This is a genomic window from Shewanella sp. KCT (assembly GCF_007636505.1).
GTDB classification, from domain to species: Bacteria; Pseudomonadota; Gammaproteobacteria; order Enterobacterales; family Shewanellaceae; genus Shewanella; species Shewanella halotolerans.
The window spans coordinates 99,005-156,675 of sequence record NZ_LVDJ01000010.1 but is presented as its reverse complement, the minus strand read 5'-3'; the positions used below and the strand labels follow the sequence as shown (position 1 = coordinate 156,675).

Below are 57,671 nucleotides of genomic sequence, written 5' to 3'. Positions count from 1 at the left end.
ATGTACTTAGTCACATTGCGCTCAAAGCGCTCTGGAATACGGGCACAGTCGGTGAAAAAACGGGTGCTGTTTTTTAGTGCCACTACATGGCCGCGCTCGCGATCTTCTGGGTCCTTGAACTCGCAATCATCTATGGTGAGCACCACCGCAGTATCCACATAGATGTTTTTTAAATCTCTATTTGCGCGATTTTGCTTACAAATGAGACCCGATAACGACTTCGCATTGCCGCGTAATTTCGGTAATGGCGAGCGATAGCTGTTGTGGGCGGTGTGCCACATGGTGCCGTCCACCTCTACTTTTCCGTGGATGCCCTTGGCATCCACTAAGTAAATAGCATGAGGCGCGACAACACAGATATCCACTTCAAACAGCTGGTTATACTGTTCAACTTCAAAGCTATGAATAATAAAGTAATCGTCTGGTAACTTTTCTTTTAACCAGGCGATGGCTTTACGCTCTTCATCGTTAACCACATCACCAATTGCAAATACCTGTGCCATAACCTCTCCTTAATGCTTTGGTGCTACAGCTTCTATCGCTTTTTCTAACAGGTTTACAGCATCTTTTTCTAATTCAATAGCATTATCTTGAAGCTTCCAAGCTTCTGTAACTGGTTTTGCTATCGCCTCCCTGATATTTTCAGATGGCCATGGGATAAAGATATCGCTTATATGAGATGGAGATAATTGTGGAATAGATGTACCAAAGGCATTTCGTACTATGGCCTTGTAGCCAATCGTTGATGTAAGTAGTGAATACAAATAGGCACTATCAATTTGATTTTTAGGTGCTATCCGCATTAGATGATTTGATACAACACTTCCATCCACCTTGTCACCAACCCTCACAACTTTACCGATAAGACCACCTAACTGCCCAGCATCTTGAACTAATAACCAGTCTTTTTTCACTATATAGTTTTCTATCTTGGGTGCTGATTTACTTAGAAACCCTCTTGGATTAGGCGTATTTAAAAACAGCTCACTACCCGAAAAGTATGGGTAACCATAAGCAGGGTCTTTTACATAGGGCCGCTTGAATATTCCTGGAGTGAATACATCAGCTATCTGTCCAATTTCCTTACTACCTCCAAAACCAGTCTTCAAATCATAAATTGCTTGGGTTGCCACAGGTGCATAATGAGTAGCATCAAGCCTTCTTAGAACTGAAGATTTAACTACAGTGGTTGAGAAATTTGTTACATCTGCATTATATTTCGAAAACTGAATACCAAGTAAACTAGCTAAAATCTTATGTGAGCTAGAAATCAAGTCAGTAGATTTCGCTCTTGCTTCAGAAGCAGCCACAACTTTCTCATGGATGGCAATTTCGATTGATGACTCTAATTTAGGTACTGGCAAACTGCTTAAATGATGAGGTTCAATTGATTGAATAATTGAACCATATGTATTAGATACAACTAATGGAATTCCAAACTTACTATTCAAGTATGCAAATAAATATCCTGATTTTATTTTCATCTCATCAGGGATAACACGCATGACATGTTCTGAGCAAGCCATACCATCCATATCAGGTCTTGCGTAAGCCATCCTTCCAATTGTTCCAGATCTCGTAATTAGTGTCCAACCACTCTTAATAATAAAAGCAGGTGTTTTAATCACTTGTTCTCTTGAAATCAAGGGTAAATCTGAAATGTCTGATTTTAATATATCTGTACTACTAAGAAACGAAACACCAAATTCTTTTGAGTCAACCCAACGTCGTCCTTCTCGTCCAGCATGATATATCCCGGAATCCCCCCCAAGAGTACATTCATTAAGAGGGCGCATTTTACAAGTTAAACTCTCAAGAATGAGTTTCGCTTCAATAGCTCCTGACATGTAGGGCTTACAGTCTAGTCGATGGCCCTGCTCTCTAAACCATTTATTAGTAGCTTTTGTAATTCTCATACCCACTCCTGAGGATACCAAGCTTGAATCTGATGCAATAAGCCATTAAACGACTCATCAGCACAACCACGGAAAGACACCTCTCTGGCAATGCGCTTAAACAGCTGAGAGTGGGTCTTTTTCCGCCCCCAGTTTTGGCCTCTTACCGCATCAATCGCTGCTTTGGGATCGGCAGGTTTGAGCGCATCCGCACCCCAAAGGTTTTTAGCTTGCAGCCAAGCTCTTAAGGTGCCTGCGCCTCTATCTCTTGGGTAATCAAAAATATGTTCGATGCGGCTGGTATCCGCTTGCCACATTAATACTTCCAGCTCTGGGTTAATTGCCATGACAAAAAAGCGATCATCTGGCCAACCTGCGGAACGCATATTGGCTCTAATAGTTTCACAAAACTGCTGGTAATCCATTGTTTGTAAGTTGTCATTAAAAGCAAAGTCGACCATAACAACCGCGTAGTTATGGGTATCAACATAGCTTTTTAGCAGGTTGTGGCCATCTTGATAAACACCCGGATCTTTTCTTGGGTGTTTGATTAAATCTTGCTTGGTATCAAATTCAAATCTGGCGCATTGCAGTCGTGTATCAAACGCCGGGTTTTCGAAAAAGCCTTCTACGGTGGCTTGCATTTCACCGTCGGCTACTAAAAAAACAATATCTCTCATGATTATTCCAACACTCCGGCCGCAAATAGGGTTCCTAAATCTACTTCGCCCTTCCATGATTTTAGGCGGGGGTGTTCATGGCCTTTTAATACTTCTGTTGCGCCATCTTGGTTAAAGCGCATGGTGATGATTTGCTCTACTTCGGTATTGGCGAGCACCACAGGTGAGTGCGTTGATAGCCACAGTTGAGTATCAGAGGTGAGCTTTAACGCTTCTAACACCGCATCGATTGCCTTAGGGTGAATACCGTTTTCAGGCTCTTCCAAGGTGATGATCTTAGGTGCATTTTGCAAATACGGAATAATGGTCAACGCTAAGATATGCAGAGTGCCGTGCGACAAGCCGCTGGAAGGCACTACCATATCGTTGCTATAGGTTACTTCTAAGTAACAAAAGCTATCATCAATACGCTGCTTGGCTTCAATTTTGGCAATAGAGGGCAATGCCATTTGCACCAACTCTAGCCATTCGCTTAAGCCTTCGGGATCGCTCTGCTGCAAGGCATGTACCTGCCACGACAGACTGCTACCATCGGCTTTAAAGGCGTGCTTATCTCTTGGCGAAGCGGCCAATCGCATGGCTGGCCACTGTGGTTCGTAACAATGCGAGCCCTGGATAAGAAACTCTTGAAGCCATAGCGCTGCGGGGTATAAATCATGGTCAGCAGGTAGCGCGGCTAGGGCTAATTGGCTATCTCGTAGGCCAAATTCAAGGATGGATGATTTTCCAGCTTGATACTCTGCCTGGTATTTAACCTTGGTACCTAAGCTGCGCGATAACACCTTAAACCAAGGCGCACTGCGCCTAAAATCATCTACGCCAATAAGACCCATGCCATGTTCTGGGCGCAACTCATTATTTGGAAAAAGCGTTAAGTGCTCTTCTGTAACTTGAAATTTATCCTGGTTTATTCTGAACGATATTTCGTATCGCGCAGTATCAGGTCTTGATTCAATCTTCTGGAATTTTTTCAGCCAAGCATCGCTAGCGCCCCTTAACAACTCTTCAATAATTGAAGGAGGCAAGCGCACTTCCAGTGCCAAAATAAAGTACTCGCCTCGAAGCTGATGAACAACTTCTTTGGCTGCGTCTGCGCGAGCACGTTCTCTGCCATTGGTGGGTTTAAAGAACGCATCGTTTATATCCGACACATTCAGTAAATCACCAAACAAAGCTGGGATATCAAGTAACGTTGTTTTACCTGAACCATTAGAGCCTGCAAATACATGCTGCTGCTCTAAGGCGAGGTCCAGCGTATTAAAGCAGCGGTATTTGTAGGCCTCTATTCTTGAGATCATACCGATGGCTCCGGATTGTTAGCGCGAAACTCTTTCCAGGCTTTAGCAATTTTTGGCAGGTCGTCATCTAAAATTTTGCTACGACGCTTCAGCTTACGCACCACGTTCTGGCCGTTGATGCGAATACGCTCTTCAACTTCTTCTTCGATAACTTTCTCTTCGCCGTCTGGGTGTCGCTCATACAGCGTATTACCACGACGATCAAAACCTACCTTTTCTGCAACAGCCATAAATACCGGATATTCGGGCTCTCCACCGATGGCAATAGCATCTTTTTCAGTATCAGTTTTCTTTTTCAAGAACAGCAGGCTAGTTAAGATGTTTACGTTAGCTTCAACGATAAATGACTCAACCGGTAAGTCGACGCAACCAAGCACCCAGCACTCTTGCATTAACCACCAGCGAATATACTCGTCACCTGGGTTACCTAGAATGCCGTCGGGTAACACGATACCCATACGTCCGCCTTGCTTAAGCCATTGCACGCAACGCTCAATAAACAAAATTTCGGGCGAAACTGCATCTTTACGGCGCTCTGTTTTTCTAAAGCCGCCGTTTTCAGTGCGCTCCCACACATAGGCAAGGTCGTATTGCTCTAGAATCTGCTTGTCGGTAACTGGGATATCGGAACCAAACGGTGGGTTAGTTAAGATCACATCAACACTGCCGTCTTTACCGCTGGAATCGCCAACAGGAATCGTTTTCTTGGCGGGGTCTACGCCCTTTAAATGTCCGTGTGGGTATTCCAATGAGTTCATGTGGTAGATGTTAGCCATGGCATTACTTGCCATCACCACGTTCATTTGCGATGCACGGCACAGGAAGGGGTCAAAGTCACAACCAAACAGATTGTTTTCGGCAAACTCTTTAATTTGTTGCTGAATAGAAATGAATTCTTCGGTGGTTTCAGCTGCCAGGCTAATAGCTTCTTTTTCTCTTAGCTGCTTGTTGATGAAGCTCAGGGTCTGCTCTAGGAAACCACCTGTACCGCATGATGGGTCCAGCACTTTTTCATGTGGTTGCGGTGCCATCATTTCGACAATAAGCTTGATTGCACCGCGAGGTGTAAAGTACTGACCACGGTCACCACGTAGGTTATCACCCACCACTTCTTGATAGGCTGCACCTTTGGCGTCCATTTCAGTACGGGTAAAGTCGTACTTAGCAAGTTCAGAAACCATGAATGCCAAAGCCCGATCTGACAAAGTGATATCTTCGTTGCCAGCAAAAATTTCTGGATAGGCTTTTTTTACCTTTTCAAATAGGGGGTTAATGCGTGCTCTGATTCTCTTACGACCTTCGTCGTCAAACTGCTCAGTTGGTGATGCCCAAAACTCACGGTCTCGATTGCCGATGCGCTCATCATACATTTTAGAGAATATAAGGTATAAGAACTGCCAGAATGCCGCATCTTTAGGCATACCTTCGTTACCGTGAATAAAATTATGACAACGACGGAATGCAGTAAGTAGCATCTCACGGTCAGCGGTTCTTAGCTGTGCGTTTGATGCAACGTCTCGACTCCCCAAAGTCTCATCTGCTAATGGCCAATCGCCAACTGCGTTGAACTTGGTATCGAATCGCGACTCTTCTTTTTCAACAAAGAAAAATTCGATGCCGTTGGTCCATAAACCCCACTGGCACTTTTCTAGCAGGTACTTATCACCAACCTGTTCACGCATCATATCCTCCATCAAGTGAAGGTCTTTATGCGCTTGATCGTGATCACGCATTTTTACTGCGGATTTTTTGCCTTTTTTCGGCTCTTTATCACAGATAACAATGCGGCGGATATTTTCAGGAATATGCTCAGAACCATGCTCGAAAATGGCGATATCAATTTTCTTCTGCTTACCATCAATCTTAACTTTTACATCAAGCTCCATATCTTCAGCGCTGATGCCGTATTCATGGAACAAGGCGCGTAAGGTTTTTTGACGAACCAATTCTTTAGGTGTTTCTTTGATAGGATTATTCGTTAGGTAATCCAGCATCATGCCATCTTCGATGGCGAGTACTTCTTGTCCACTTGTATCGTTGGTCGTTGTCATTATCTTCTCGGTATCTGTGCTTATAAACCAGCTTCTAACGCTAGCTCATCTAAGTCTTCAATGGTCAAACTTTGCTGCGCGTTTCTGTCTTGCTCACGCAGTATTAAGCGGTCTTTAATCTCTAACGCCAGCTTCTCACAACGCTTATCTATAAAGGTTGAGTAGTCATTCTCCCATATCCCCCAACCATCAAGCTCTATCAGATGAGTCTGCATATGCTTTTCAATATCTTCATTCTGATTTGAGAATCTAGACATATAGTCAGAGGGTGCCTTAGCTCCTATCTCTCTCTTGTTTAGGAAGTCATCCACAATGGTGATGTTGGCGATATGGTTACTGTAACTGTCATCAAGCCCCTGCTTCCTAAGAAACGCCCTAGGGAAGTAGTGGTGGTAATTTCGGCTGTTTGCTCGCTTTAGCCAATCATTACTGATGTGAACGATAGAGCCATCAATGAAGGAAACAGGCCTTTGGTAAGCCATTATACACAACAAGGCCTTTATGTAGCTGCGGCCCGCGTTGAACCAACCATTTTCACGAATAAATTTGGCTGTAGTATCTATAGCCCAATCATAGTTTGGCTGTTCTTCAATCAATATCTGATCAACTCGCTTTACATCTTGCGCCAGCTTACTTTCAACTGAACTTGAGTATCTTCCACTCAAGCTAACTCTCCAGAAAAAGTCTTCCAGCAATTTTTGCTTGTGTTGGAGAGGTTTATCTCTATGGTGATAAAAGAAATATGCAAAAGGAGCCAACAAGGAGTTGTAGGGAAGCAACCTAGACACAGGGATCCGATAGTACCCTCGGAAATAGTCAACCGCCGCTTCAATCGCTTCAACAGCTTTTGGCCACTCTTCGATGAAACGTTCTTTTTCTAGCCTGAGAATGTTTTGGCGCTTGCATTCTTTACTGATGATTAGGGAGATAGTCTGTAAGACGGTGGCGTCTGAAACAGTGTCATACCCTACGTCTCGCAACCTTTCTAAAAGGGACTCAAAGCGCTCTGAAAGATCAAACTTTGTTTTTGCATCAAATGTCTTCGCCACCATAATCTCGAAGAGTGTAAGCGGCTTCCCACCAACATTGATTCGCGTAAAGATCTCTGTCGCGACATCAAGAGGAGCTTCTTTGACTTCAATCAGAGAAAAATTATAGCTTTGAATGGTTTGCTTATACTCTTCAAGCTTTTGGTGATATGAAGGGTCATATTGAGCTAGCACCGTAAAACCTGCATTAATCAGGTCTGTGAGACTGATAAACTCTCCTTCAGCTAGCTCTGAAGTATCCGTTACGACAATCTGATCATGTTCATCTGCATTCAGGTCGACGTATATTTTGCTGAAATCATCATGCTTGTTACCGCGCTCGATCGTCACTCCCTTCAATGCACAAAAGAGACTTGTCATTCGTTGCTGGCCATCAAGAACGTACTCAGCAAAATCTCCCTTCGGCACAGGAGGCAATTCAACACCGCCTAAGTCCTTCACCACTCTGAGCTGCTCTTTCGTTTTCCAGGTAATGAAAGTTCCGATCGGGTAACCCTTGAGAATGCTATCAATGAGCCCTGCGGCACGTTCCTTTGACCATACGTAATCACGTTGGAACTGTGGGATTTTTATCAGGCCTTTTTCTATGTCAGCTAAAAGCGCTTTGTAAGGAATGTTCTTCGGTTCTGGTAAATGCATCATCCTTCCTTCTGCTCTTTAATCCACTTTTCAAGATCTTCACTCTTAAATCGCCACGAACCGCCAACTTTAAAGCCTGGTAGCTTGCCTTCGCTAGCCAATCTGTACGCGGTTTTCTCTGCCAGTTTTAAGTAAGCGGCAACTTCTTTAATGGTTAGGATTTGATCAGTCATTTCAATCTAAATGCTCGGCATATTCCTTTTATCATTAAATGAGAGAATACGGGAAAATTGAGGAGCCATCAATGACTCAATACAAAGTATATTTTTTACAAGTCAACAACTTAAATATACATATACAAGCAAAGGGAACTTAACTAAAAACTTTATAAATCATAACAGCAGTCGCCACCATTCAAGCACCAATATAGAGAAGCTAAACCATCCTCATATCCGTTATGCAGCTTCTTTATCCCAAATCTCGCTCTTCTATCCTTTCTAAAATCCAATCTTGCACTTCGCTTTCAACCCAAGCAACAGCCCTTGCACCAAGGCTTACTGGTTTTGGAAAGGTCTCATCTGCGATGTAGTTATAAATAGTTGAACGCCCTAAGCCTGTAGATGCCATAACGTCTTTTAGTTTGATGAGCTTCATGATGAGTTCCTTTGTAATTGTCTCATCAGATAAGCGGTGACAGTAATTTTTAACTGTCTGCAGCCTAAGTCCGTTCACTCCTTTACTTCCACCAATCCCCCGCCTTTCGAAAAATTTTCAGATATATATCACCCCAGTGCATATACCGATTTAGCAACCTTAGGAGGCACTATGCACAGAGTGATCACCCTACCCAGCAACAGCTGGTCACAAACTTCATCGCAAATCCTCGAGACTGCAGCAGGCATAGTGGCTGAGCGTTTCGTTCGTGGCGACGCCTTTTGTAATCCCGATGCTACCCGCGACTTTCTTCGCTTCAAGCTCCACCAGCACCAACGTGAAGTATTTGGCGTGATGATGCTGGACAGCCAGCACCGCCTAATTGAATTCAATGAAATGTTTTTCGGCACAATTGATGCCACCAGCGTCTATCCAAGAGAGGTCGTTAAGGCGGCACTACTATGTAATGCCGCGGCGGTGATCTTGGCCCATAACCATCCTTCAGGCTGTGCCGAGCCATCAGCGGCTGACAGGCGAATCACAGAGCGATTAGTTGCCGCGCTTAACACCATTGATGTCCGCGTGCTGGACCACATTGTCGTCGGCGATCAGTGTGTGTCATTCGCGGAGCGCGGTTGGCTCTAATGTTTTCCTTCGAACAAAACTCATCACGGCATAAAAGGCTGCTCTCCTAGCAGCCAGTTTATTTTGGAGAACTTCATGATTGAATTTACTGACAGCTTTTCTCAGGCCTCGGTCGCAGAGGCCTGCACAGCGTTTCCCGAACTACTCAAACGCCTTAGCCTGGAATTAACCCTGCCCACTTTCGAGCGACCTTTAGATGATAATGGTCACGTCATAGGCCCGGCAGCTATCGAGCCACCTAAAGCACTACGCAAAACGGTACTCTATGTGTGTCAGCGCGATATGCTCGGCCACCTTCCTAAGGAGATCGGTTTTTGCCGCTACCAAAGACAATGCGATAAATACGGTGTTCCAGAAGGAGACTGGCAAAAAATCTTAAATGGCAGCTACTACAACCATGGTGACAATGACCGGCCACAATGGCTAAGTCACACCTAAGCCCCCTATTCTTTCGCAAAAACCATCCCCCAACGCATATACCTATCCACGCTCGCAACGGCCACCGTTCGCGAGCTATTACTTTTGGAGTCACTATGAATATCCAACGCGAATCCACTATCCAACTGCCAGAGCCCTTCTATGAGTTATTGGAGAAGCAACTGGCAGCCATCAACATCCCAGAATTTAATATCGTCACCTTTAACTATCGCGATCCCAACTACAGTGCTGATACCGGCGGTTACCATCCGGTGGAGATCAACCTCTATCGTAGCGGTGAGCACTGGCACCTCAACTACTTCACCGACTTTGCCTATTGCGGTGGTCCCTTCCCTGAACTTGAGAAAGAGATGGATATACAGTTTCGGCAGAAGGAGGTTTACAACAGCTTATTTGGACGCTGTTACCTGGAACACGCCGATAATCCAGTGCGGCTAGTACTGAATAACTTCTGCAGTTACGTCCAGATGGGGATTTACAAGGTAGAGATCAGTGTTGACTGAACTGGTTCTCAAAAAGGTATTGTGGGAACTAGCAAACCCAGGCCCGATAGGGGTTGGCAAGAGGCTGGTTCCCATATTCATCAAATAGCCAATTGAGGGAACTTCACCATGAAAGAAGTCGAGGCGGTGAAAAGCCGCGATACCATAAAGCTTATCAGTTATCTGCTTGAGCGTCACTTTGGTCAGCAGATGGCCGATGTCTGGAATATCGGCCTTAACCTGGCGCTAAGGATCTCCGATCTACTGGCGATTAAGTTTAGCGATATCCAAGGTGACCGCTTAACCATCATCGAGCAGAAAACCGGTAAAACAGCCTGTATCAAACTTAACGACAAGACCAAGGCGTTAATTGACGCAATTCAAGCGCGTCACCCCAACCACATCTATCTGTTTCAGTCTTACCGCAGTCAACAGATGCAGCATGCAGCTCCTAGGCCGCTCAGTCGCCGCGCGGTGACTAAAGCCTTTGCCTTCGTCGGTGAAGACATCAAGGTCGCGTTAGGGACCCACTCGATGCGTAAGACCCGTGGTTATCACCTGTATCAGTCCTGTAAGGATATTGGCCGGGTGATGCGCATGCTTAGACACGGGTCTGAGGCCGTCACCCTGCGCTACATCGGTATTACACAGCAGCAAATCGATAATGACTTTGTTGAGCTAGAAATCTAACCCTGCCACTAATTCCTCACTTGAGAGCAGTTGCCTTATTGGGCACAGCTCTCTTTTTAATTGGAGTTCACTATGAAGAAATTTATAGCCGGAGATCATCTGGTCACCAATATCGATCCGTTAGGTCTTACACAGCATCACGGACTTTGTGTCGGCCATAATCAGGTTATCCATCAGCGTAAAGACGGCGTGGTTGAACTGGTTACCTTGGCTGAGTTTGCTGAAGGCGCCAAGATCAGACGCAGAGCGATTGCATATGATAAAGATGGTGCTGTTGAGCGAGCAAGAAGCTTACTCGGTTATCAGCCCTATCACCTACTCAACAGCAACTGTGAGCATTTTGTTAATTGGTGTATTGATGAAAATTACCGTTCAGACCAAATCAGCGACAGTACGCAACTGACGATGCAGGTATTCGCTAGGACTGGATTACTTGGACTCAGTGCTAAACGAATCGCGCAAGGCAGCACCGCAAACATCGTCCTCGCCTCTACCGCTGCCAAAATGATCGGTGAACGTATTGGTCTACCACATTCAGTAAATACCGTTTTGGGGACTCCTGGTAATATGGTCACAAAGCCCATCGAGACCTTGATTCATGGGACCAGTGATACTCTATCGATGTCCGCCGCACATATTCGAGATGGGAAATACGGTAAAGCAGCAGGCTCGCTGGTAACCGGGGCTGCAGTAACCGCAGTTGAAACGACCGTGGTCACGCCGATTAAGGTGGTAGGTGATGGAATTGTTGCTGTGGCCGATATTGGCAAAGACCTTTGGCTGTGGTTTAAATACTAGCGATAAAGAAGTCGAGATATAGGGCATACTGGGTCCCATCCCCAGTATGCATCGCTAAACTCATTTCGATTTGCCAATGCAATCAGGCAGGTTTTGGTGGAATTCGGCTACAGCCATAATGACGAACTCTGGAGCCATAATACTTCGTGTCGACTTTAGCGAAATAGCTTAAGCGATATAGTAACTTCTCAAATTGCTGCTCTGCCCCCTCTTCATTGCGATTTAGTCGATAACGCCCATTAAGCGGGAAATGTATAGTTCCATGAACATCATCTACATCAAGACTTTCCTGCCAATAACACAGCTTTTGCAGCGCACTCGCCCATGCTTTATGAATGCGGTTATACAGGTTGTTACGTCCCAATTCAAAGCTACCTAATGAACTGTAGGCATTACCATTTAAAAAGAGGCAGACATGAAAGTGAACCTTACCATCTTGCCCCTGTTCACGAACCCAAATATAAAATACATCACTTTTATGAACAACGCTTTGAGCCTCCTTTCTTTTCGATAAATAGTCGGCTTCAATTTGAGCCTTTAATGATTCGATAAACCGAGTCATCACCGAATTATCAGACACCGATATTCCATCAAACAATCTTAAATCAACTCTAACAGCAAACACTTTTGGATATAGACTACTAACATGATCGACCAGATCAAAGTTGCTTTGCAGATAACTCTGGTAGGACCCATTTATGAACCGCATTATATTTACACCGTTAAACAAGTCAGAATAAACAACAGACAAACCATTGGAACTAAACGCACTCATAGACATCCCCTTCCCCCTTGATACAACCTTGACCACATAACGAATAAAGTTAAACACCAAACACAAAACATAGCCAAGCGTTAATTACAAAATCAAGAACAATAAGACCAACAAGACCAACAAGACCAACAAGACCAATAATGCCAGCCAACCAATTAACTTGATTAACAATATTAACTTGATTAACACCAATACTAATAATACTAATAATATTAATACTAACAATACTAATAATATTACTAACCTAAACCCAAATATTAACTCACACTCCAAAAAACCAAAGCAAAACCAAGAAATCAATAATTAAACCACAAAAAAATAACTCTTAAGTTAACTCACACTATAAAGTTAAAACCTCCATCAACTTCAAACTTCAAACTTCAAACTTCAAACTTCAAACTTCAAACTTCAAACTTCAAACTTCAAACTTCAAACTCCAGCCTAAAGCAATCGTATGGAAACTGAGGCAGTAAATCTATCACCTTAGCATTCTTAAATGGAAACTCAACCATGCCAAAAGAAGACAACAGAATAAGAAAAGCTCGTTCAAATTTATCCTTTTTCCTAATACAGTTAGGGCCATATTGTAAAATATAATTTCTCTTTATATATCGACGCCCTGAATTAATGTAGTTTTGCAACCATATTCTAAGCTGTTCAGCATTTAGCTCGTCTTCTGATGGTCCACAAAAAAGATGCATAAAATGCCAGGAGAAATAACTCACTAGCTCAGCAGCGAGGCAAAGCGAGTCCTTTGAGATTTCAGAATCTAATGGATGCTCAAAAAAGTGGGTGAGCGCTGCGAGCCTAGCGACGTTCTCAGGTATCTTTGATGCATGATCGCGAGCCATCTCATAAATGCCGCCACAAGCCATTTTTCGCTCTACGTCATTGCAGATACCAATCCAGCACTCCTTCGCTTCCGCAGAAAAGCGTACAGTAGTTCTAGCTTGCAGATCTGACATCTCACTCACGTTAGTTAACAGTGAGGCAATCTTCTGATTAAATTCCTTAATTGAATTTCTTTGATGAACGACACCACAGATTTCACGGCTGCCACAGGTCGAAAAAGGCGCGCAAACGAAAAACCTTGCTAAAAAGCCAGTCCCACGCGGATCATCCCTCGAACCTTTAAGGAAGCGCTGAACAACACATAGCTGTGACATAATGTGAACAGATAAACGCACGTTCCTGAGCGTAAAGGAATCTGAAGACTTACGATCGATGCTTATATCATCACCGCTCCACAATGAATTAATATATGAAGTGTTGGCCATCGCACGACTATTCAGCACCACGGCGCCCTCACTAGTCGTTAAATACGCGTTTGCAGAACTGCGACTCAGCCCATCCAAGAGCGCCTCAATAGTACAATCCTCATAGGTAAACTTTGGTGATACGGGTTTCGTTGGTTTGCATAACTCACACTCGGCTAGGGCCTGCATGAATTCAGGCAGCTTTTCTTCGCTCAATTTCTTTGCGCCTTTTTTTATGTTCCTTTTACGCTCCTTATAAGCTTCAAGTTCAACTTCATACTTTATCAACGCTTGCTGAAACTGTTGTTCTCTGTTTTTTTGATGCTCCTTCATACCCTCCGTAAATAAATTTTGTACAGTCGATTTACGTTCACCAGATTCGGCTATCGTCAACGCCATCAAAGATACTGGACAATTTTGTCCAACAGGCGTTTCAACATCAATTAGCCCCTGTAGCGCAGTGGCAATAGCACTAAGCGCTGTAAGTAAAATCATACCATCTGGGGCTTTGGTGATCTGCCTAGACTCATCAATGGCCCTAGCGAGTAAAGAGCTACTTGGAAGATTAGGAAGTCTACCATCCGACATTGGAAATTGACTCCGTAGTGCTGTCGGAATCGGTATTGTGCTTGTATATCGTTTAAACATAGTTTCATTTCCCAGGTTAAAGTCATTGATTAGTTGGGGTTGATGCTGTCACTGCTCGAATTGATTTCAACCAGGACTCGACCTCCCCTTGGTACCAACCAACAGCCCTAGCCCCAAGGGGAACCTTTTGGGGAAATGACGGATCGAACCTAGGTGAATCAGGATTTAGTTTTTCGTAAATACTGGAACGCGACAGACCGGTTAACTCAATTAGAGTCTTAAGCCTGATGATGGAAAAGTTGGTGTTAATGCTGGTCATAAATCGCCTCTCTTAGCTGAGTTGTTGAAGGCGAAGTTACGGGATATCTAGGCAGAGGACCAGGGAGCAAAATGTCCATATTTGCTCCAGATGATGAGAGAAAATTGATTAAAACATATATTTTTCAGCAGGTTGATTGCTCCGGATGATTTCTTTATTTTTCTTTTATGAACATCAAAGCATGGTCAAGTTTTTCAAATGAAAACCCTGCACCACAAAGAAAATCTCTGCCAGACAGCTTCTTTCTTTTCTCACATTTAGTAGATGCATGATCAATCCTCAATGCTTCCACTAAATATGGAAATTGGCAATCAGGAGCTAAATCATTTGGTATCTCGCTATATTTGTATTGTTCGCAAGATTCACTCTTACCTTTCATAGCGTTATGATGTGGCTTAGATACTAAAAAAAATGCAGCTGACTCAGCTTTGGAATTACTAAATCCGAGTTCTTTTTCTATGATTCCTTTCAACTCTTTAGTTTTAATACATTTTGTAAAATTATCACCAAATATTCGATTACCTATTAGCGCTAAATTGTCAACATCAGTAAGTCCTCTTAACTCTGGAGGAATAAAGTAAGGGCTTTCGAAAGGGATTTTGTCAAGTTCTTCTACAATCAAGCTTTTAACATCCTCGAAATAAACAAAAACCGAATCACGACCAACTTCTATACTTGACAAAAAATCTAGCACTGATGTGTCATTCAGAATAACACCCGCTGATTTTTCCACTAAAAAAAATTCACAGACAGACATAAAGAACAAAATAGAAATATGAACAGCCTTATTCTCCTCATAGAGCCCACACTTCCTCTTATCACGATCAATACTACCCTCAAATAACGACCTTGCTTTAGCACTACTCAATTTAAAAAGGGAACCACCGTCATCAGACATTATTATCGACTCAAAATCCTTAACAATAAAAACATCATCTATGATAAGATTGTCGACCACAACATTACTTTTAATCTCAATATAAAAAACATGTTCTAACTTAAGAGTTTTAAAAACACTAAGAGACTTATCAACTTCAGGATCTCTAATTCCTTCTGCGAAAAATCTACATCTTCCATATCCTCGTTCAATTAACTTATTAGGTGCTTTCAGAGCACACCAAACCTGTCGATTTGGTGGGACTTTTACTAGAATTGATTTATCTCCACGATGTAGATAATGAAGAACTTCCTCTTGTGAGCATTTGAATTGTAAATCTGATAGTTTTTGAATTTTTCGCATATGAGAAACCCTTTTAATGTCGATTTATTAGCTATTCCTGCTACAAGTAGCAGGAATAGCAATGCTCACACATTCATTTTTCTAACGCACTAACCAGAACCTCATCAGGAAAGCCTAATATACTAATACTGGCATCATCTCCAATTATTAATTCCACTTGATTGACCATTTTCTGAGGTTCAAACTCTCGGGAGCCCTTGGGATATATAATTTTCTGATTGTCTGATCCTATCCACTGTTGCAGAGTATTTCGCCGTTGCACTTCGTAACGTCCTACAGCAAGCATATCGCACAATTCAAAGAGTCTGTCGACATACTGTAAGTCTTCTAATTCATTCTCTTCGAAGCCAGTAAAAACAAAAGTTGTAAGGTCGCTAGTCGCTCGAATTTTACTAAGTAGCCAAAGCAGGTTGTCTGCTTGCTCTAAAGGCTCTCCCCCTAAAAATGAAACACCGCTAATTTCAGGTTCAGCTAATATCAGTTCAAGCAATTCTTCACGATGTATTAGCGTATGTCGCTTAACTGACCACATCTGTTTATTCCAACACCCTTTACAAGCAAGTGAACAACCTTGGAACCAAATTACAAACCTTGTCCCTGGACCATAAATTTTACTTCCAGATTCTATATGGGCGATGTTGAAATATTCACCGTGCTCTAGAGCCATATCAAACCATCCGGGTGAGTACCAATTGGATCTGGCCTTTACTATTAAGCCCCTCTTTTACGGCATACCCCTGAGCTCGAGCTTTGGCAATAGCCTGCTGACGAATACTTTCTACTCTTTGTTTTCGCTCTTCTTCCAAACGAATACGCTTTTCCTCAGCTTGAGCGTCAAGATATTGTTGATAAGCAATATTGTACTCGTTGCCCACATTAGCAAGAAAACGAGCAACCGCAGTATAACGTCGGTCGCCAAATCGACTGCCAGAATTGACAATATACTCATCTGAATCATGCATCAGAATCCATCGGTTCTGTTCAAAACGAAATAATTGGCGGCCATTATAGTCTCGGCGATTCGTCAGAATATCTCCAATCTGAAGTTGGTTGCGCTGGCGCCCCCCCATCAGCTCTGAAGTTACTAATTCGGGTTCAGCGCCTACTTTTGTAAGCGCAGTAACAAGCACATCCTCCAAGACAAACGGTGTGGTCGTTTTCATAACTACACTCATCAGGAACGTCCTTTTAAAGATTGAATCTGAGATGTTTTACCGACGAGTTGCTGGTTGTATTCATCTGTTTTTTTAACGCTGCACACTAGGCCTTCTAAGTCCATTAGCTTATCTAACGCTTCCAAACAACTCTCGCCTTTAAAGCCACTTGTTTTCGCTGTGATAGCACTGTCTTCATCTATCGTTAACACAATTTTCTGTTCAGGCATGTACAATCCTTCTATCGCAAACGAGTTGAGCATTTAGTCGCTCAGCATCAATTAGAGCTTGCTGTAAGTGATCGGTGTCAAACAGCACTAAAAAGCGATTCTCCCCATCCCAACGTAATTCAGTCATATCCGCAGGCAACTCTTCATCTGGCCAGCTAAATTCATTTTTAATGATCCTACGATTACATGTTATTCCTAACTGCTTCGCGAACGCATCCTCTGCTTTTATTGGTTGAAACTTAAATGAAGCTCCATGTTCATCAATAGCGCTTTGTACCTGTTGATACTCCCTTTGACTTCGCTCAACGGCATCTTTTACATCCTGAATGTCACGCTCTAATTTTTTCAATCCTTCATGGTAGTCCGCTAACACTCGATCAAAATCACGGTAATGTTTCTTCCAGATTTTCTCTTTAAATGAGGCCTTCCATTTGGATGCATCTTCAGAACTCATTGCTTCTATGGCTTGCTTTTTAGCCTGGTAAAACTGTTGAGCTGCTAATTGCTCTATTGACTGACGTTCATCTATATCTTCCGGCATCGATGACGGCATAAAGTCAGTTAGAGCAATTTTTTCCAACTCGATGGATTCGAGCTGTTGGTGATTTAGTTGTTGAGCGATTTGGGACCACGCGATTTGGAAACCATTGCGGATGTTTAAAGCAGACTCTGCTTTATTTAACTCTAGGTCTGAAAGCGTAGTTTTCCTCTGTTTAACTGCTTTTAACTTGTCATCCAAGCTCATTTTCAATTCAGCCGATTTTTGCTCCCAAGCTTGATTTTGATTTGCTTCATCAATCTTTTGTTGAGTATCTTCACCACGCTGAATAATACGATTTTGAAGCTCGATCAAATGATCGCGATGTAACTCCCTTTCGGCTGGACTTGCTTTGATCACAGACCAATTTTTCAACGCTGATATTTCCTGATTCAAAGATTTCATCGACTGACCTTGACCTAGGAGAAAACCTTTAATGAAACCTCGCAACGTATCGGCAATACCAGCTTGTTTCTGATCAATTTTCTGCTGTAAGGATACCAATGTATCCAACTGTACTAGCCATTCACTTTCAGACTCATCCCACTTTGTGTAGAGCTCATCACGTAGCGCATCATCGGGACAAAATGGAGGAAAGATGTTTACGCTGTAATCAATATACTGAGCCAATAACTCCCGCTGCAACTGCGTCAATGATGACGCCAATTTCTCAGCATCATCCTTTAGAAAGCTTTCTATGCTCTGAGCATGAATATCAGGAAGTGAAATGTTACGAACTTGTTCGACGGTACAAATAAGTTCTACCTGATCAGCAAATTTTAGTCGTTGTTGAGCAGGTAACTTTTGCATTTCAATTGCCGGAAGAAATTGCCAGGCCGCCAATTTAACAGCACGATTATATGCTTCTATTAATCTTAAACTTTGTGAGTAAGACAACTTCAAGCACCAGTTAACACTGGCTAAATCGGTAGTATCAGGTAATAACCAGCAATGCTCGTTAGAAAAGAGTAGCGAGGGAATATAGCGGTCGCTTAACGTAACTCCTTCTCTAGCCTTATCTCTAATCAAGTTAGAGTTTGAATTTAACAGTATTCGAGACTCTACAGCTTGAACCACGAAGTCATTGTTACTTATAGCGCTAATCGTCGGCAGTGTATCACTCAGCCCATCGAGTAATTTGCCATGAAGCTGATACGAATGATTGGTGATTATGCTTCCATCGGGGTTCGCTACACTGCTCTGGCGATTGTTCTGCTTTAAATATTCCGCACTTGTCTCTTCCCAAAACAACTTACAGAAACTACGGAAGCTATCATCAATTTGCTGAGATTCTAAACCAATTGCCCATCCCTCATTCTGAGAGCTTAAAACCGGCGCAATTGAGGTTAACAATAAACCGTGAGCCTTTGTTGTAGCATGATCTCGGATCAACAATACACCCTGTTGAGCAACTCCGCATCTAATTAGGCAACGACCAGACAGCGCCTCAATGGTTAATTGATTTTTTTGCTCATTTCCTAACAACAAATAAATACGCAGCCCTTTATCAGCTTGCTTCCTTAGTGCATCAATTACCTTTGAATCTTTTAGTTGGTCGCATGCAAGAAGCAATGTCTGACGAGCATCGTCGACAATCTGAGCCAGTTGTTGCGAATCAACTAGTGACAATGCATCACTAAAGTCAGCATCGGAGTCTTGTTGAAAAAACACATCAGCCAAGCATTCTTGTTGATAGCTAATTCGAAATTCTTCTTGGCGGGGAACAATCCTTGTCATTAACATTCCTCCATCGAGCAAAGAGCGTTCACTCTATCTCGTAAATATTTTGGCAGTTCTTGGCTCTCTTTAGGGATAAAGGTTGGAGAACCATCGATGACATATCCGCCTTCAGATTCACGAATACAATCCAGTCCTGATGTACATTCCCAGCACCAGACGCGCCCCATATTTATCAAAACCAAATAACGACCATGATTATCGCTATTCTTTTCAAAAAATTCACGTGCCCAATTTTCCGGTAACCGACTAATTTTTCCTTCTTTAGGGGAAAGCGTAAGTAGAAGTCCATCGGTGTCAGGTAAGCAATCAGCGATTGCTGACAAATTCCGATAATGCCGTGATGTATGAACGTAGCGATCAGAATAAATGGCATGATCAATTTCAGCATTACCAACCAATTGTCTAATTAACCCTTTCAATTCCAAAGGTTCGCCATTCATAAAACTGATAGGCATGCGAAGTTTTGTACTTTTACTCGGTGTCAAATCAGCCATCGCTGAAATATGCCAGTACGCTTCAGGAGTTGCTTCTTTAGATAGCGAATTCAGCAAATCACGTTGTTCTTTAAGTGGTAGTTCGAATTCATTCAATGCGGGGTGATCCAACCACGCAGATTGGCGCTTTCGAGCCTCAGTCGATGAACAATAAGACTTTCCATAGTAATCTTGAACCCAGAACTGATGCCAATCATTAGCATCAGTTTGAGTTAGAGGCTGAATAGGAATCCGCACTGCTTGTAACGACTGAAATGTACCACATTCAGCTTCAAGTGAAGCTTGGCTATAACTGCCAATTTGAAAATTTTGTACCGCTGAGGGGTAGCGTTCAACCATTGCCAACGGGACGGCTAAACGACCATCATTTTCTTGCCAATGGCCATTAAATTTTTGGGCGATGCTATTCATTATTACGCTTAATTTGCTGCCATAACCGTCAATCGACAAGCGTATCTCTTCAGGACGAGAATAAGGATTGTTATGATTTCCGGGTTTGTTGTTAAACGAAAGCACATCTAATGAACCAGCCAGTTTAAGAACTGACTGTGAGAAACCAAGCTTCCACTCCAACTCAAGCTGTGAAGTTTTTTGAGCTACACCAATCACCTCGGGGTTTAAAGACACTAATGGCAACGTTTTGTTTTCAAGCTTAGATCTCCTGCTATCCGTTAATTGCTCTTCAAGCACCGCGAGATTAACAGACTCACTCACCGCGAATTCGGAATCGGAGGCATCTCTTCCTTTTTTCAAAATGTTAAAATTGGGTTCAGAGAAAGCAGTATCTCTCTGCATTAATACCGGTCGAGAGCCTAGAAGTGAATCATGGTCGGTGTACCAAACATGGTAAAGGCATCTCTCTTCAGATTCATACAGTCCTGAATCAAGTACAGCCTTCCCTTTCTTGGTAAGTCCCGAATCCCAAAGCTGCTCTTTCTTTAAATATGAACTTAAACGAGGGGAGATTGATACTGTTCCATCTTTTACGGTCGTTAGCAGCGAAACAAGGTCTGGACGCTCACGTAGAAAACATACTTTGGCAATGATTGGATAGCGTTTTAACTTTATAGAACGGCGTAGCGTTAGGAAGAACTGGCTACGTTGAGCTACATTTTCTGGTTTTATGTTTCCACCTTTGGGTGACTTTTCACCTTTTAGCGCAGAGATATTATTAGTCATTTTTTGAATTCCGTTTCTGCTCACCTTTCGATGATCGACTCCCTCGGTTTGAGTGAATCACCTGACAAGATGTTGCCAAATTTTTTAATTCATCAGTACGAGTTTTGGAACTGAAATATTCATAGTGGCCAACGATTACAAGTTGGTACCGAGCTCGAGTGATGGAAACATTAAGCCTGTTAGGTGAATCCATGAAGCCGTCGCGATTCGTATTAACCATCGACAACATCACCACATCTGCTTCCTGCCCCTGAAAGTAATCAACGGTAGCAAGTTTTATAGAGATACCCTTGTACTGAAATCTGGCATACCGGTCTTTGTTATCTGGTAGTTTTTTTAGCGCCTCTCTTAGGGCTTTTTCCTGCCCTTTATAAAAAGTCAGGATCGCAATATCAAAAGGTTCTCCTTTTCTATTTTTAGATTTACCACTGGCCCAATCACAAAAGGCCTTCAACTCCGTAATTAGGACCTGCACCTCTTCTTTTCTGCTATTACCTTGAGGAGCTTGGCCGGGTACATCTATCCACATATTCCGCGAAGAATATCGAGAGAAGTCCCACATTCGATCAGCTGTTGTCTTGCTTCCATCGGCTAAAACACCTTTCGGATAAAACTGCTGTCGAGGAAATTTGGATATATCCGGATGCATGCGATGTTGGTACGTTAACGTCGTATGGCGCCCCGCTTTTTCAATCGCTCCAAACCCTTGATTCAATGTAGTTGGCTCATCATTCTTGCGCTTAACTAACCCATCTCCAGACAAAGCCTCAAGAATCGAAGGGAAAGCAATATTCTTCAAAACATGGATACGACCATCAGCGTTTACACTCTTGGGAAAGAGCCTATTTAAAGTTTTTATATACCGATTGCGTAACCTGTCATTCGAGGAAAGTCGCAGCCAGTATTCTCGCTCTAATCGCCAACACACCTCTTCTGACCATTTAGTACTATCTAACCGATCCAGTAATTCCCTGTTTATATGCGCGGTTTCTTTGTATTCGTTGTTTTTTATCTTAAACGGTCGAGCATTAGTACCACTCACTCTATGAGCGGCGGCATGAGACGTACGCATCCAAGCAGGATGAAGGAGTACAGCATCTGCTGGTAGAAGATACTGAATCTCATTCACCACAACTTCATCCACAAAGCAAAGACCGCATGAATACATATGCCAAGGTGCCTGCTTCAGTGATTCAACATTAACCAGTTGTCTGTCATTTTGTTTTAGACGATCAGAAATTAACAAGATATTTTCTAATCCTTGAGCGTATTGCTTACTGACTCTGCGAGAATTAATTTCAGCTAACAATGCAGCTAACACGACATGCGATACTGGCAATAACATCGGTTGGGCATAAGTAGTATCATTGTGAATACCGCCTCGCAGTTCATCCAACAGCCAACAGGCTTGTTGCACAGCTCCAGATAAATATGTGCCATCGAAATTTTTTCGCGGAGGCTCAAGCATCAGATTATCGAGATTAGCTACGATTTGTTCCCTATCAGTAAATGGTGATAATTGGCGAATGTCGCCAACCAAAACCCATCTTTTAGCAAACCTAGCTGGTACCAAAAACTCTTGAAACGTCGTTTTACTACACTCATCAATGATCATCACATCAAACGGCGGATCACCGCGGTCTAACATGACATCTCGATCGTTAAATAAACTCAAAATTCCGATTGTTGTTCCACAAACGAGATTCGAGGAATCAACCATCAACTGTTTGCTTAATCTTTCACATCCACTTTGCCCTTGAAGTTCCTTAAGCAACTCATCAAACTGAAACTCCTCGACTCCGGTGGCTTTACCCTTATCTCCAATACGCAATGGAAAAATATGTTCTGAAAGAGTCGCATTTTCTTTTACACGCTCTAACACATTGTTAATTGCCGCATGCGTAGATGCAGATAACAACACGCGTTTACCTTGAATAACAAGTTGAATGATGAGTTCTAAAATGGTGGTCGTTTTTCCCGTCCCCGGAGGGCCATCTAAAATAGTGAAGTCTTTATTAGCCAATGCCTTAGCGACAAACTCCCGTTGGCGATCACAACCATCAAATTTAGGGTCAGTAAGCACCTTCCAACTGATTGTTGACTCTTGAACTGGGGGAACATCTGCCCAATTAGCCTTTGCGCGATCTTGTAGTAAATGAATTAATGGCCAGTGACCGCTTGCAGGACGCCTCATCAAACTGTTAATTGCATCTTTCTGACGCTTTAGCTGCGAAGTATCAACACTAACTCTGATCTCGCGTAGTTTTCCTTTCTCGGAAGGGTAAACGCTTTTAAAGCTTTTTTTACCGCGAGTATTAACAGCAAGTAACAACTGGCGCTCTTCAGTTCTGGCACTTATAACCCTATAGCCATCGTCGTTTTTTCGTTGCGTTGGATCAAGAATTTTGACGTTTTGAGTATCATCAAAGAAATAGTCCAGATCAGATTTGCCGCTATCATCAGATCCCTCCTTTTCATAGAGTTGGATCCATTTCTCTTCAACTTTGGAAGACTCTAAAGACCAAGCAAGCTCTGGAAATGAAGGGCAAGTTAATTTATCAACTTGATTTAATTCACTTGTTCCGATGCTTTCAAGTATTAGCTGCTGAGAGTCCGCCCGCATGGACCATTGTTCTAACGCCAACCCAACATTCTGATATTCAAAGTGTGCACAACTTAATTTCGATAGTTGCTGGGCCGTAACGTCCTTAAGTTCATGCTTCTGGATATCTGGACGTTTCGTAGAAAATAACAACCAATCCGAACCATTACGCCTAGCGTGCCACTTTGACAGCATTGAATCGTTAAGAGATTCAATTACAATAAAAGCTGTGTTTTTCCCATCAATAGAGAGATTGCTATTAGGTGTTACATGCCCTTCAACGGAAAGTTGATTTTCGCGCTGCAGCCTAACTTTGAATTCGAAGCCATCGACATGAACAGTACGGATATCATGCATTTGAATGGCTAATGGACGGAGCTCAAGTTGATATCCGCACCATGAAATTTGGTCATCGTTAATTTGTAAATTCGGCAGGTAGAGTTGGAAGTCGGGCGTCGGACGATAACCGTTTTCTGGCACCGTCAGCTCTATGCGTCCCTTTCCTTTTCCTTGATAGATAGGAGCAGCTTCATCAGGGTTGAAATCACCATTAGGTCGCTCTCCGTCAACATACAAAACTTCATACCAACCAACTTGCCCAACATCAATTTCTATCTTACTAACGGGCAATAGCTGCCAAATCCGCTTGTCTGGTGTTAACTTATAACGAGTGTTAGCAATGGGTCTCCACTCACAACTAACCTCTTTGTTCTCTAATGCCTTAATGCTGTTATCGAGATAATGCTTGAAAGGCGTTAACACTTTGCTGGTTTGTTCAGCCAACTCTAAATCTTCGAATGCTAAATTCTGTTCAAGTGCAGTAAAAAACGGATTTACCATAACATCTGGGGATCCTTCCCAAGTTAAAACAACTTACTTAAATAAATGGATTTTCGCCTTCCTGTCTCAGTCGAGGCTTTTTTAATCTTGGCTTTTCTAGAAGTTCCGGTTCTGCTGAGCTGGCCCTTACAGCACGCCCTTTAGCCCATTCTCGGGTATTCTCAATCATTTCGTCCATGGTGAGAGATAAAGGAGATGTAGAGCGAATTGCAGTCATAATGTCGGATTTACTCAGCTGGTGGCCCTCATCAAAAGCAAGGAACATTGCCTCTTTAACAGCCTCCTCCAATTCCGCCCCCGTGAAGCCCTTGCACGCAAAAGCGATTTCTTCCAACTCAATATCAGAAAAATCATCAAGTCGGTTTCGACGTTTAAGATGAATAGATATAATTTCTTTTCGTTCTACTTGTACAGGCAGGTCAACAAAAAAGATTTCATCGACTCGGCCCTTACGAAGTAACTCGGGTGGAAGCTGAGCTATGTGATTTGCGGTAGCTACGACAAAAACGGACTTTTTCTTTTCCTGCATCCACGTTAAAAAAGTCCCCAAAACTCTGGAGGTCGTCCCACCATCAGTGGCCCCCGAACTCTGCATTCCGGATAACCCTTTTTCTATCTCATCCACCCAAAGAATACTCGGAGCCAACGCTTCTGCAGTTTGCAATGCCGATCGGATATTAGCTTCCGATTGTCCGACTATCCCACCGTAAATTTTACCCATATCGAGTCTGAGTAAAGGCAGTTGCCAGGCATTAGCGACGGCCTTAGCCGCAAGACTTTTGCCTGTACCAGGCAGGCCAAGTAACAACACTCCCCTCGGCGCTTCTAATCCAAACTCACAGGCATCTTTGCTAAAAGACTGGCGACGACGATTCAACCAAGATTTAAGATTATCTAGACCACCGATATCATCTAAGGTCGAGACTGGATGGAAATACTCAAGATGACCGCTTTTACGAATCACTTGTTCCTTCTCTTTCACAATGAAAGGGATTTCCGCTTCGGTGAGACGTTTGTAATTACACGCGGCTTTTGCAAATGCCAGTTGAGCTTCACTGGTTGAGAGACCCAATGCAGCTTCAATAAGGGATGAACTTTCCTGATAATCCCGCTCATGGATATGATATCGATCACGGGCCTGCTGCATCAGTTTATTCAAGTTATTCACATCCGGCAGAGGCATGTCCATCACTTGAACTTCTTTCTCTAACTCGGGAGGCAATAAGGGAATAGGCTGCGACAATACCGCGGTTACACCGTTGACCTCTCGTCCAGCAACGGCAATCGCAAAGGCTCGTAGTCGGCTAACGATTGAATATTCATTGAGAAAGTGATGAAAATCCTCTAACAGTATAATGCTATTAGTTACATCATCTTCGTCTTCGTCAAGCAGCCACTCTAAGACCTCTTGAGGCTGGTCTTTATCCGATAACGATGTCCAACCGTTAGTATGAAATTCATATCGTCGCATTCCTTGTGCATTATTCCAAACGTAGAGATTTCTGGTCAACTCAGAAGCAGCATCAATACAACTCGCTCGAATTCGAAGCGTTTCGTTACTGATTACTTGGATGATAGCTGCGGATGCTTGAATATTGACCTTAAAACTGGAGAGGAAATCCATTTATGCTCTAAATCCCTGTTATTGCGTTTCCTTTACACAGATTATTAGCCAATTAACATTTTAATACTACAAATTTTTGAATAGCTTACCAGTTACGTTATGCGCATCTCAAAACACTTCGATGCATTGCCCCATAGGCGCCAAGTTCATCTGTGTTCTTTTGGCTGAAAATCACATTATTGCTTTAAGCTCCCCCCCCTTCATCGACCGGTTCCGAACAGAATCAGATACATCTATAATCAACTAGAGCGGATTATATAGCTAACAAATGCCAAATTGACTTTTTAGACGCCAGTTAAATTTCCAGGATTTTTCACGCTAAAAAATAGTCACATAAAATCATGCGGTTAAAAATATGTTAGAGCCACCTAAAAAGGGAACTGAACCTAAATCATTAACCTGTTGATTTAACTCGTTTTAAATGGTTTTTCTATAGTACTGGTTTTAGTATTTTTAGATTATTACTTTTTTACTTATTACTTACTTATCATAACCATAAACAACAAATACAGATTCCGCCGCCCCACCAACATCAGGTTAGCGATAACCTTCAAAGGCCGCTAAGCCCTTACCAGACGGGTTTAGCGGCTTTTTTGTATCTATCGCTTTTTAAGCGCAGGCAGCAAGTCTATTTACCGGCTTAAAATCAAAGACAAAAAAGCCCCGGCAGGTATTGTCGGGGCTTTTTCATTATCGGTTTAAGACGCTTAGAAGCTAAATCTTAGACACCAATCTCGTGCTTGCACATGAATCACTTAGCCTAGCACTTCACCAGCGACTGCTCGACGCTTTGCATCTGGTTGGCCAGTTGGGCGTAGTCATCCACCATGAAGTTGATGTGTCCCAGCTTGCGATTGGGCTTAGCGGCCTTATTGTACCAGTGCAGGCTGGCATTGCTGCTTAGGGCATCCATTGGCGGTGCAACCACACCTAACAGATTCAGCATGCCGGTCTTACCTATGGCCAAGGTTGCTCCCAGGGCGAGTCCAGCGACGGCGCGAATGTGGTTCTCAAACTGGCAGGTTTGGGCGCCGAGCTGAGTCCAGTGACCGCTGTTGTGCACCCTTGGCGCCAACTCGTTGACCAGCAGCTTATCACCCACCACAAACAGTTCCATGGCGAGCACGCCGACATACTGCTGTGCTTCCAGCAGCTTGGTCATATAAGTTTGCGCTTGCTGCACCATCTCGGCACTTAATCCTCTGGCGGGCGCCATTGAGCGCAGCAGAATACCGTTTTGGTGTTGATTCTCGGTAAGGGGATAACAACTCACCTCACCGCTTGCACTACGCACACCTATGATAGACACCTCAGCATCGAAAGGGATCCATTGCTCGGCTAAGTAATGACCTTGTTTAAGATCAGGTGCAACGCTAGCAAGCTCCTCATCGCTACGCACCACCCATTGGTTCTTACCGTCATAGCCTTCGTCGAGGGACTTTATCACCATGGGATAACCTAAGGTCTTGGCACTCTCCTCGAGGCTGACATCATAGGTAAAGGGCGCGCAGGGAATACCAAACTCGGCTAATAGCTGCTTTTCATGGATGCGGCTCTTGCACTTGGCGATGCTATCGACATTCGGTCTGATGGTGCAGTGGGCTTCGAGCGCACGAACGAGCTCGAGATCCACCTGCTCTTTTTCGACCGTGATCACCTCGGGTGTGCCCAAGGCTTCATAGAGGGCGCTGACACTCTGCCCCGGCTGCCAGTACGCCACAGGGCCGAGGCCCTCGACGCAGCTGAGATCCGTATCAGGGCCGCCATCGGCGACGAAACTGAATTTCAGCCCTAATGGAATGCCCGCCAGCGCCATCATGCGCGCCAGCTGACCACAACCAATAATGCCGATGCGCATTATTCTACCTCCACTGGCACACCTGAGGTTTGGCTGGCACGCCAGTCACATAGACGCTGGGTCAGTTCGCTATCACCCAGGGCTAAAATTTGCGCCGCCATCAGGCCAGCGTTGAAGGCGCCTGAATCGCCAATTGCCTGAGTCGCTACCGCAACGCCTTTTGGCATCTGCACGATAGACAGTAGGCTGTCCATCCCTTTTAGCGCCTTGCTCATCACGGGCACCGCAATCACCGGCAGATGTGTCATGGCGGCCGTCATGCCCGGCAGATGCGCCGCGCCGCCAGCACCTGCGATGATCACCTCGATCCCTTCGTCGGCCGCGCCATGGCTGAAGCTCACCAGACGCTCTGGGGTGCGATGCGCCGATACGACCTGTTTGCTGTAGGCGATCCCCAGGGCATCCAGGACTGTGGTGGCATTTTTCATGGTCGGCCAATCGCTCTGTGAACCCATGATGATTGCTACTCTTGCTTTATTCATACGTGCCTCTTAATTTGATAACCAATAGGTGAACAGCGCATAGGTAGGTATGCCCACCAATACGTTGAACGGAAAAGTAATTGCCAGTGAATAGGTGATAGACAGACTCTGATTCGCCTCGGGAATCGCGACCCGCATGGCCGCAGGCACCGCTATGTATGAGGCGCTCGCCCCCAGCACCGCCAGCAGAGTGGCGCCGCCGCTCGACAGCCCCATCTGTAAGCCAAGAATACTGCCTAGCAAGCCACCGATCAGTGGCATGAAGACGCCGAATGCCAACATGAAGTTACCCATCTGCTTCAGCTCTTTTAGACGGCTTGCGGCAAGCATCCCCATCTCCAGCAGGAAGAGGGCCAGCACACCATGGAACAGGTTGAAGAAGAGCGGGGTCACCCCCTCGATGCGCTCGGCCCAGAAGTAGCCGATGATCAGTGCGCCAACCAGCAGCACTAGGCTCTGGTTGCAGAACACCTCATGGATAAGCGTGCGCCACTTAAGGTTAGTCCCCGAGCGTCTGGCCAGGGCGATACCCACGGCGATGGCAGGGATCTCCAGCAATACCACAAACAGCGGGAAATAGGCCTCGTAGCTTATGCCTTGCGCCTCGAGAAACGCCACGGCCACCGCATAGGTGCCTATGCTGACCGAACCATAGTGGGCGGCAATTGAGGCCGCATCTTCAAGCTTAAGCTGACCGATATAGCGCAGAATGGGAAAGGCGATCAGTGGAATAATCAACCCCATGCCAATCACCAGCAAGGATTGTGGCAGCAGCGCCATGGAGCCATATTTTGACAGAGCCACGCCCCCTTTGAGGCCGATGGCCAGCATGAGGAACAGGGTCAGACTCTGATAGAGCGCCTTGGGAAACTGAATGTCTGAGCGGATCAGTGTGGCTAGCGCGCCCAGGATAAAGAAGGCGATGGTGATATCTAGCTGCATCTTAGGCGCCCTTTACTTGCAGGCGAGTGGTAGGCTTTACGGTGCGGCGCCTATTCGAGAGCTTAGAGGACAGCTTAGCGGCGATGGAGACCAAGGTCAGTGAGATCAGGCCAAGACCGACAACCAGCAGCCCCATACCGTTGTGCCCTTCCCTCATGGTGGCAAACGCCAGCGTGGTCACCACCAGGCCCACGACTAGGCTAAAGAGTGATTGTTTTTCTGCCAGGACAAGCTGAGTTAACTGTTTCATAAGATCCCCCGTTTACGACTGATACCGCGAAAAATTCGGTGTTCTTTTAACTGGAGCGATCTTGCCAAAAACAATTTATATATAAAAATAGATATTTTTATGTTTTTATATAGACAAAAATCTATACATGGAACGACTATGTCCCTCAGACTACAGGCACATCTTGGTACTCTCAGGCAGATGGAGATCTTGCTGGCTGTCTATGATAGCGGCAGCGTCAGCGGCGCCGCCGAGACCCTGCACCTCACTCAGCCCACCATCTCGATGCAGCTCAAGAAGCTCGCCGATGTGATAGGTTTCCCCCTGTATAACATAGTGGGTCGCAAGGTCGTGTTTACCGAGGCGGGGCTGGAGGTGGTTAAATCGGCCACAGAGATCCTCGATAGCTTTGCGAGACTTGAGATGTCGCTCTCGGACATGGGGGAGCTCAAATCGGGTACCCTGCGGCTGGCTGTGGTGACCACCTCGAAATACTTTATTCCCCATCTGCTTGGCCCCTTCTGTGAGCGCTACCCCAATGTCGCAGTGCAGCTCAATGTGGGCAACCGCCAGCAGATCATCGAGCGCCTCAAACAGGGGATCGACGACTTCTACGTGTTCAGTCATCCACCGGCAGATCTCAACACAGAGAGTATCGAATTCTTCAATAACCCCTTGGTGGCCATAGCCCAGGAGAATCATCCCTTAGTCAGTCAGGATGGCGTTTCGTTAGCCGAGCTCTGTGAGGCCCCCTTCTTGATGCGTGAAAATGGCTCGGGCACACGTTTGGCGATTGAGCGTTTCATGGCGAAACAGGGGGTGAAGCTTAACGTCAAGATGACCATAGAGAGTAACGAGGCGATCAAACACTCGGTCATGTCTGGGCTGGGCGTCAGTATTCTCTCGGCCCATACCCTGGCTTTCGGCGGCAATACCGGACTGGCGCAGCTGAATGTGAAGGAGCTGCCGATTAACTCCAACTGGTATTTTCTCTGGCTTAAATCAAAACGTCCCTCGGCGATCGCTCAGGCCTTCTTGACCCATGTGGAAAGCGAGGGACGTGAGATGCTACTCACCGAGCTGGCAAAACACAGGCTTTAGGGTGTTCACACTATCATCTGGGGCTGCCAGCCAGGAATTAGCTAATAAGCTAGAGTAGCTAGCTAGTTACAGAGACTGGCCATTCACAGTTAGCGCAACATCAATGTTGTTGCGCACGGCGTTAGAGTATGGGCAGACCTGATGGGCCGTCCTTACCAGCTCTGCGGCTTGCTCCTGAGATAACTCCTCTGATACCGCCAGCTCAACACTCAGGGCCACGGTAAGGCCGAAGCCACCTTCTGCGCGAGCGCCAATGCCCACCTTAGCGGTAACCGGCGCCTGCGTCAGCTTCACCTTGGCTTCTCTGGCCACATGCAGAATGGCATTGGATAAACACGCGCTATAGCCCGCCGCAAATAGCTGCTCAGGGTTGCTCGCCTCGCCGCTGCCCCCCATCTCTTTAGGATAGCTAAGGGCAATAGACAGCTTACCGTCGTCTGTCGTCACCAGTCCGTTACGTCCGGCGCTCGCAGTGGCTTGAGTCTCATATAAAGTCTTCATGGTCTTTCCTCATTTCGAATAGGTTCATTGAAAGCAAAGTGCTTTTTGCAATTTAGAGTGCACTCTTGATTACGACTCTTGAGTACGACTCTTGAATACGAATAAGAATGCAATTTAAATTGCGCGCAATTCATTTGTGATAGTTATACTCAAAATTTAAATTGCGCACAACTTATTTTTCCGATTTTTCGAAAAGGGATTCGAATTAAGGGCCATTCAAAGAGGCGTTAACCTCACGTGATCGGAGCTGAGATGGGCAGTTATGACTTGGAAAATCTGCTAAGGAGAGGGTTAGAGCAACGCTTGGCCATGGCAGCTAAACGGCTGACGTTGGGATAGCCAATTTCCTGTCGTTAGTCAGATAAAGTACATTGCACTAGCCAACTTTAGTTATTCAAAATAAAGCTCCAATAAATGCTTGCTATTCAAACCTTAATTTGATTAAACTCCAAAATGTAACAACTGAGTAACATTTGTTAACGCTATAAAAATAACCTCAATCAAAAGGACAAATTGATGAGCAAGCTATTCAAATTATCAACACTCGCTATTGCCACCACCTTACTGAGTCAATCGGCCCTCGCCGAAGGGATCGCCGCTAAACTGCAGATGAGCCAAGACAGCTTCAGCAGCGATCAGGACGTGATGGTCACCCTAACCCTGACCAACGAAGCAAACGTTCCGGTGAAACTACTCAAGTGGTTTACGGCGGCAGACGGTGTTGAAGAGTCGCTATTTAAAGTTACCGCTGACGGTCAAGAGCGCCCTTACCTTGGCGCCCACTACAAGCGTCCAGCACCAAGCCATAAAGACTACATCAAGCTAAAATCCGGTGAGAGCATCTCTTATCAGGTAGAGCTATCGTCACTGTATGACATGTCATCCACGGCTAACTATGAGATCAGCTATGATGTCAGCTCTATGCAGCTGTTTGCGCCAAACCCAGGCCAGGCTAAGAAACTGGCTCGCCTTGGCGTAGAAGGCATACACTCTGCCCCAGCGAGCTTCTACCTGGAAGGCCGCGAATTTAAAGGCGGCGCTAACAAGGGCAAGCCAGGCACCGGCGATGGCGGCGGCACCACTCCTGACGGCATCTCTTTCACCGGTCGCTGCAGCAACTCACAGCAGAGTGATATCCTTGCCGGCCTAGCCGCGGCGAAGACAATGTCAGCCGACGCTAACCAGCACCTGGCCACCGCCAGCAGCAACTCACAGCGTTACAGCACCTGGTTCGGCGCTTACAGCTCGTCTCGCTGGAACACGGTAAGCAACAACTTCAGCAAGATCGATAGCGCGCTCAACAACGAGCCACTGACCTTCGACTGTAGCTGTAAGAAGCAATACTACGCTTATGTTTACCCCACTCAGCCATACAAGATTTACATGTGTAATGCCTTCTGGTCTGCCCCAACGTCGGGTACTGACTCTAAGGGCGGCACCATCATCCATGAAACCAGCCACTTCAACGTAGTAGCGGGTACAGATGATATTGTTTACGGTCAGAGCGGTGCGAAGTCACTGGCGATCAGCGATCCTTCACAGGCGATTCAAAATGCTGACAGCCATGAATATTTTGCTGAAAACACGCCTAACTTAAACTAATCTATTTCTTATCTTTCTTGTCAATCTAAGGGCGGAATTATCCGCCCTTTTTTTTGTTTAGCTAATGCCAAGGTTAACGCCTATGTTTACGCCACTAAGGTTTCTGTCACTTAGTCTCTTGCTACTTTGGACCATAAGTATGAATAGCCTCGCACATCAAGCGCTACCCACGTGTCGCCTCATAAAGGCGGAGCAAGACAATACCCTCACCTTCGAGATAACTGCGCCGTCAAACACCAACTGGTACCTGCTGAGCTGGCACAGCCCCTTCGATGCCTGGTTTAGCAAGTTTCTGACCCTGACCGACCTGAATAACCAACAGACGCTTGAATATCAGGGCGCACTCGCCAAGCGTGGCGAGCCAACTGATGAGGACTATCTACTGCTGCCTGCGGGCGAGTCCTTGAGCGTCTCGCTGCAACTGGCACAGGCATTTGTTATCCCACCGGGTCGTTATCAGGCTAAGCTTAGCACCTTAACCCTCTATCAAGACCTGAGTGACAAGACGCATAGCACTGCCCTTGAATGCCCGGCGCTCGAGGTCAACCTGCCTTAGCCTCAGATACGCATAAGCCGCTACTCGCAACGGCCCTTCACGAGAGCCCTTATCTACAAAAGCACTTATTTACAAAAGCACTTATTTACAAAAGCACTTATTTACAAAAGCACTTATTCAAAATAGTCCAGATGCAAAAAAGCCACCCTATAGGTGGCTTTCTCGTCTCTTCTGCCTTTTAGGCTTAGACCAACTTCATCTCCTGGATGATCTCATGGGCAATCTCAGGTGTGGTACTTACCGGCTTTTGATGCAGATCTGCCTTCAAATGGCCTTTTCTGTGCTTTAACGCCGCATCCAGTTTTTTGGCGGCATTAGTGATAGCAGGATACATGATATCGTCACTCCCAGAGGCTGATATCCGGCTACCTTCGTAATTGGTACTGAGTTCGACCTGAAACTCTCCGTGCTCTTTAGCAATGATGACATCGAGTGAAATGAGCGTTGGGAAATGGGTCGCGATTTTGGAAAACTTTTGATTCACATGCTCTTTTATTGAATCGGTAATATCTACGTGATGACCAGAAAGATTTATTTTCATAGGTTTTCCTTTTTAGGATGACTTCAATAATGAACTTGGGATGAGTGAAAGAAAAAACAAGGGGCTGAAGCACTTTTTTTTCAATTGACGCCTATATAAGCATGGGCGAAATCCAAGTAAATCTCCATTCAGTGTCTACTAATATGTACTCTCCATACTGGTTAAAAGCAAGCGGCTAAAACAGGATATCAGGCATAAACAGGCGGTTTTGGCCATAAATTCCACAAAGTAAACAAAATTTAATCAATCTGTCTTTATGACGTCATCTTCATGCTAGCCCGCAAACCTAAGAGTAATTTTAGGAAACAGCTTTACATGTAAATACGAATGAGAACTTCTCGCAACAAGTATAGAATAAGCTAACCCTTAGTTCATAAATTTATCCATAGTGAATACAAGCATTTCTCCACGCCTAACGTCATTCGAGCGAGACCTCTCCCCCAAAGCTTCGGTCATCGTGCGCCTGTTGGCCTCCCTGCTGGGTGGGTACGGCGTGGCGGCGATCGTCTGTATGCTGCTGGCACAAACCCTGCCCCTTAGCCGTCTCGATGCGGTGCTTATCGGCACTATGGTCTCCTTTAGCATCTTCGCCATGATGATCATCCGCCTCTTTAGCCTCAGGTCTCACCTGCGCGTGGTGCTGGAACCCGTGGCGCTTTGCAGCCTGCTCTATGGCCTCACACTCGTTTTAGGTTAATCCCATGAAAGAGACTTTTTTCCGCTCCATGACCTGGCTGCACACCTGGGCCGGCCTCACCGTTTGCTGGCTACTACTGCTTATCTTCTTCGCCGGCAGCCTGAGCTATTTTCGTCACGAGATCAGCCTGTGGAGCAAACCCGAACTACACAAGTCTGTCTTTCAAGACTATGACCAGCAGCGAATTGGTCAACAGATCGCAAAGGGCCAGGCCTATCTGGCCAACAAGGCCCCCGACGCGGCGAGCTGGACCATCTCCTTCCCGAGTGAGCGCAAGCCTTACCTCAGCTTCGGCTGGGCGGACGAGCCTAAAAAGGGCGAGCGTCGCGGCAAGTTCCATGAGCATGTGGTCAACCGGGATGGTCAGCAGATGATCACCGAGATCCGCGACTCCCGAGGTGGCAACTTCTTCTACCGCCTGCATTTTGATCTGCATTACCTGCCTGTAGTGGCCGCGCGCTGGATAGTGGGGCTCGCCACCATGGAGATGCTGATCGCCCTGATCAGCGGCGTGGTGATCCACAAGCGGATCTTTAAAGACTTCTTCAGTTTTCGGCCGGCTAAAGGCAGTCGCTCCTGGCTCGACGCCCATAATGTCAGCGCCGTGATGGCCCTGCCCTATCATCTGATCATTACCTACACGGGTCTCATCACTCTGATGTTCATGTTTATGCCTTGGGGTGCATTGCAAGAGTACGATGGTGACGTGCGCGCCTTCAGGGCCGACCTCAACCCCGCCCGCATTCAGACAAAACCCAGCAAAGAAGCGGCGCCGCTCATCGAGGCCGCTAGCCTGCTACCTCAAATAGAACAGCAGTGGGGCGCAGCGCCACTGAAGCAGGTAAGCATCAGCGCGCCAGGGAAAGATAACAGCCGCATCAGCTTCACCCTCAACAGTGAGCAGACGGTGACAGATAGGCGTAATCTGTTGATTTTCGACGGAGTAACGGGTGAACTGATATCTAAGGCTAATCCGGACAGCGCCACCTACAAGACCTACGACACCCTGATGGCACTGCATACGGCGCGCTTTGCCGACTGGGCCTTACGAGGTTTCTTCTTCCTCTGCGGCCTGCTGGGCTGCACCATGGTCGCCACAGGCACGCTACTGTGGGCGGTAAAGATCGCCCAGAAACAACAAAAGGCGATTCAATCTGGCACCAAGCCGACAATCGGCCTCAGGCTAGTGGACGGGCTCAACATCAGCTTCATCTGCGGCCTTCCCCTCGCCACCGCAATCTTTTTCTACGCCAACCGTCTGTTGCCACTCGATATCGGCGACAGGGCCCAGCGTGAGGTGGACACCTTCTTTATCACGCTGGCGATCATCGCCCTGGTCGCCCTGTGGGATGGCCTTCGCGGCGCGAAGTCCTCACGTCGCTGGTGTCAATGGCTGTTGCTGGGCGCCCTGGCCTATGCGGCGCTGCCGCTGGTAGGCGCCGTCACCTCGGGGCAGAGTCTGCTCGCTAACATAATTGACAATCAGTGGACTCTGGTAGGCTTCGATATGGTCAGCCTGCTGTTTGCCCTGGCACTGGGATTTGCCGCCAGGCAGGTTAGGCAGTCAAAGCTAATCAATCCGCGCCAAAGTGCCACCAGCCCGAGAACAGGCACGGCAAGAGCTGGCAGGGCCAGCAGGCCCAATACAGCCGCTGCTATTCGTGAGACAAGGGACGCCAGCTTAGAGGAGGCGCGTTAATGAATATATCCATCGGCCTAGCCCTTTGCCTATCCCTTTGTTTGGCCTTTATCGCCTTTGGCGCGCTGGCACTGGCCATGTTCAGCCACTTCAAGAGCTGCTTCAAGCGCCCACCCACACAGAGGCAACAGAGGGCGCTTACCCTGACAGGCTGGGCCTCACTCGCCTTAAGCTTTCTCGCGCTGCTCGGCCAATATGAAACCGCCTACGCGACGATTTTGCTATTCGGCGTGATGAGCGCCGCGGCGCTGGCGGTTATCTTGCTGCTTAGCTATCAGGCAAAACGCCTGCCCGCTAGCATGGCCGTTGCCGCCGTACTGGCGCTGGGTGACTTTAGCCTACTTGTTTAAATTTCATTCAGCCTGGATACAGCAGCATCTGTTTATTATCTGCTCAGCAAACACTATGGCGCCTGATGACACTCCTGATAGACAGGCGCCAAACAGCAAGGGCAGATACCATGCGAATTTCACCTGCGGCGGCCTATCAGAGATGGACGCGCCAACTCCCCAGCGATAAGGCTGCGATGACCAAGAGTCGTGGTGACGATCACCATAGACAACTCGCAAACGCCGCCGAACTAACTCAAGACAGAGTCACGCTATCGCCACTCGCGCTAAAGCTAAGCGCTCTCGACCAGAGTGCTCTTAATCACAGCAGTCTTGACCACAGCACACTTGAAAAAGCGGCGCAGCGGGATGCGGCATAGCGCCTTCTAAGGTTTTCAAGCTTTCCCCAAACATTTTCAAAGTTTGCTATAGTGGCCGCATTCTATTTCGCATTCCAGTGGGCCCGACAGCATGTCTTTTTCGGTTACCGTCTCTTGGCCACCAGCCACTCATGGTAGCCATCACACTGCACAAAACTCAAAGCCTCTGCAAAGAGAGCCTCTAGCTAGCGACTCTGGTACAGGCGCCAAGCAGATAAGCCGGGATCACCAGCTTAGCTTCGCCAGCGGTCAAGTCGTCGCAGGTTCGGCCGCCCCCGAGTATCTGGGTAGCCAGGAAAAGGTCAATCCTGAGGAGAGTCTGCTTAGCGCCCTGGCGGCCTGCCACATGCTGAGTTTTCTCACCATAGTGGAGAAGAAGCGTCTGACGCTGCTGAGTTATCGCGACGAGGCAAGGGCCGAGCTGGGAAGAAATGAAAAGGGGCAGATGGCTATCACCCACATAGCACTTACCCCTGAGGTTAAAATGGCGCAGCCACTGAGCGAAGAACAGCTAGCTAAGCTGCATGCCCTCGCCCACAAACACTGCTTTATCGCCAACTCACTGGCCAAAGAGATAGCCATTGAGATAGCGCCTCGCCAAAAGTGCTAGTGCTAATGTCTCTAATGACTAATGTCTCTAATGGCTAGTGTCGCTAAGGGCTAATGTCGCTACGGGCTAGAACTGATAAGTTAGCGACAAAGCCGGGCCTTTGAAACCATAATAGATATCGAAATCGGCCAGATCTTTCTCGACCTCGACATCTATCTTGTAATACTTATAGCCCAACTCCACATCCAGAGAATCACTCAGCTGGTAATTGACCCCGGCGCTGAAATCGAACAACTGCCCCTTGGTATCCCCCAGGCTGACATAGAAATACTGCGCCCAACCAGAGAGGCTCCAGCGATCGTTAATACGGTAGCGCCCTTGCAGGCCGAGATCGGGTAGTGGCGCCGTCACCTCGGTAAGGGCGTCACTCTTGGGGTTAACGTCCACCACCTGGCACTCGTCGTCGACACAGGCGCCAATTTCACCTACAAACTGCAGCTTGAGCCACATGATATGCAGACCGGCAAGCAGAGTCAGATCGACATCCTCGCCACTGTAAAAGTTATAGCGATAGCCCAGACGCAGAATATCCACGTTAAAGATGGTGCTGATATCCGCCCCCGCCTGCACCAGGTAGGTCTGGCCCGAGTTCACCTCGGTATACTCGTAGGGCTTAGAGATGGAGCGATTGCGGGCCTCACGATCCAGTCGTTTCCAGTCGAGATAGACGCCGTGATCTTCATTAAACCAGTAGGCCAGCTCCAGCGTAGGCAGGAGATCCTTCTCGACCAAGGCCAGATCGTTCTCGAAATCTAGGGTGAAGTCTTTGCCGAGATCTGGGTTTTGCACCACAATGCCGGAATCTGAGTTGGCGTAGAAACCGCCCAGGGTGACGGAAAATCCCTGCTGCTCGGCATGGGCTATCTGTGCTGAACCTAAGGAAACCGTACTCAATAATAGAGCGCCCAGTCGCAACAAGGCACCTGTGACGGTGCGAGCTTTGCCAACTCCATAAGTGGTTTTCATGTTCACCTTCCTGATATTCCGACTTAGCAACCTAAACTATGGCTGCGAGATACCTATAAGCTAATACAATTTTTGCAGTTTGTATCTGATACAGCAGAAAAAAACAGCAACAGCCGCCCATAAAAATGGAGGTTACCGACCTGGGAACTGCTTGGTCGGTAACCCCCTAAAATGGTTTGGATTAACTTAAGGGCAAATCAAAGTGTTATTTGACGTCTTGAGCCATCCCGCTGCTTGGCATAGGCTGCGCCTTAATGGGTAGCACAGGCTCTAACTCCAGCTTCTGCTTGAGGTAATTCAGCGCCTTGTTCAGCTGTGCATCCTCGCCCTTAAAGGTGGCATGTGGCAGGTTATCGACCTCGATATCTGGGCTAATGCCGCGGCCTTCCACTATCCAGCGTCCGTCCATGGCGTACTGAGGATACTCGGCAACCCGCGCCATCCCTTTATCGGTCAGCGAGTTACGACCAGAGAGCCAGACACCGGCCCCGGCGGTCTGCTTACCGATGAGCGGTGCCAAACCTAACGCCTTGATACCGGCAGAGAAGGTTTCGCCATCTGAATAGGTCAGCTGATCGGTCAGCACCACCAGATGACCACGGAAGGTCTGCTGCATATTGGTATTCGGTGTGCCCTGAGTTGGCTGCCAGAACATCCAGGCGCGGCGCAGCAGTTTCTCTATGATCCAGCTGTCGATGTTGCCGCCACGGTTGCGGCGCACATCTATGATCAGGCCCTTCTTCTCTATGTTGGCGTAGAACTCACGGGCAAAGTTAGCGATATCGCCCGAGCCCATGGCATAAAGGTGCAGATAACCTATCTCACCGCCTGCCGCCTTCGTCACCTTCTGGTTATTGTTGTTGACCCAGTCCAGGTATCTCAGCTTGGCATCGACGCGGTTAGCCACTGGCAGCACGATTGTCTTAAGCGTCTCACGTTCGCGCTTGAGGGTTAGCAGCACCTGCTTGTCCGCCTGGTTGCGCAGATGGCGGGCCACATCGGCAACGTTTTCAACCGGCTTGCCGTTGATCGCCAGGATGATGTCGCCCACCTTGGCATCGACATCGACTCTGGCCAGCGGCGAAGCCTGCTGCGGCAACTCTGCATCGTTTTGATAGATATGGGCTATCTGGACCCCTTGCTTGGTCTGTAACAGGCGGGCACCTAAGTTAGCGCCCTGGGGCTGATTAGGATCTAGCGGCAGATCGCCGCCGCGCACCTGAGAGTGCAAGGCATCGAGCTCGCCCATCATCTGCATGAAGATATCGTTCAGTTCGTGACGGTCGGTCAGTCTGGCCAGCAACGGCTGATACTTGGCCTTGGTCGCCTGCCAGTCGAGGCCGCGCATCTTTTTGTCGAAGAAGGAATCTCTGTGCATCAGCCAGGCATCTTCAAACATCTGCTGCCACTCGAGCTGCGGCGAGATCGCCAGTTGCCACTGCTCTGTCTGTACCTTGGCATGGGCAAGATCTTTTGGCAGCGATTCGCCCGCATCGACGATCAGCATCTCCTCGCCGCCTTTGCTGTGGCGGCGTAGGAAGAGCTTGCTGTCATCGCCAGAGAGCGCATAGCTGGCCACATCTTCGCTGAAGGTTTCAACCTTAGGGCCGAGGGGATCAAACTTGACCCACATCAGATTGGGAGCCTGGGCGCCATCGACAGAATTTGCCAGCATATAGAGCCCCTTCTCGGTCACCTGTAGCTGGCTGTAGTTGCCAGAGGCGACAGGCACCTGCCACAGGCGCTTGCTGAGCCCCTGCCACTGAACCTGGGTCTTAGCGGGCTTTTTGGCCGCTTCTTCCTCTTTGGCCGCCGGCTGATTTAACTCGTTTGGCTTACTGAAGGGGAATACCGCCTTTGGCGTCAGCGCCAGGGCGAAGATCTGCCCGCGCTTGTCAAAAACCGGCCCCATGTTGCGATCGCCCCAGGGCGAGGTTGGGGTGGCATTAAACTCACGGTTAGAGATGAAATAGAGCCACTGACCATCATCGCTAAAGGCGGGCGAGAAAGATTCATACTTGTCGCTGGTCAGAGCCTCGGCTCTCTCCTCTTCCAGAGAATAGAGCACTATCTGTGGTCTTAGCTGACCTCGTTCATCCTTGGTGACGGCGATGAAACGGCTGTCATTCGACCAGACCACATCGCCATAGGGACCCAGTCCCTGACCATTGGTCAATATCTTGCTGTTGCGGCCCTTCTTGAGATCCAAGAGCCAGAGGTCGCCGTTGTAATCATCATGGGCAATGTAGCGTCCATCCGGTGAGAGGCTCAGCGCCATACGCAGGGCCTTGCCATCTTGAGTGAGCTGTTTGGCCTCATCGCTGCCATCTGCGCTGTAGCGCCAGATCTCCTGCTCGCCCGAGGCGTCGCTGATCCCATAGACCCATTTGCCATCGGGGCTCATCACGGCGCCGCGAACCCGGTAGTCTCCAGGCAGGGCCAGCTCGACCAGACGCGATCCATCTGTGCCCGCCAGCGCCACATGGCTGCGGGCGGTGATCACCACCTTGTCGCCGCTGGGCGCCAGGCTGGTGGAGGTGGCATATTTCATCGGCTTGTTGACCCAGTGCTCACGGCGCTCAGGAAAATCTGAGGTCAGGTGAATATCCAGGGTCGATACCTGATTGCTGGCGATATCATAGAGCTTGATGTCGGCGCCCTGCTGGAACACCACTCGTCCCTGCTCGAGGCGGGCGCCGCGTACCTGCCAGTCGCTAAACTGAGTAAGCTGACGCAGATCTTTGCCATCTAAGCTCATGGACCAGATATTATCGTTGCCGCTATTGTCGCTGACAAAGTAGAGACGGTCTTGCCACAGCATGGGCTGGCGCACCGAGCCTTCATGCTCCACGGTTAAAGGCATGGCCTCCTGATCGCTGCCAAGCTTGTAGCGCCACAACTCTCCCTTGGCGCCGCCGCGATACACCTTGGCGTTATCGCCGGTGGCCTGCAGACCGAAGCGGGTAAAGTAAACATATTCACCGGCGTTATCCACCACGCCTTCGATGGCATCGGCCAGCGGCAGATCTTGTGTGGTCAAGCTCTCAGGGTCGACACTGCGCAGCACCCAATAGTTGGCAGGGCCAAAGGCATTATCCGTGGCATAGAGCACCTTGCCATCTGGCATCCAGCCCTGCACCCGCACACGGCTGTTTTCGAAACTGACTCGCTTGGCGACGCCGCCCTGAATGGGCATGACATAGACCTCGCTCGCCCCTTCATAGTTGGCGACGAAGGCAAGCTGCTTGCCATCGTTTGAGATAGCAGCGCCTAACTCCTGCGCCGGCAGGCTGGTAAGTCTTCTCGCCTGGGCATCACCCAGTTGCTGAACCCAGAGATCCCCTTCGGCGGTAAATACCAGGGTATCACCATGAATGGCTGGCGAGCGGTAGTAGCCGACGTTCTGCTCAGTCGCCTGGCTTTCAGCTTTTACATTTTCAGCTTGAGCGGCAAAAAGTGGTGCGGAAGAAGCAGTGCCCAATGCGATTGCGCAGCAGGCAAACAGGTGAGAAAGTTTCATAAAGCGCCCATATTTAAATCGGATTTATTCCTATGGGGCAACAAGGTAGCAAACTTTCCTTAAATCTACAGTAATTTGTGGCTAAAGAAGTATTAGCAAATGTGTACAACTATACTTAGGCCAAAATTCCTTCTTTCTCTGTGGCTATGGGACAGGATATCGATGCAAAGGTAACAAAAAAGGCGCCAGCCTCCAGTGATCAGAGTCGGCGCATCGCCCAGTTTCTGGCGAGTCAGCCCGAGGCGCTGGCTACAAGCTTTAGTCAGGCACAACTCGAGGCGATAGATAACGCCTTGCAGGGACGCAGCTGGCAGCGACACGCCATAGACAGCCGTGGCACCTTTTCCATCCCCTTTATCCCCTGGCGTTTCTACTATGTGATGCTGCTGGGGCGCAACCGCCGGGCATTCACCCGGCGCGAGAAACGTCTCTCCAGCCTGGCGCTGTTTGGCGTCATCATCGCTTTTACCCTGGTCAGCCTGAGCCTGGGATTACTCCTCCTCTATCTGCTGAAATCCGCGTTGGGGATAGATCTGTTCGAAGACCACTCGCTGGGAATTTGGGATGCGGTAAAATCTTGGTTTGAATAACAAAACGGGGCACTAAGGCCCCGTTTTCAATGCTATTGTTTCGGTTACTGTCACTCTTTACTCTGCGAGTGAGCCTTAATCTGCTTCACTAACGCTTGCCACTGCGCATGCTGAGGATGGTTGTTATCTTCCAGCCTTGGGCGCTCCTTGAGCAGTCTCTGGTAGAGGGTATCGGCATCACTCCACAGCTTGCTATCGACCAGCTGCTGCAGATGGTTCACCGCCTGAATATCCGATATCACCGCCTTGGCCTGAGTCGCTGCCTTTGCATCTGTTGCTGTATTCAGATCAGCTGCACCGACTTGCTGCGCCGTTAACGATTCGAGCTCACCTTGCCCATCGGCCTGGTTCTCTGTTTTCAGATCAACAGGCGCTTTACGCGCCATCATAGGCACGACCTGAGGGCTTACCATCTCAGCCTCTCCCGCATCAGCCTGGGCACTCGGGCCCTGCTGCACTTTCGGCTCTTGCTGCTCAGTTGGCGCTTGCTGCTCGGGCGGCGCAGCCATGCGCATCGCCTGCGGCTCGCTAGCTAGCATGGGCCGGACTTGATCATCTATGGGCATGGGTCCATTGAGGTTCAGCAGCAAGAGGCTGGATAACAGCAGCACTGAGGCGGCCGATGACAGCGGCCAGCGATAGCGGCGCCAGAAGCTGACCTGAATAACATTGGCTGACCCGCTCTGCCCGCTCTCACCAGCATGTTCAGTTAGACGTTGCTGCGCCATCGCCAGGATACGGGCATCCAGCTCTGTTGATGGCTGCTCTGTGGCCTTAGCCAGATAGAGCGCCTTTAGCTCGGCATCCGAGAGCATTTTTTCGTTTTCATCTGACATTAGACTGCTCCTGCCATTTTCTGTTGCACACAGGCCTTGAGCGCCTGATTAGCATAACGAATTCGACTCTTAGTGGCCTCCATGCCAACCCCGGCGATCTCACCTATCGCCGCCGCGGTAAATCCCATCTCCACATTCAGCAGAAAGGCTTCTTTCTGAACATGGGGCAGTAGGCTGATGCAATGCTTTAAGATTAAGGCCTTCTGCTCATCCTCGAGCCGACCGTCCGGGCCGCTCTCATCGCTGGGGATGACAGCCTCCAAGGACTGCTCCTCGCCTGCCGGGTCGCTTAGGCTGTCCACTGGTTTCAACGCCCTGACATGATCGATCAGCAAGTTATGGGCGATGCGATAGAGCCAAGTAGTAAACTTGGCGCGCTGCTCATAGCCTGCGGCGGCCTTAATCACCCGGCTCCAGGTCTCTTGATAGAGATCTTCGGCCAAGGCACTGTCGCCTAGTTGACGCTTGAAATAGCGATACAGGCCACCCTTGTGTTTATGATAAAGCTGCTCAAAGGCGCCTTGATCTCCCTGGGCGTATTGCGCCATCAGGATTTGATCACTATCTGCTGTTACTTCAGATACCTGTTCCACGCTGGGACTCCCTTATACCGACTCCTCGAGCGGAGTTAGACTCATGCAATAGCAGAGTCTGCATCCCTCGACGGGGTTTGTCCATGCTTTGGCAACAAGTTGCTTCGCTTTTCAGCAATTTACAGGTATCGATTCGGGCAAGTTGCGGCACCTAGTACTAAATGCGTCCTACGCCTCTTTCATCCTAGCCTTTCATCCTAACCATTAGGTAAAGCGCCCTTCACAGCTATAGACGTTGGGGAAATGCAAAAGGGTTAAACCTCAGTAAAAAAATGAATGCAGCAAAAAAAGTAATGAGAAAAATGAATCAGAGATGAGCAAGAGATAGGCGAGAGATGAGATAAAAAAACGCCACCCGAATGGGTGGCGTCTCAGGCTGATGAAGTCGCCTTTATACAGACATCAAACAGCCATTAGTCAGGCGTTAGGCAGGCATTAAGCGTTAGCCAGCTTCTCTTGTAGCTTGGCATCTTTTGCCTGTACGGCTTCAGCCGACTTGGCGCGCTCTTCTTTTACCGCAAGTGCCAGGGCGTCATCGCCAACGGCCAGCATCTGCGCCGCTAGGTAACCCGCGTTCTTCGCACCCGCACTGCCGATAGCTACGGTAGCCACAGGCACACCGCCAGGCATCATTACTGTCGATAGCAGAGCGTCGTGGCCCTGTAGTGGACCGCAATCTACTGGCACACCAATAACCGGACGTGTAGTGATACCCGCTACGGCACCTGCCAGGTGAGCCGCCAGACCCGCCGCGCAGATAAAGACCTTACAACCACGCTCTTCGGCATCGTGAACGTAAGCGTGGGTCGCTGCAGGCGTACGGTGCGCCGAGGTCACCTTGGCTTCGTATTGAATACCGAAAGTTTTAAGTACATCTAAGGTGGCTTGCATTGTTGGGAGATCAGAATCCGATCCCATGAGTACGGCAACAAATGGCTTAGTCATCTTTTATCCTTTTTGTAGGGTAAGGCTATTGTTTTGCGCGCATTATAGTCATTTTTAAATGCAGATAACAGTGATCGCCGGGATTAACCTAAGTAGAACAAAAAGGCTTAAGCAGCATTGACTTAGCCTCAAAATAACCGCTCGTTATTGTACGCTGATAAAAACAGTGAGTTCTTGAGTTTAAGATAGGCAATATTTCGAAGAACAAAGATGGAATAACGGCCCCGAGGATGCACATGGAGGAGGCACCTGAACGAGTCAACAAGTGCCTTATTTGGGCTTCGCCTAAAGTTTAAAAAACTGACGAAGCCCACACCTAGGGTTAACCGAAGAAGAGGCGCCACAACCAGGAGGAGTCTAGGTCTTCCTGACAGCTGAGGTACTGGGCGGCATAACGCTTGGAGCGTTTGTCGACCTTGTCGGCCACCTTGATCAGCCAAGGCTTCTGCCTGTAGGTGCCACGCTTATATCCGCCCCACCCCTCGTGATAGTTGAGATATTGATTGCGGGCATCCCACTTGGAAACCCCATTGATCTTGTGGGTCTTGTAGATAAACCAGCCCATGAAATCCATGGCATCGTCGAAGTTGCTGCGGCTCGACCAGGAGTTGCCCGTCTCGCGCACATAGTCATCCCAAGTCAGCGTCTTAGCCTGGGCGTAGCCATAGGCGTCGCTGGCACGGCCAATAGGGATAAAGCCCAAGAAGTACTCCATCGGCGGCGCCGCATTGTGTTTAAAGGAGCTCTCCTGATACATCATGGCCAGGGGCACATGTACCGGCACGCCCCACTTCTCGCGGGTATCGACCGCGGCCTCATACCAGTCTCGATTCTCTTGATAGATGGCGCAGAGGTTTTCAGGGTCCTCTGGCGGTGAGGTGGCGCAGCCCCCCAATGACAGGAAGCTAACGGCAAGTAAGGCTAAGGAAATCTTTCTCATCAACAGACCGAAAACATTAAACACATTGGGCTAGTTTCACATCCTTGCAGTAGAGAAGCAATCGCCAGGCGGCAAATTTACCCCATGCTATCAATCCATTAGTTTGATTCGTTGAGGAACTCACACTCATGAGACTCCTGGGCCCACACCACGGGTTGCCAGTAGTCGGTATCCAGGCCGCGATAGATCTTGTCCTGATTAAACTGAGCCGCCAGGTGATAACGCTGATTCGCCTCCAGATGCAGCGTCAGCATCTTGGTCTGGCGCGCCGCAAGCTTCACCTTGAGCCGCGGCGAGTCGATGAGTTCGGCAAGGGTAAACTGATATTCCCCCGGCGCGAGACGATAGTTGGGCCTTGAGATCACAGGCTTACCATTTAGATGGGTCACCACGGCGCGGTACAAGCCCTGAGACTCATCGGGCATCTGATAGCCAGACACGGTCGCGCACAGCGACTCATTATCGGGCCCGGAGGCGCAGCCCGACAGCATAGACAGTGTCAGCAGACTAATACCTGCACCAATAGCGCGAACCTTCATGCTTATACCACTTGCTCTACCGGCGCGGGCGCCTCGGCAAAATAGTCGGCAAGATACTGCTCAAACTCCTGCACTGATTCCGCCTCGAGTTTGGCCTGGGCCGCCAAGGATTGCTCGGCCGCCGCCTCATAGGCCGCCTCAACCTCAGGCGTCAGCGGATACTCACGCAGGACATGGTAATAGTCTTTCGCCAGGGATTTCACCCATTGGCTATGATCTATCCCCTCGGCCAATAGTGCCGACATCACGCGGCCAGATAGCGTCTTGGCCGGATCGCGCACCGCCTCGAGCCAATGGGCCAGGCTATCTTGATAGGCCTGGCTTTGGTCTTTGTCTTGGGCCTGGCCGTCGAGCAGCTTAGCCAAGGTGCTTAGCTCGCCAAACAGGGACTCGAGCCAGGCCTGTAGCGTAACTTGCTCGCCACCACGATTAAGGGTCAATCCAGGCTCACGACCACGGGTGATCACCTTACTTAGGTTAGCGCCAATGGCGGCCTCATCTGTTGCATCGCTCTTTGGCGATGGCGTCAACAGGCAGTGCAGCAGGAAGAGGTCAAGGAAACGCACCTGATCGGCATCTATCCCCACAGGGCTGAAGGGGTTGACGTCCAGTGCACGCACCTCGATATATTCGACCCCGGCGCGGGCCAAGGCCTGAGAGGGTTTCTCTCCGGCGAGGGTGACCCGCTTAGCCCGAATGGGCGAGTAAAATTCGTTCTCTATCTGCAGCACGTTGGCATTTAGCTGACGGAACTCGCCGTCGACCTTGACGCCGATCTTCTCGAAATGAGCCGATGGCATCTTAATTGCCGCGTTGATCCCCTCGAGGTACTCAGCCAGAGAGTTGTAGCTGATGTTGAGCCGCTCCTGCTCCTTGTTGGTGTAACCCAGATCGCTCATACGCAACGAGGTGGCATAGGGCAGATAGAGGGTACCTTTACCTAACTTCTCGAAGGCGAGATCTGTCTGTTGATCTTTGATGAAGGAGCCACACAGCGCCGGCGAGGCGCCAAACAGATATGGCAACACCCATACCAGGCGGCGGTAGTTACGGATCAATCCAAAATAGGATTCAGAGATGAAATCGCCTTTGCTCAGGCGTTTATCCGAGCCTTGATAGAGCATCTCCCACAGGGCATCGGACACAGAAAAATTAAAGTGCACGCCAGAGATGATCTGCATCTGGGCGCCATAGCGATAGGTGAGGCCTTTACGGTACAGACGCTTTAGCTGCCCGGTATTAGAACTGCCATAATCGGCGATGGGGATATCGGCCACATCGCCAACATAACAAGGCATGCTCACCGGCCAGAGTTGCTGCTGGCCCAGGTGCCTTACCGAAAAGGCGTGGGTCTGGGTGAGATCCGTCAGCAAGGCTGAGATATCTTGATAGACAGGGGTGATAAACTCTAACAGGGATTCGCTGTAGTCTGTGGTGATCCGCGAATGGGTCAGGGCCGAGCCGAGCGCCTTAGGATGTTTATCCGTGGCCAGATGACCATTTGGCTCAATACGCAATGCTTCGCGCTCGATACCTCGTTGCATACCTGCCAGTGCGGCGCTTCCCTGCTCGTTGTCGAGTAGGCCTATCACTTCATCGAAAGAGTTCAAATTCTTCGTCTCTCATTGCTTCAACCGTTTGCCTTGCAAGTCAGACCTGCAAAAAGCGCGTTTGCTTTCGCCATCACCACAAAATAGCCGCTGTGCTAGATCCTTGGCAAGGGAAAAAATAAAGCGGTGAGCAGAGTTAATGCTCACCGCTAGGGGCTATATTGGGGCGCAACCTACAGATTACAACTGCAAATTTTTCACCCGGTAGCCCAGGGCGTTAATCTCCTGTTCGATCTTCGCCCTGTCGCCGACAATCAGCACTATCATCTTGTCCAGGTTCAGCTTCTCCTTCGCCAACTGGTTCAGCTCATCCTTGCCAACGGCCTTGATGATATCTGCCTGCTGCTGGGTGTAATCGGCGGCTAGCTTGTAGCGCTGGATCTTACGCATGAAGCCCGCCTTCTGGTATGGTGTCTCATAATCCAGTGCCTGCCCCTGAGAGATAGAGCTGCGCAGGAAGGCCAGTTCCTTGTCTGTCATCCCTTCAGCCTGATAGGCGTTGATCTCCTTGGCAAACTCTGTAAGCGCCTGCGCCGTCACATCGCTGCGCACGCTGGCCGAAGCCTCGAACAGACCAAGCTCGCTGCCGCCGCTGAAGTAGCTGCGGGCACCATAGGTGTAGCCCTTGTCTTCACGCAGGTTGAGGTTGATGCGGCTGTTAAAGGCGCCGCCCAGTGGATAGTTCATCAAATATGACTTGAAGAACTCGCCGCTGGCGTCATAGGGCATAGCGCGTTTGCCTATCTTGATCACCGACTGGGCCGCACCCGGCTTGTCCAGGATATAGACGGTGCCGGCATCGAGGGCTGGCATGGCGGCCAGACTCGGCAACGGCGTCGCCTCCCCTTGCCACTGAGCCAGGCCCTTAAGCTTAGGCATCAGCTGGGCCTTGGACAGGTTAGTCACGGCCACTATCTGGGCGTTACCGGCGCGGAACTGCTTGTTGTAGAAGGCTTTGACATCATCCAGGGTCAACTGAGACACGCTGGCTGGCGTGCCCATCTCACTCACCCCAAGGGCGGTGTCTTTGCCGTAGAGCAAGGCAGCGAACTGACTGTCGGCGACATAATTAGGATCAGACTGCATGTGTTGCAGGCTCTGCAGATGTTGCTGCTGCACCCGGGCAAAGTCCTCGGCCTTAAAGCCAGGATGGAACAGCTTCTCCTCGACGATCGCCAGGGTCTCATCCAGATGCGAGGTCAGGGCCGAGACCTTGATATAGCTCTGATAGATGCTGCTGCCGAAACTGACGCTACTGCCGAGCATCTCCAGCGCCTGGGCCAGCTCTTCTGTGCTGCGCTTGTCGCTGGATTCGTTCAGCATGGCCGCGGTCAGACCGGCTAATCCTGCCTGCTTCACGTCGGCCAGACGATGGCCGCCGTTAAGATAGATGAGCAGCTCGACGGTTGGGGTCTCATCGCTCTCAGTACCCATCACCTCTATGCCGTTGGCCAGCTTATCTGTCCAAAGGATTGGCGCCGTGATAACAGGTGCCTGTTGAGCACTCGGCATCACGCTGCGATCGAAGCTGCTACCAGCCTTGGCCACATCAACCTTGCCGGTCACGGCCTCAGCGGCCACCCGCGGCGCAGGCGCGACAAAGTTATCTTCATGGGCGATCAGCTGCAGTTGCCCCTGGGGCACCACACTCATCACCACAGACGGCTTGCCCTTGATGTAGGTGTTAAACACCCGCATCACATCTTCCTTGGTGACGTTAGCGTAACGCTTGAGATCGTGGGCAATCATATCGGGATTGCCGAAGAAGGTCTGATTCAGGGCCAGGGTCGATACCTTGCCCTTGACGCTCTGCAATCCGAAGATGGTGCTTGCCTCAAACTGCACCTTCACCTTCTGTAGGTCATCATCTGTCACGCCGCGCTGTTCAAACTCGGCGATAGACTCGCGAATACGACGCTCAACATCGGCCAGCTGACCACCTCTAGCAGGGTTTGCCAGGGCATAGATAGAGAACTGACAGGCCAGCTCCTGACAAGGGTGGCTCACGCCAGCCTGCACGGCATAGCCATCCTTCACTAGGTTTTTGTACACCAGCGAGGTAGGGCCGCCGCCGATGATATTGGCCAGCAGATCCAGCGCCGCTTCATCTTCGTGACTGGCGTAGACAGTTGGAAATGCCATGCGCAGCAGCGGCAGATGTACCCTGTCTTCCATGGAGATGTAGCGGGTCTTGTCTAAAGTGACCAGCGTCTTGGCCTCAGGCTTCACCTCAGGGCCTCTTGGGATCTCACCAAAATATTTGTTCACCCAGGCCAGTGTCTGCATCTCGTCGAAATCGCCGCCTATGGTGAGTGTGGCGTTGTTCGGGCCGTACCAGCGCTGGAAGAAGTGCTTCACATCATCGAGCTGGGCGCGATTGAGATCATCTGGCCAGCCGATGACAGGCCAGGAATACTGATGTCCGCTGGGGTAGAAGGCCTGATTGAAGCGCTCGTTCATGCGGCCATAGGGCTGATTGTCGATACGCTGGGCGCGCTCGTTCTTCACCGTCTCGCGCTGCACCTCGAACTTGTTGTCTGTTAGGGCCGGCAAGAAGTACCCCATGCGATCCGACTCCAGCCAGAGCATCTTCTCCAGCTGATTGCTGGGCACTGTCTCGAAATAGTTGGTGCGGTCTGTGTTGGTGGTACCGTTAAGCGTACCGCCGGCCTCGGTTACCGTCTTGAAGTGCTGCTCGTCGCCCACATGCTCTGAGCCCTGGAACATCATGTGCTCAAACAGGTGCGCAAATCCCGAGCGTCCTGGCAGCTCTCTTGCCGAGCCCACATGATAGGTAACATCCACATGCACCAGAGGATCGGAATGATCTTGGTGCAGGATCACCGTCAGGCCATTGGCCAGTTGATATTTCTTGTAGGGAATGCCGACGCCCGACTCGGCCAGGGTCACATTTTCGATCAGCGAAACGCCCTGGGGCAGCGACACGTTTGCCGGTGCGTTGGCACAGGCACTTAGCGCGGCCGTTATTGCCGCAGCCAATATCCATTTTTTCATTCTTTGCTCCTAATTTGAAACAGTGAGGCCAGCCTTTATCGAGACAGCTATTGCCAAAATAAGTTCGTCCCTAAAGACCACACCGCTTACAACCAATGTAACGCCAACGCCGCAACCAGCAGGTAGCGCACTCCTTTCCCTATAAAAATCATTATGCTGGACTTGACCAGTGGCATCTTGAACCAGCCTGCCAGCAGGCATAAGATATCGCCGATGAGGGGCGCCCAAGCGAGCAGTAGGCTCCAGTAGCCGTAGCGCTCGACAAGCCGCAGCCCATGACAATAACGGCCGCTGGCCATCTCCTCGGGCGCCTTGGCGAAACGCCCCAGGGCGCCCAGATAGTAACTGGTCAGAGACCCTAAGGTATTGCCCAAAGTCGCCATGACCACTAAGGAGACCCAGGTCTCGGGCGCCTGATTGATCAGCGCCGCCAGCAGTACCTCAGATCCACCCGGTAACAAGGTGGCGGCTAAAAAGGCGCCACTAAAGATCAACCATAACGCCGTCATGATCCCTTACCTAATGAAAAAAAGTAAATTTTTATGTGTGCTGATTTCAAGGTGATCATGTTACCTAAAAGTAAAAATTTAATCTTATTAAAACAAACTCTTATATCACAATAAGTTATAACAAAATCGCTTTGGTAAGCAAGGCATCAGCCAGATACAATATCTGGCTCACTCGCTAAGGTTGAAATACCTGGATGGCTCGTGCTAGAACAAGCAATTCATTTTTGATTCGAAACGCCATCCACAATAACGACTTAATAAAATTTGGAATAGATCCCATGTGGCAAACAATTAAACAGATCCCCTTTTGGCAGAAGGTTCTCGCCGGTTTCATCTTAGGGGTAGGCCTGGGCGTTGTCCTAGGCGAGCAGGCAACCCAACTCAAGCCGCTGGGCGACCTCTTTATCGCGGCAATCAAGATGTTGGTTGCGCCGCTGATCTTCTGCGCCATCGTCGTCAGCATCACCTCTCTGGGTAACGATGTTAGCCTCAAGCGCCTGAGTATCAAGACTCTGGCCATGTTCATGCTGACCGGCACCATAGCCTCACTCATCGGCCTGGCGATCGGTTCGCTGATCGACATGGGCGGTTCGCTGGAGCTGGCCACCACAGAGGTGCGCGAACGTAACGTGCCAGGCTTTGCTCAGGTACTGCTGGACATGATCCCGGTCAATCCTTTTGCCTCCCTGGCCGAAGGCAAGGTGCTGCAGATCATCGTCTTCGCCGCCTTAGTCGGCATCGCCATCAACAAGATTGGCGAGAAGGCCGAACCACTCAAGCGCACCATAGAAGCGGGTGCCGAGGTGATGTTCCAACTAACACGCATGGTACTGCAACTGACGCCTATCGGTGTATTCGGCCTGATGGCCTGGGTAGTAGGTGAATATGGCCTCTCAACCCTGTTGCCGCTGGGCAAGTTTATCGGCGCCATCTATATCGCCGCGCTGATCCACATGATCTTCGTCTATGGCGGCCTAGTCAGATTTGGCGCCGGCCTGAGCCCAGTGCAGTTCTTCAGGAAGGCGATGCCAGCCCAGCTGGTTGCCTTCACCACGGCGTCGAGCTTCGGCACCCTGCCCGCCAGCACCCGCGCCACAGAGACCATGGGCGTATCGAAGAAATATGGCGCCTTCGTGTTGCCACTAGGCGCCACCATGAATATGGACGGCTGTGGCGGTATCTATCCGGCCATCGCGGCCATCTTCATCGCGCAGATCTATGGTATCCCACTGGAGATGACCGACTACATGCTGATCGCCGTTACCGCCACTGTGGCCTCTGTGGGTACGGCAGGCGTACCCGGTAGCGCCATGGTGATGCTCTCTGTCACCCTGGGCGTGGTAGGTTTGCCCCTCGAAGGCATCGCCTTTATCGCCTCAATCGACAGGGTGATCGACATGATACGTACTGCGACTAACGTGACCGGCGACATGATGACGGCCGTGGTGGTGGGCAAGTCTGAGGGTCAGCTCGACCAGGAGCAGTTCTATCGCAACGAAGAGACTGACGCCCCTGAGGTTGCCAGCTAATCTCAGTTCTACCCGATAAAAAAGAAGCCGCTTAATGCGGCTTTTTTATTGCTAATTGCTTGTTAAATCTGAAATAGTAAGTTTAAATCATATATTAACTGCACCCAGCAATAAGGTATCAATTAACCGCCATGGCTCGCCTGTTTTTACTGCCAATCATCTTAAGTTTGTTCTGGGCGCTGTTTCTCTATCTCAACGGCGTGCCGCTGAAACAAGGCAAGAAGGGCTTTATCTATATTATAGCGATCAGCGCTACCCTCATGCTCTCACTCGGCTTTCTACTCTGGCTCACCGCCGGGCAAAACCTGCGCGGTTAACTTAACCTCGTTAGCCCTGGCGGGTAAAGCTTTCCAAGTGCGCCTCAAGCTCGGCTTCTGTGGTGGGCAACTCACTCAGCTCGAAGGTTAAGGGATCGCCGCCGTTTAACATAAACACCGAATGATCGCCGTGGTCATAATGAAACCATTTACCGTTCACACAGATATCGGTATAGCAATTGGGTCGTAATTCCATCCTCTACTCCTCACTAATTGGGTCATGGCTCACCAAAACAGGCGTATTGAGAGCTGCATCACACTATAAGACACTAATTCGGTAAGTCAGGCGTTGATCTGCATCAAGCGCTTTAGCATTAGCTTGATTAAGGGAAGCCGAATGGATAGTTGTCTTTGAGAAAGCTGTCTTGCGGAAGAGTTCTATTTGCTCTTATGAAAAGCGGGCTTTACGACAGGGCTTTACGACAGGGCTTAGCAACTGAGTCTAAAAACAGCACTTAAATACCGCCCTAAAATACCCAACCAAATACTTAGTCAAAAAAAACGGCCGACACAGATGTCGACCGCTTTATCTGCTCAACGAGTATCTGCTCTGTTTTAGCTAGCCACCCAGTACCGCCAGCAAGACACCGGCGGCTACCGCAGAGCCCAGCACACCGGCCACGTTCGGCCCCATGGCGTGCATCAAGAGGAAGTTTTGCTGATTGGCCTGTAGCCCCACCTTATTGACTACGCGAGCAGCCATAGGCACCGCCGAGACACCGGCGGCGCCGATCAGTGGATTGATCTTACCGCCAGACAGCTTGCTCATCAGCTTAGCCATCAGCACGCCAGCCGCGGTGCCAATACCGAAGGCCACGGCCCCCAGCACCAGGATGCCCAAAGTTTCCAGCTGCAGGAACTTATCGGCCGAGAGCTTAGAGCCCACCGCCAGACCCAAGAAGATTGTCACTATGTTGATCAGCTCATTTTGCGCCGTGTTGGAGAGTCTATCGACCACGCCGGATTCACGCATCAGGTTGCCCAGACAGAACATACCCACCAGAGGCGTGGCCGCCGGCAGGAAGAGGATGGTCAGCCCCAGCACCGCCAGCGGGAAGATGATCTTCTCGAGCTTACTCACCTCACGCAGCTGCTCCATCTTGATCTGACGCTCAGCCTCAGTGGTCAGCAGCTTCATGATAGGCGGCTGAATGATGGGCACCAGCGCCATGTAGGAGTATGCCGCGACCGCGATGGCACCGAGCAGCTCAGGCGCCAATTTAGAGGCGAGGAAGATGGCCGTCGGGCCATCGGCGCCGCCAATGATGGCGATGGCCGCTGCATCCTTCATGGAGAACTCGAAGCCCGGCACGGCGTTAAGGGCGATGGCACCGATTAGGGTGGCAAAGATCCCAAACTGGGCCGCAGCACCCAGCAATAACATCTTAGGGTTAGCGATAAGGGCCCCGAAATCGGTCAGGGCCCCGACCCCCATGAAGATCAACAAGGGGAAGACCCCGGTTTCGATCCCCACATGGTAGGCGTAATAGAGCATGCCGCCCTCTTCGGTGAAGCCCCCGTTGGGAATGTTGGCCAATATGGCGCCAAAACCGATAGGCAAGAGCAGCAGTGGCTCGAAGCCTCTGGCGATGGCGAGATAGAGCAAGAGCGCACCCACTGCCATCATCAACAACTGGCCGCCGGTAAAGTTAGCAATACCCGACTCGGCCCAAAAGGCGATTAATCCGTCCATCTTAGCTCCTATGCAATGGCAAGCAATTGATTGCCAACGGCAACAGAGTCGCCTTCTTTGACCCACACCTTGGCGACTACGCCATCGGATTCGGCGCGGATCTCTGTCTCCATCTTCATCGCCTCTAGGATGATCACCACATCCCCTGCCTTGACGGCATCCCCTGGCTGCACATTCACCTTGAAGATGTTGCCCGACAAGGGGGCGTTCATGGCGGAGCCTTCGCCGACCAAGGGTGCGGCAGGCTCTGGCGCCGCAAAGGGCACCACATTCTCGCTCGGCACTATCTGGCTGATATCACCGCCGGGAGAGACCTCTACCACGAAACTCTGGCCCTGAACATTGACCGTATAGGTCTCCTTGCCCTGTGGCTGACGCGCGCTAACTGGCTCGCTCACAGTCGCCGCTTGAGTTTTGGCTTGAGGGGCTTCTGGCTTAGGCTCGAAGGCATCCGGATTATCACGGTTCTTGAGGAACTTAAGGCCGATCTGCGGGAAGAGCGCATAGGTCAAGACATCATCGTCCAGTTCAGCTGCCAGGCTTATCTGGTCACTGGCAGCCTTCTCGCTCAGCTCGGCTCTTAGGCTGTCCAGCTCGGCAGGCAGCAGGTCTGCGGGGCGACAGCAGATCGCCTCAGCGCCAGCCAGGACGCGAGCCTGCAGCTCACTGTTTACCGGCGCAGGCGTGGCGCCATACTCACCCTTGAGCACACCTTCGGTTTCCTTGGTGAGCGACTTGTATCGCTCACCTGTAAGCACGTTGATCACCGCCTGGGTGCCAACGATCTGTGAAGTAGGGGTAACCAGCGGAATAAAGCCAAGATCTTCACGTACCTTAGGGATCTCTTCGAGCACAAGATCCAGCTTGTCGGCGGCGCCCTGCTCTCTCAGTTGATTCTCCATGTTGGTGAGCATGCCACCTGGGACCTGGGCGCGCAGAATACGCGAGTCGATCCCCTTGAGCTCCCCTTCGAAGGCGACATATTTCTTACGCACCTCTCTGAAGTAGGCGGCGATCTGCTCGAGCAGCGCCATGTCGTAACCCGTGGCCCTGTCGGTATCTTCCACCATGGCCACCAGGGTCTCGGTAGCGCTATGACCGTAAGTTTGGCTCATCGAAGAGATAGCGGTATCGAGCACGTCGATGCCAGCCTCAATCGCTTTTTGATAGGTCGCCGTACTCAGGCCCGTGGTTGCGTGGCACTGCATAGAGATGATCAGGTTGGTCTGCGCCTTGAGCTGGCTGATGAGATCGAAGGCATCGAAAGGCTTGAGCAGGCCGGCCATATCCTTGATACAGAGCGAGTGACAGCCCATATCTTCCAGACGCTTAGCCATGTCCACCCAAGTCTCTAAGGTGTGTACCGGACTTGTGGTATAGGAGATGGTGCCCTGGGCGTGACCGCCCACCTCGACCACAGACTTAACCGCCGTCTCCAGGTTACGCACATCATTCATGGCATCGAAGATACGGAACACGTCCACACCATTTTGATGCGCGCGCTCGACAAACCTATGCACCAGGTCATCACCATAGTGGCGATAGCCCAGCAGGTTCTGCCCCCTAAGCAACATCTGCTGCGGCGTATTGGGCATCGCCTTCTTAAGCTCACGAATGCGCTCCCAGGGATCCTCCCCCAGATAACGGATGCAGGCGTCGAAGGTGGCACCGCCCCAGGATTCCAGCGACCAGAAGCCCACCTTGTCGAGTAAGGGGGCGATAGGAAGCATGTCGTCGATACGAAGACGCGTGGCAAGAATCGATTGATGCGCGTCGCGCAGGACGACGTCGGTTAATGCAAGTGGCTTGCTCATAAAAACTCCCTACTTCTATTTATGCTTTGGCGCGATATTGATGGACGGCGGCGGTGATCACGGCGACCATCTTAGGATCGACGCCTGGAAAGCGTGAAACTTGCGCTTCGCTCGCTTCGGCTAGTGGTGCAAGTTTAGGTTTAGGCGCACATTTCCATGCCACCAGATTAACGGCCCCAATGAGTATAGTTAGGAAGGTAAACACCAACCCCATTCCCAGCACCATGATCATCAGTGCTTCCATTATCTGTTGAGCCATTGAATCCATACTATCCTCTCAGGTTAATCGAGCACATCAGACTTACGGTCTAGCCGTAGGACATGCTATTTATTCAGGTAATACGCATTAAAATCGACAGGTGACATGACAGGTGTCGTCGATTGAGGCGCAAAAAGATCGCCTTTAACCAGGAAACCTTAACCAATCTATAACAAAAAGGCGAGCATCTTGTAAATTGGTCTTACCAAATTACGACTAATTGATAAGGGGCTTTCGGTTATTTCACAATAAATGGCGACTATTTTTGACGATCACATAAAAAATTAGCCATCAAATCTAGGATTAGATTAAAAACCCCTAACCTGCTTGAAAATTGAATTCTCGAAAACGAACGAGATTGAGAATGAGGTGCAAGATTATGCAATCTGCCTCGGCTATAAGCGCGGCAATATTGAAACATGAGCGGGATTGGCTTAGGTATGAGCCAGATGGCGATAGACTTTGATCTTTGAACTTCTAACGGCATGGGGAAACTGGCATAAAAAAACCCGCAACCTAAGTTGCGGGTTTTAATAATGGCGGAGAAGGAGGGATTCGAACCCTCGATGGGAGATAAAGCCCATACTCCCTTAGCAGGGGAGCGCCTTCGGCCACTCGGCCACCTCTCCGT

Annotated in this window: 55 protein-coding genes and 1 tRNA gene (1 of these 56 cut by a window edge); 16 read left to right on the top strand and 40 right to left on the bottom strand. The window is 48.9% G+C overall.

All coding sequences use genetic code 11. The annotated features are described in order from the left end of the window. The 8 genes from mads6 to AYI87_RS14920 all read right to left on the bottom strand — a co-directional run. Nucleotides 1–503, bottom strand: the 5' portion of a protein-coding gene (gene mads6, locus AYI87_RS14955; RefSeq protein ID WP_144203433.1) for a methylation-associated defense system protein kinase MAD6. 3,631 nt of this gene lie to the left of the window's left edge; only the first 503 of its 4,134 coding nucleotides appear in the window; the start codon lies at nt 501–503; the stop codon falls past the left edge of the window. Between the two features lie 9 nt (nt 504–512). Then, the gene (mads5, locus tag AYI87_RS14950; RefSeq protein WP_144203431.1) at nt 513–1,916 is read right to left on the bottom strand and encodes a methylation-associated defense system restriction endonuclease subunit S MAD5; all 1,404 of its coding nucleotides are present in this window, start codon (nt 1,914–1,916) and stop codon (nt 513–515) included. Beyond that, nucleotides 1,913–2,575, bottom strand: a complete 663-nt coding sequence (gene mads4 / locus AYI87_RS14945; RefSeq protein WP_144203429.1) for a methylation-associated defense system protein MAD4 — start codon at nt 2,573–2,575, stop codon at nt 1,913–1,915. The genes mads5 and mads4 overlap by 4 nt, the downstream gene beginning before the upstream one ends. Before the next feature lie 2 nt (nt 2,576–2,577). Continuing rightward, nucleotides 2,578–3,873 (bottom strand): methylation-associated defense system AAA family ATPase MAD3, encoded by a 1,296-nt coding sequence (gene mads3, locus AYI87_RS14940; RefSeq protein WP_144203427.1) that lies wholly within the window; start codon nt 3,871–3,873, stop codon nt 2,578–2,580. After that, entirely contained in the window at nt 3,870–5,924 is a 2,055-nt protein-coding gene (gene mads2 / locus AYI87_RS14935) for a methylation-associated defense system DNA methyltransferase MAD2 (protein WP_144203425.1), read from the bottom strand. Before mads2 ends, mads3 begins: the two co-directional genes overlap by 4 nt. Nucleotides 5,925–5,944: 20 nt before the next feature. Next, nucleotides 5,945–7,615, bottom strand: a complete 1,671-nt coding sequence (locus AYI87_RS14930; RefSeq protein WP_260865151.1) for a DUF262 domain-containing protein — start codon at nt 7,613–7,615, stop codon at nt 5,945–5,947. Further along, nucleotides 7,612–7,785 carry a methylation-associated defense system helix-turn-helix domain-containing protein MAD1 gene (gene mads1, locus AYI87_RS14925; protein ID WP_144203423.1) on the bottom strand — a complete coding sequence of 58 codons (174 nt, stop codon included), beginning with the start codon at nt 7,783–7,785 and terminating at the stop codon, nt 7,612–7,614. Before mads1 ends, AYI87_RS14930 begins: the two co-directional genes overlap by 4 nt. A gap of 235 nt (nt 7,786–8,020) precedes the next feature. Continuing rightward, nucleotides 8,021–8,206, bottom strand: a complete 186-nt coding sequence (locus tag AYI87_RS14920) for a helix-turn-helix transcriptional regulator (protein WP_144203421.1) — start codon at nt 8,204–8,206, stop codon at nt 8,021–8,023. Between the two features lie 171 nt (nt 8,207–8,377). Here AYI87_RS14920 and radC point away from each other — a divergent pair, with 171 nt between their 5' ends. From radC to AYI87_RS14895, 5 genes are all read left to right on the top strand, one after another. Further along, complete coding sequence (gene radC, locus AYI87_RS14915; RefSeq protein WP_144203419.1) at nt 8,378–8,851, top strand: RadC family protein; 474 nt, start codon at nt 8,378–8,380, stop codon at nt 8,849–8,851. 75 nt (nt 8,852–8,926) lie between these two features. After that, complete coding sequence (locus AYI87_RS14910; RefSeq protein ID WP_144203417.1) at nt 8,927–9,289, top strand: hypothetical protein; 363 nt, start codon at nt 8,927–8,929, stop codon at nt 9,287–9,289. A gap of 95 nt (nt 9,290–9,384) precedes the next feature. Beyond that, complete coding sequence (locus AYI87_RS14905) at nt 9,385–9,792, top strand: DUF2787 domain-containing protein (protein ID WP_144203415.1); 408 nt, start codon at nt 9,385–9,387, stop codon at nt 9,790–9,792. Between the two features lie 108 nt (nt 9,793–9,900). Next, the gene (locus AYI87_RS14900) at nt 9,901–10,461 is read left to right on the top strand and encodes a site-specific integrase (RefSeq protein ID WP_144203413.1); all 561 of its coding nucleotides are present in this window, start codon (nt 9,901–9,903) and stop codon (nt 10,459–10,461) included. Between the two features lie 72 nt (nt 10,462–10,533). Beyond that, the gene (locus AYI87_RS14895; protein WP_144203411.1) at nt 10,534–11,259 is read left to right on the top strand and encodes a lecithin retinol acyltransferase family protein; all 726 of its coding nucleotides are present in this window, start codon (nt 10,534–10,536) and stop codon (nt 11,257–11,259) included. Nucleotides 11,260–11,341: 82 nt separating this feature from the next. Here the strand turns inward: AYI87_RS14895 and AYI87_RS14890 are convergent, their stop codons facing one another. The 15 genes from AYI87_RS14890 to AYI87_RS14820 form a co-directional block, all read right to left on the bottom strand. Continuing rightward, nucleotides 11,342–12,034, bottom strand: a complete 693-nt coding sequence (locus AYI87_RS14890) for an inovirus Gp2 family protein (protein ID WP_144203410.1) — start codon at nt 12,032–12,034, stop codon at nt 11,342–11,344. A gap of 422 nt (nt 12,035–12,456) precedes the next feature. Continuing rightward, nucleotides 12,457–13,878, bottom strand: a complete 1,422-nt coding sequence (locus tag AYI87_RS14885; RefSeq protein ID WP_186300636.1) for a YfjI family protein — start codon at nt 13,876–13,878, stop codon at nt 12,457–12,459. An 82-nt stretch (nt 13,879–13,960) separates the two neighbouring features. Then, nucleotides 13,961–14,197 carry an AlpA family phage regulatory protein gene (locus AYI87_RS14880; protein WP_144203406.1) on the bottom strand — a complete coding sequence of 79 codons (237 nt, stop codon included), beginning with the start codon at nt 14,195–14,197 and terminating at the stop codon, nt 13,961–13,963. A 154-nt stretch (nt 14,198–14,351) separates the two neighbouring features. Continuing rightward, nucleotides 14,352–15,437 (bottom strand): hypothetical protein, encoded by a 1,086-nt coding sequence (locus AYI87_RS14875; RefSeq protein WP_144203404.1) that lies wholly within the window; start codon nt 15,435–15,437, stop codon nt 14,352–14,354. A 73-nt stretch (nt 15,438–15,510) separates the two neighbouring features. Beyond that, nucleotides 15,511–16,104, bottom strand: coding sequence for a 4Fe-4S single cluster domain-containing protein (locus AYI87_RS14870; protein WP_144203402.1), 594 nt, complete (start codon nt 16,102–16,104; stop codon nt 15,511–15,513). Between the two features lies 1 nt (nt 16,105). Continuing rightward, a complete protein-coding gene (locus AYI87_RS14865; RefSeq protein WP_144203400.1) occupies nt 16,106–16,612 on the bottom strand; it encodes a hypothetical protein in 507 nt (168 codons plus the stop codon). Continuing rightward, a complete protein-coding gene (locus tag AYI87_RS14860) occupies nt 16,612–16,821 on the bottom strand; it encodes a DUF2997 domain-containing protein (protein WP_144203398.1) in 210 nt (69 codons plus the stop codon). The genes AYI87_RS14865 and AYI87_RS14860 overlap by 1 nt, the downstream gene beginning before the upstream one ends. After that, complete coding sequence (locus AYI87_RS14855) at nt 16,814–19,096, bottom strand: hypothetical protein (RefSeq protein ID WP_144203397.1); 2,283 nt, start codon at nt 19,094–19,096, stop codon at nt 16,814–16,816. Before AYI87_RS14855 ends, AYI87_RS14860 begins: the two co-directional genes overlap by 8 nt. Further along, nucleotides 19,096–20,772: a hypothetical protein gene (locus tag AYI87_RS14850; protein WP_144203395.1), complete on the bottom strand. Its 1,677-nt coding sequence runs from the start codon at nt 20,770–20,772 to the stop codon at nt 19,096–19,098. The genes AYI87_RS14855 and AYI87_RS14850 overlap by 1 nt, the downstream gene beginning before the upstream one ends. Next, nucleotides 20,765–24,214 carry an AAA domain-containing protein gene (locus AYI87_RS14845; protein ID WP_144203393.1) on the bottom strand — a complete coding sequence of 1,150 codons (3,450 nt, stop codon included), beginning with the start codon at nt 24,212–24,214 and terminating at the stop codon, nt 20,765–20,767. Before AYI87_RS14845 ends, AYI87_RS14850 begins: the two co-directional genes overlap by 8 nt. Nucleotides 24,215–24,251: 37 nt before the next feature. Further along, nucleotides 24,252–25,838: an AAA family ATPase gene (locus tag AYI87_RS14840; protein ID WP_144203391.1), complete on the bottom strand. Its 1,587-nt coding sequence runs from the start codon at nt 25,836–25,838 to the stop codon at nt 24,252–24,254. Between the two features lie 760 nt (nt 25,839–26,598). Further along, nucleotides 26,599–27,696 (bottom strand): 5-(carboxyamino)imidazole ribonucleotide synthase, encoded by a 1,098-nt coding sequence (locus tag AYI87_RS14835; RefSeq protein ID WP_144203389.1) that lies wholly within the window; start codon nt 27,694–27,696, stop codon nt 26,599–26,601. Beyond that, on the bottom strand, nt 27,696–28,178 hold the full coding sequence (purE, locus tag AYI87_RS14830) for a 5-(carboxyamino)imidazole ribonucleotide mutase (RefSeq protein WP_144203387.1): 483 nt from the start codon (nt 28,176–28,178) through the stop codon (nt 27,696–27,698). Before purE (AYI87_RS14830) ends, AYI87_RS14835 begins: the two co-directional genes overlap by 1 nt. Nucleotides 28,179–28,187: 9 nt before the next feature. After that, nucleotides 28,188–29,120: a sodium-dependent bicarbonate transport family permease gene (locus tag AYI87_RS14825; RefSeq protein WP_011865049.1), complete on the bottom strand. Its 933-nt coding sequence runs from the start codon at nt 29,118–29,120 to the stop codon at nt 28,188–28,190. Nucleotide 29,121: 1 nt separating this feature from the next. Continuing rightward, nucleotides 29,122–29,370 carry a hypothetical protein gene (locus AYI87_RS14820; RefSeq protein WP_144203385.1) on the bottom strand — a complete coding sequence of 83 codons (249 nt, stop codon included), beginning with the start codon at nt 29,368–29,370 and terminating at the stop codon, nt 29,122–29,124. 138 nt (nt 29,371–29,508) lie between these two features. Here AYI87_RS14820 and AYI87_RS14815 point away from each other — a divergent pair, with 138 nt between their 5' ends. Further along, nucleotides 29,509–30,450: a LysR family transcriptional regulator gene (locus AYI87_RS14815; RefSeq protein WP_144203383.1), complete on the top strand. Its 942-nt coding sequence runs from the start codon at nt 29,509–29,511 to the stop codon at nt 30,448–30,450. A 66-nt stretch (nt 30,451–30,516) separates the two neighbouring features. On the opposite strand, the gene AYI87_RS14810 is transcribed toward AYI87_RS14815, so the two are convergent. Beyond that, complete coding sequence (locus AYI87_RS14810; RefSeq protein ID WP_144203381.1) at nt 30,517–30,951, bottom strand: organic hydroperoxide resistance protein; 435 nt, start codon at nt 30,949–30,951, stop codon at nt 30,517–30,519. 516 nt (nt 30,952–31,467) lie between these two features. Here AYI87_RS14810 and AYI87_RS14805 point away from each other — a divergent pair. Both AYI87_RS14805 and AYI87_RS14800 read left to right on the top strand, forming a co-directional pair. Then, nucleotides 31,468–32,553 carry a M35 family metallo-endopeptidase gene (locus AYI87_RS14805; RefSeq protein ID WP_144203379.1) on the top strand — a complete coding sequence of 362 codons (1,086 nt, stop codon included), beginning with the start codon at nt 31,468–31,470 and terminating at the stop codon, nt 32,551–32,553. A gap of 139 nt (nt 32,554–32,692) precedes the next feature. Then, nucleotides 32,693–33,109, top strand: a complete 417-nt coding sequence (locus AYI87_RS14800; protein ID WP_144203377.1) for a hypothetical protein — start codon at nt 32,693–32,695, stop codon at nt 33,107–33,109. Nucleotides 33,110–33,293: 184 nt separating this feature from the next. Here AYI87_RS14800 and hpf read toward each other — a convergent pair whose 3' ends face one another. Beyond that, a complete protein-coding gene (gene hpf, locus AYI87_RS14795) occupies nt 33,294–33,650 on the bottom strand; it encodes a ribosome hibernation-promoting factor, HPF/YfiA family (protein ID WP_011865043.1) in 357 nt (118 codons plus the stop codon). Between the two features lie 388 nt (nt 33,651–34,038). On the opposite strand from hpf, the gene AYI87_RS14790 reads away from it, so the two are divergent. The 5 genes from AYI87_RS14790 (at nt 34,039) to AYI87_RS14770 (ending at nt 37,365) form a co-directional block, all read left to right on the top strand. Then, nucleotides 34,039–34,347 carry a hypothetical protein gene (locus tag AYI87_RS14790; RefSeq protein WP_144203375.1) on the top strand — a complete coding sequence of 103 codons (309 nt, stop codon included), beginning with the start codon at nt 34,039–34,041 and terminating at the stop codon, nt 34,345–34,347. Nucleotides 34,348–34,351: 4 nt separating this feature from the next. Further along, nucleotides 34,352–36,046: a PepSY-associated TM helix domain-containing protein gene (locus AYI87_RS14785; protein WP_144203373.1), complete on the top strand. Its 1,695-nt coding sequence runs from the start codon at nt 34,352–34,354 to the stop codon at nt 36,044–36,046. Then, nucleotides 36,046–36,396 carry a DUF3325 domain-containing protein gene (locus AYI87_RS14780; RefSeq protein WP_144203371.1) on the top strand — a complete coding sequence of 117 codons (351 nt, stop codon included), beginning with the start codon at nt 36,046–36,048 and terminating at the stop codon, nt 36,394–36,396. Before AYI87_RS14785 ends, AYI87_RS14780 begins: the two co-directional genes overlap by 1 nt. Nucleotides 36,397–36,506: 110 nt before the next feature. Beyond that, nucleotides 36,507–36,755, top strand: coding sequence for a hypothetical protein (locus AYI87_RS14775; RefSeq protein WP_144203369.1), 249 nt, complete (start codon nt 36,507–36,509; stop codon nt 36,753–36,755). 91 nt (nt 36,756–36,846) lie between these two features. Beyond that, nucleotides 36,847–37,365: an OsmC family protein gene (locus tag AYI87_RS14770; RefSeq protein ID WP_144203367.1), complete on the top strand. Its 519-nt coding sequence runs from the start codon at nt 36,847–36,849 to the stop codon at nt 37,363–37,365. Nucleotides 37,366–37,431: 66 nt separating this feature from the next. Here the strand turns inward: AYI87_RS14770 and AYI87_RS14765 are convergent, their stop codons facing one another. Then, nucleotides 37,432–38,331, bottom strand: coding sequence for a DUF481 domain-containing protein (locus tag AYI87_RS14765; protein WP_144203365.1), 900 nt, complete (start codon nt 38,329–38,331; stop codon nt 37,432–37,434). Between the two features lie 205 nt (nt 38,332–38,536). Next, nucleotides 38,537–41,851, bottom strand: coding sequence for a S41 family peptidase (locus tag AYI87_RS14760; protein WP_144203364.1), 3,315 nt, complete (start codon nt 41,849–41,851; stop codon nt 38,537–38,539). Nucleotides 41,852–41,997: 146 nt separating this feature from the next. On the opposite strand from AYI87_RS14760, the gene AYI87_RS14755 reads away from it, so the two are divergent. Next, nucleotides 41,998–42,441 (top strand): hypothetical protein, encoded by a 444-nt coding sequence (locus AYI87_RS14755; protein WP_260865150.1) that lies wholly within the window; start codon nt 41,998–42,000, stop codon nt 42,439–42,441. Between the two features lie 50 nt (nt 42,442–42,491). Here the strand turns inward: AYI87_RS14755 and AYI87_RS14750 are convergent, their stop codons facing one another. From AYI87_RS14750 to AYI87_RS14715, 8 genes are all read right to left on the bottom strand, one after another. After that, nucleotides 42,492–43,277: a hypothetical protein gene (locus tag AYI87_RS14750; protein WP_144203362.1), complete on the bottom strand. Its 786-nt coding sequence runs from the start codon at nt 43,275–43,277 to the stop codon at nt 42,492–42,494. Then, nucleotides 43,277–43,825, bottom strand: a complete 549-nt coding sequence (locus tag AYI87_RS14745) for a sigma-70 family RNA polymerase sigma factor (RefSeq protein WP_186300640.1) — start codon at nt 43,823–43,825, stop codon at nt 43,277–43,279. The genes AYI87_RS14750 and AYI87_RS14745 overlap by 1 nt, the downstream gene beginning before the upstream one ends. 480 nt (nt 43,826–44,305) lie before the next feature. Then, a complete protein-coding gene (gene purE, locus AYI87_RS14740; protein WP_041510500.1) occupies nt 44,306–44,815 on the bottom strand; it encodes a 5-(carboxyamino)imidazole ribonucleotide mutase in 510 nt (169 codons plus the stop codon). Nucleotides 44,816–45,137: 322 nt separating this feature from the next. After that, nucleotides 45,138–45,755, bottom strand: coding sequence for a hypothetical protein (locus AYI87_RS14735; RefSeq protein ID WP_144203358.1), 618 nt, complete (start codon nt 45,753–45,755; stop codon nt 45,138–45,140). 98 nt (nt 45,756–45,853) lie between these two features. After that, a complete protein-coding gene (locus tag AYI87_RS14730; protein ID WP_144203356.1) occupies nt 45,854–46,294 on the bottom strand; it encodes a hypothetical protein in 441 nt (146 codons plus the stop codon). A 2-nt stretch (nt 46,295–46,296) separates the two neighbouring features. Next, nucleotides 46,297–47,904 carry a glutamate--cysteine ligase gene (gene gshA, locus AYI87_RS14725; protein ID WP_186300635.1) on the bottom strand — a complete coding sequence of 536 codons (1,608 nt, stop codon included), beginning with the start codon at nt 47,902–47,904 and terminating at the stop codon, nt 46,297–46,299. A 180-nt stretch (nt 47,905–48,084) separates the two neighbouring features. After that, nucleotides 48,085–50,919, bottom strand: coding sequence for a M16 family metallopeptidase (locus AYI87_RS14720; protein ID WP_144203354.1), 2,835 nt, complete (start codon nt 50,917–50,919; stop codon nt 48,085–48,087). Nucleotides 50,920–51,005: 86 nt separating this feature from the next. Then, nucleotides 51,006–51,428 (bottom strand): YqaA family protein, encoded by a 423-nt coding sequence (locus AYI87_RS14715; protein ID WP_144203352.1) that lies wholly within the window; start codon nt 51,426–51,428, stop codon nt 51,006–51,008. A gap of 278 nt (nt 51,429–51,706) precedes the next feature. On the opposite strand from AYI87_RS14715, the gene AYI87_RS14710 reads away from it, so the two are divergent. Continuing rightward, nucleotides 51,707–52,957: a dicarboxylate/amino acid:cation symporter gene (locus AYI87_RS14710; RefSeq protein WP_144203350.1), complete on the top strand. Its 1,251-nt coding sequence runs from the start codon at nt 51,707–51,709 to the stop codon at nt 52,955–52,957. 131 nt (nt 52,958–53,088) lie between these two features. After that, nucleotides 53,089–53,274: a hypothetical protein gene (locus tag AYI87_RS14705; protein WP_011865025.1), complete on the top strand. Its 186-nt coding sequence runs from the start codon at nt 53,089–53,091 to the stop codon at nt 53,272–53,274. Between the two features lie 10 nt (nt 53,275–53,284). Here the strand turns inward: AYI87_RS14705 and AYI87_RS14700 are convergent, their stop codons facing one another. The 5 genes from AYI87_RS14700 to AYI87_RS14680 form a co-directional block, all read right to left on the bottom strand. Then, nucleotides 53,285–53,470 (bottom strand): hypothetical protein, encoded by a 186-nt coding sequence (locus AYI87_RS14700; RefSeq protein ID WP_144203348.1) that lies wholly within the window; start codon nt 53,468–53,470, stop codon nt 53,285–53,287. A 363-nt stretch (nt 53,471–53,833) separates the two neighbouring features. Further along, nucleotides 53,834–54,967 (bottom strand): sodium ion-translocating decarboxylase subunit beta, encoded by a 1,134-nt coding sequence (locus tag AYI87_RS14695; protein WP_011865023.1) that lies wholly within the window; start codon nt 54,965–54,967, stop codon nt 53,834–53,836. An 8-nt stretch (nt 54,968–54,975) separates the two neighbouring features. Further along, nucleotides 54,976–56,781, bottom strand: coding sequence for a sodium-extruding oxaloacetate decarboxylase subunit alpha (gene oadA / locus AYI87_RS14690; RefSeq protein ID WP_144203346.1), 1,806 nt, complete (start codon nt 56,779–56,781; stop codon nt 54,976–54,978). Nucleotides 56,782–56,800: 19 nt separating this feature from the next. Further along, entirely contained in the window at nt 56,801–57,049 is a 249-nt protein-coding gene (locus AYI87_RS14685) for an OadG family protein (RefSeq protein WP_144203344.1), read from the bottom strand. A gap of 528 nt (nt 57,050–57,577) precedes the next feature. Continuing rightward, a tRNA-Ser gene (locus AYI87_RS14680) sits at nt 57,578–57,669 on the bottom strand. Between the last annotated feature and the right edge of the window lie 2 nt (nt 57,670–57,671).

Coding starts and splice junctions, on each gene's coding strand:
- mads5 (WP_144203431.1), bottom strand. CDS start 1,916: ATGAGAATTACAAAAGCTACTAATAAATGGTTTAGAGAGCAGGGCCAT.
- mads4 (WP_144203429.1), bottom strand. CDS start 2,575: ATGAGAGATATTGTTTTTTTAGTAGCCGACGGTGAAATGCAAGCCACC.
- mads3 (WP_144203427.1), bottom strand. CDS start 3,873: ATGATCTCAAGAATAGAGGCCTACAAATACCGCTGCTTTAATACGCTG.
- mads2 (WP_144203425.1), bottom strand. CDS start 5,924: ATGACAACGACCAACGATACAAGTGGACAAGAAGTACTCGCCATCGAA.
- AYI87_RS14930 (WP_260865151.1), bottom strand. CDS start 7,615: ATGATGCATTTACCAGAACCGAAGAACATTCCTTACAAAGCGCTTTTA.
- mads1 (WP_144203423.1), bottom strand. CDS start 7,785: ATGACTGATCAAATCCTAACCATTAAAGAAGTTGCCGCTTACTTAAAA.
- AYI87_RS14920 (WP_144203421.1), bottom strand. CDS start 8,206: ATGAAGCTCATCAAACTAAAAGACGTTATGGCATCTACAGGCTTAGGG.
- radC (WP_144203419.1), top strand. CDS start 8,378: ATGCACAGAGTGATCACCCTACCCAGCAACAGCTGGTCACAAACTTCA.
- AYI87_RS14910 (WP_144203417.1), top strand. CDS start 8,927: ATGATTGAATTTACTGACAGCTTTTCTCAGGCCTCGGTCGCAGAGGCC.
- AYI87_RS14905 (WP_144203415.1), top strand. CDS start 9,385: ATGAATATCCAACGCGAATCCACTATCCAACTGCCAGAGCCCTTCTAT.
- AYI87_RS14900 (WP_144203413.1), top strand. CDS start 9,901: ATGAAAGAAGTCGAGGCGGTGAAAAGCCGCGATACCATAAAGCTTATC.
- AYI87_RS14895 (WP_144203411.1), top strand. CDS start 10,534: ATGAAGAAATTTATAGCCGGAGATCATCTGGTCACCAATATCGATCCG.
- AYI87_RS14890 (WP_144203410.1), bottom strand. CDS start 12,034: ATGAGTGCGTTTAGTTCCAATGGTTTGTCTGTTGTTTATTCTGACTTG.
- AYI87_RS14885 (WP_186300636.1), bottom strand. CDS start 13,878: ATGTCGGATGGTAGACTTCCTAATCTTCCAAGTAGCTCTTTACTCGCT.
- AYI87_RS14880 (WP_144203406.1), bottom strand. CDS start 14,197: ATGACCAGCATTAACACCAACTTTTCCATCATCAGGCTTAAGACTCTA.
- AYI87_RS14875 (WP_144203404.1), bottom strand. CDS start 15,437: ATGCGAAAAATTCAAAAACTATCAGATTTACAATTCAAATGCTCACAA.
- AYI87_RS14870 (WP_144203402.1), bottom strand. CDS start 16,104: ATGGCTCTAGAGCACGGTGAATATTTCAACATCGCCCATATAGAATCT.
- AYI87_RS14865 (WP_144203400.1), bottom strand. CDS start 16,612: ATGAGTGTAGTTATGAAAACGACCACACCGTTTGTCTTGGAGGATGTG.
- AYI87_RS14860 (WP_144203398.1), bottom strand. CDS start 16,821: ATGCCTGAACAGAAAATTGTGTTAACGATAGATGAAGACAGTGCTATC.
- AYI87_RS14855 (WP_144203397.1), bottom strand. CDS start 19,096: ATGACAAGGATTGTTCCCCGCCAAGAAGAATTTCGAATTAGCTATCAA.
- AYI87_RS14850 (WP_144203395.1), bottom strand. CDS start 20,772: ATGACTAATAATATCTCTGCGCTAAAAGGTGAAAAGTCACCCAAAGGT.
- AYI87_RS14845 (WP_144203393.1), bottom strand. CDS start 24,214: ATGGTAAATCCGTTTTTTACTGCACTTGAACAGAATTTAGCATTCGAA.
- AYI87_RS14840 (WP_144203391.1), bottom strand. CDS start 25,838: ATGGATTTCCTCTCCAGTTTTAAGGTCAATATTCAAGCATCCGCAGCT.
- AYI87_RS14835 (WP_144203389.1), bottom strand. CDS start 27,696: ATGCGCATCGGCATTATTGGTTGTGGTCAGCTGGCGCGCATGATGGCG.
- purE (WP_144203387.1), bottom strand. CDS start 28,178: ATGAATAAAGCAAGAGTAGCAATCATCATGGGTTCACAGAGCGATTGG.
- AYI87_RS14825 (WP_011865049.1), bottom strand. CDS start 29,120: ATGCAGCTAGATATCACCATCGCCTTCTTTATCCTGGGCGCGCTAGCC.
- AYI87_RS14820 (WP_144203385.1), bottom strand. CDS start 29,370: ATGAAACAGTTAACTCAGCTTGTCCTGGCAGAAAAACAATCACTCTTT.
- AYI87_RS14815 (WP_144203383.1), top strand. CDS start 29,509: ATGTCCCTCAGACTACAGGCACATCTTGGTACTCTCAGGCAGATGGAG.
- AYI87_RS14810 (WP_144203381.1), bottom strand. CDS start 30,951: ATGAAGACTTTATATGAGACTCAAGCCACTGCGAGCGCCGGACGTAAC.
- AYI87_RS14805 (WP_144203379.1), top strand. CDS start 31,468: ATGAGCAAGCTATTCAAATTATCAACACTCGCTATTGCCACCACCTTA.
- AYI87_RS14800 (WP_144203377.1), top strand. CDS start 32,693: ATGAATAGCCTCGCACATCAAGCGCTACCCACGTGTCGCCTCATAAAG.
- hpf (WP_011865043.1), bottom strand. CDS start 33,650: ATGAAAATAAATCTTTCTGGTCATCACGTAGATATTACCGATTCAATA.
- AYI87_RS14785 (WP_144203373.1), top strand. CDS start 34,352: ATGAAAGAGACTTTTTTCCGCTCCATGACCTGGCTGCACACCTGGGCC.
- AYI87_RS14780 (WP_144203371.1), top strand. CDS start 36,046: ATGAATATATCCATCGGCCTAGCCCTTTGCCTATCCCTTTGTTTGGCC.
- AYI87_RS14775 (WP_144203369.1), top strand. CDS start 36,507: ATGCGAATTTCACCTGCGGCGGCCTATCAGAGATGGACGCGCCAACTC.
- AYI87_RS14770 (WP_144203367.1), top strand. CDS start 36,847: ATGTCTTTTTCGGTTACCGTCTCTTGGCCACCAGCCACTCATGGTAGC.
- AYI87_RS14765 (WP_144203365.1), bottom strand. CDS start 38,331: ATGAAAACCACTTATGGAGTTGGCAAAGCTCGCACCGTCACAGGTGCC.
- AYI87_RS14760 (WP_144203364.1), bottom strand. CDS start 41,851: ATGAAACTTTCTCACCTGTTTGCCTGCTGCGCAATCGCATTGGGCACT.
- AYI87_RS14755 (WP_260865150.1), top strand. CDS start 41,998: ATGGGACAGGATATCGATGCAAAGGTAACAAAAAAGGCGCCAGCCTCC.
- AYI87_RS14750 (WP_144203362.1), bottom strand. CDS start 43,277: ATGTCAGATGAAAACGAAAAAATGCTCTCGGATGCCGAGCTAAAGGCG.
- AYI87_RS14745 (WP_186300640.1), bottom strand. CDS start 43,825: ATGGCGCAATACGCCCAGGGAGATCAAGGCGCCTTTGAGCAGCTTTAT.
- purE (WP_041510500.1), bottom strand. CDS start 44,815: ATGACTAAGCCATTTGTTGCCGTACTCATGGGATCGGATTCTGATCTC.
- AYI87_RS14735 (WP_144203358.1), bottom strand. CDS start 45,755: ATGAGAAAGATTTCCTTAGCCTTACTTGCCGTTAGCTTCCTGTCATTG.
- AYI87_RS14730 (WP_144203356.1), bottom strand. CDS start 46,294: ATGAAGGTTCGCGCTATTGGTGCAGGTATTAGTCTGCTGACACTGTCT.
- AYI87_RS14720 (WP_144203354.1), bottom strand. CDS start 50,919: ATGAAAAAATGGATATTGGCTGCGGCAATAACGGCCGCGCTAAGTGCC.
- AYI87_RS14715 (WP_144203352.1), bottom strand. CDS start 51,428: ATGACGGCGTTATGGTTGATCTTTAGTGGCGCCTTTTTAGCCGCCACC.
- AYI87_RS14710 (WP_144203350.1), top strand. CDS start 51,707: ATGTGGCAAACAATTAAACAGATCCCCTTTTGGCAGAAGGTTCTCGCC.
- AYI87_RS14705 (WP_011865025.1), top strand. CDS start 53,089: ATGGCTCGCCTGTTTTTACTGCCAATCATCTTAAGTTTGTTCTGGGCG.
- AYI87_RS14700 (WP_144203348.1), bottom strand. CDS start 53,470: ATGGAATTACGACCCAATTGCTATACCGATATCTGTGTGAACGGTAAA.
- AYI87_RS14695 (WP_011865023.1), bottom strand. CDS start 54,967: ATGGACGGATTAATCGCCTTTTGGGCCGAGTCGGGTATTGCTAACTTT.
- oadA (WP_144203346.1), bottom strand. CDS start 56,781: ATGAGCAAGCCACTTGCATTAACCGACGTCGTCCTGCGCGACGCGCAT.
- AYI87_RS14685 (WP_144203344.1), bottom strand. CDS start 57,049: ATGGATTCAATGGCTCAACAGATAATGGAAGCACTGATGATCATGGTG.